General features: G+C 60.8%; 56 protein-coding genes (1 of these 56 cut by a window edge). 22 read left to right on the top strand and 34 right to left on the bottom strand.

The features are described 5' to 3' along the window. The first annotated feature begins 152 nt into the window (after positions 1-152). On the top strand, positions 153-1499 hold the full coding sequence (gene algB / locus LIS66_RS00280) for a sigma-54-dependent response regulator transcription factor AlgB (protein WP_039757147.1): 1347 nt from the start codon (positions 153-155) through the stop codon (positions 1497-1499). A gap of 10 nt (positions 1500-1509) precedes the next feature. Further along, positions 1510-3300, top strand: a complete 1791-nt coding sequence (locus tag LIS66_RS00285; RefSeq protein ID WP_227973380.1) for an ATP-binding protein — start codon at positions 1510-1512, stop codon at positions 3298-3300. On the opposite strand, the gene LIS66_RS00290 is transcribed toward LIS66_RS00285, so the two are convergent. The 7 genes from LIS66_RS00290 to LIS66_RS00320 all read right to left on the bottom strand — a co-directional run bounded on the left by LIS66_RS00290 (position 3297) and on the right by LIS66_RS00320 (position 10566). Continuing rightward, entirely contained in the window at positions 3297-4910 is a 1614-nt protein-coding gene (locus tag LIS66_RS00290) for an EAL domain-containing protein (RefSeq protein ID WP_227973381.1), read from the bottom strand. The genes LIS66_RS00285 and LIS66_RS00290 overlap by 4 nt on opposite strands. 75 nt (positions 4911-4985) lie before the next feature. Then, complete coding sequence (locus LIS66_RS00295; protein WP_227973382.1) at positions 4986-5768, bottom strand: N-acetylmuramoyl-L-alanine amidase; 783 nt, start codon at positions 5766-5768, stop codon at positions 4986-4988. Between the two features lie 101 nt (positions 5769-5869). Further along, positions 5870-7888: a GGDEF domain-containing protein gene (locus LIS66_RS00300; RefSeq protein ID WP_227973383.1), complete on the bottom strand. Its 2019-nt coding sequence runs from the start codon at positions 7886-7888 to the stop codon at positions 5870-5872. Continuing rightward, positions 7885-8763 carry an endonuclease/exonuclease/phosphatase family protein gene (locus LIS66_RS00305; protein WP_227973384.1) on the bottom strand — a complete coding sequence of 293 codons (879 nt, stop codon included), beginning with the start codon at positions 8761-8763 and terminating at the stop codon, positions 7885-7887. The genes LIS66_RS00300 and LIS66_RS00305 overlap by 4 nt, the downstream gene beginning before the upstream one ends. Before the next feature lie 14 nt (positions 8764-8777). Beyond that, positions 8778-9419 carry a thiol:disulfide interchange protein DsbA/DsbL gene (locus tag LIS66_RS00310; RefSeq protein WP_064365235.1) on the bottom strand — a complete coding sequence of 214 codons (642 nt, stop codon included), beginning with the start codon at positions 9417-9419 and terminating at the stop codon, positions 8778-8780. A 199-nt stretch (positions 9420-9618) separates the two neighbouring features. Continuing rightward, positions 9619-10230, bottom strand: coding sequence for a c-type cytochrome (locus tag LIS66_RS00315; RefSeq protein ID WP_042608292.1), 612 nt, complete (start codon positions 10228-10230; stop codon positions 9619-9621). Between the two features lie 30 nt (positions 10231-10260). Next, on the bottom strand, positions 10261-10566 hold the full coding sequence (locus tag LIS66_RS00320) for a c-type cytochrome (RefSeq protein WP_039757140.1): 306 nt from the start codon (positions 10564-10566) through the stop codon (positions 10261-10263). Between the two features lie 191 nt (positions 10567-10757). On the opposite strand from LIS66_RS00320, the gene yihA reads away from it, so the two are divergent. Further along, the gene (gene yihA / locus LIS66_RS00325; protein WP_042608293.1) at positions 10758-11399 is read left to right on the top strand and encodes a ribosome biogenesis GTP-binding protein YihA/YsxC; all 642 of its coding nucleotides are present in this window, start codon (positions 10758-10760) and stop codon (positions 11397-11399) included. 419 nt (positions 11400-11818) lie between these two features. Here yihA and polA read toward each other — a convergent pair whose 3' ends face one another. Next, a complete protein-coding gene (polA, locus tag LIS66_RS00330) occupies positions 11819-14623 on the bottom strand; it encodes a DNA polymerase I (RefSeq protein ID WP_042608294.1) in 2805 nt (934 codons plus the stop codon). Between the two features lie 74 nt (positions 14624-14697). Here polA and LIS66_RS00335 point away from each other — a divergent pair, with 74 nt between their 5' ends. Both LIS66_RS00335 and LIS66_RS00340 read left to right on the top strand, forming a co-directional pair. Further along, complete coding sequence (locus LIS66_RS00335) at positions 14698-14988, top strand: DUF2782 domain-containing protein (protein ID WP_042608295.1); 291 nt, start codon at positions 14698-14700, stop codon at positions 14986-14988. Between the two features lie 53 nt (positions 14989-15041). Beyond that, positions 15042-15995 carry a homoserine kinase gene (locus tag LIS66_RS00340; RefSeq protein ID WP_227973385.1) on the top strand — a complete coding sequence of 318 codons (954 nt, stop codon included), beginning with the start codon at positions 15042-15044 and terminating at the stop codon, positions 15993-15995. Positions 15996-16085: 90 nt separating this feature from the next. Here the strand turns inward: LIS66_RS00340 and LIS66_RS00345 are convergent, their stop codons facing one another. Continuing rightward, entirely contained in the window at positions 16086-17006 is a 921-nt protein-coding gene (locus LIS66_RS00345) for a zinc ABC transporter substrate-binding protein (protein ID WP_227973386.1), read from the bottom strand. Between the two features lie 66 nt (positions 17007-17072). Between LIS66_RS00345 and LIS66_RS00350 the strand changes: the two genes are divergently transcribed. From LIS66_RS00350 to LIS66_RS00365, 4 genes are read left to right on the top strand one after another with little or no spacing between them, the layout of a single operon-like run. Next, entirely contained in the window at positions 17073-17555 is a 483-nt protein-coding gene (locus LIS66_RS00350; protein ID WP_042608298.1) for a Fur family transcriptional regulator, read from the top strand. Beyond that, the gene (znuC, locus tag LIS66_RS00355) at positions 17555-18340 is read left to right on the top strand and encodes a zinc ABC transporter ATP-binding protein ZnuC (protein ID WP_101159662.1); all 786 of its coding nucleotides are present in this window, start codon (positions 17555-17557) and stop codon (positions 18338-18340) included. The genes LIS66_RS00350 and znuC overlap by 1 nt, the downstream gene beginning before the upstream one ends. Further along, entirely contained in the window at positions 18333-19121 is a 789-nt protein-coding gene (gene znuB, locus LIS66_RS00360; RefSeq protein WP_016772340.1) for a zinc ABC transporter permease subunit ZnuB, read from the top strand. The genes znuC and znuB overlap by 8 nt, the downstream gene beginning before the upstream one ends. Positions 19122-19158: 37 nt before the next feature. After that, positions 19159-19872: a PA5502 family lipoprotein gene (locus LIS66_RS00365; RefSeq protein WP_227973387.1), complete on the top strand. Its 714-nt coding sequence runs from the start codon at positions 19159-19161 to the stop codon at positions 19870-19872. Positions 19873-19952: 80 nt separating this feature from the next. Here the strand turns inward: LIS66_RS00365 and katE are convergent, their stop codons facing one another. Next, entirely contained in the window at positions 19953-22094 is a 2142-nt protein-coding gene (gene katE / locus LIS66_RS00370) for a catalase HPII (protein WP_227973388.1), read from the bottom strand. Positions 22095-22356: 262 nt separating this feature from the next. On the opposite strand from katE, the gene LIS66_RS00375 reads away from it, so the two are divergent. From LIS66_RS00375 to LIS66_RS00385, 3 genes are all read left to right on the top strand, one after another. Next, positions 22357-23364 carry a methionine ABC transporter ATP-binding protein gene (locus LIS66_RS00375; RefSeq protein ID WP_039757125.1) on the top strand — a complete coding sequence of 336 codons (1008 nt, stop codon included), beginning with the start codon at positions 22357-22359 and terminating at the stop codon, positions 23362-23364. Then, complete coding sequence (locus LIS66_RS00380; RefSeq protein WP_016772337.1) at positions 23364-24038, top strand: methionine ABC transporter permease; 675 nt, start codon at positions 23364-23366, stop codon at positions 24036-24038. Before LIS66_RS00375 ends, LIS66_RS00380 begins: the two co-directional genes overlap by 1 nt. A gap of 65 nt (positions 24039-24103) precedes the next feature. Next, on the top strand, positions 24104-24874 hold the full coding sequence (locus tag LIS66_RS00385) for a MetQ/NlpA family ABC transporter substrate-binding protein (protein WP_227973389.1): 771 nt from the start codon (positions 24104-24106) through the stop codon (positions 24872-24874). A gap of 281 nt (positions 24875-25155) precedes the next feature. Here the strand turns inward: LIS66_RS00385 and LIS66_RS00390 are convergent, their stop codons facing one another. From LIS66_RS00390 to LIS66_RS00410, 5 genes are read right to left on the bottom strand one after another with little or no spacing between them, the layout of a single operon-like run. Continuing rightward, on the bottom strand, positions 25156-25791 hold the full coding sequence (locus LIS66_RS00390; RefSeq protein WP_042609010.1) for an SCO family protein: 636 nt from the start codon (positions 25789-25791) through the stop codon (positions 25156-25158). Beyond that, entirely contained in the window at positions 25788-26687 is a 900-nt protein-coding gene (gene cyoE / locus LIS66_RS00395) for a heme o synthase (protein ID WP_065616460.1), read from the bottom strand. Before cyoE ends, LIS66_RS00390 begins: the two co-directional genes overlap by 4 nt. Next, complete coding sequence (locus LIS66_RS00400; RefSeq protein ID WP_227973390.1) at positions 26675-27754, bottom strand: COX15/CtaA family protein; 1080 nt, start codon at positions 27752-27754, stop codon at positions 26675-26677. The genes cyoE and LIS66_RS00400 overlap by 13 nt, the downstream gene beginning before the upstream one ends. Before the next feature lie 10 nt (positions 27755-27764). Next, positions 27765-28358 (bottom strand): hypothetical protein, encoded by a 594-nt coding sequence (locus LIS66_RS00405; protein ID WP_065616461.1) that lies wholly within the window; start codon positions 28356-28358, stop codon positions 27765-27767. Beyond that, positions 28324-29064 carry an SURF1 family protein gene (locus tag LIS66_RS00410; protein ID WP_227973391.1) on the bottom strand — a complete coding sequence of 247 codons (741 nt, stop codon included), beginning with the start codon at positions 29062-29064 and terminating at the stop codon, positions 28324-28326. Before LIS66_RS00410 ends, LIS66_RS00405 begins: the two co-directional genes overlap by 35 nt. Positions 29065-29134: 70 nt before the next feature. Here LIS66_RS00410 and LIS66_RS00415 point away from each other — a divergent pair, with 70 nt between their 5' ends. Next, positions 29135-29338, top strand: a complete 204-nt coding sequence (locus LIS66_RS00415) for a twin transmembrane helix small protein (protein ID WP_042609006.1) — start codon at positions 29135-29137, stop codon at positions 29336-29338. A gap of 83 nt (positions 29339-29421) precedes the next feature. On the opposite strand, the gene LIS66_RS00420 is transcribed toward LIS66_RS00415, so the two are convergent. From LIS66_RS00420 to coxB, 4 genes are all read right to left on the bottom strand, one after another. After that, entirely contained in the window at positions 29422-30309 is an 888-nt protein-coding gene (locus tag LIS66_RS00420) for a cytochrome c oxidase subunit 3 (RefSeq protein ID WP_227973392.1), read from the bottom strand. Between the two features lie 25 nt (positions 30310-30334). Continuing rightward, positions 30335-30886 (bottom strand): cytochrome c oxidase assembly protein, encoded by a 552-nt coding sequence (locus LIS66_RS00425; RefSeq protein WP_016772328.1) that lies wholly within the window; start codon positions 30884-30886, stop codon positions 30335-30337. A 155-nt stretch (positions 30887-31041) separates the two neighbouring features. After that, positions 31042-32628: a cytochrome c oxidase subunit I gene (gene ctaD / locus LIS66_RS00430; protein WP_042609004.1), complete on the bottom strand. Its 1587-nt coding sequence runs from the start codon at positions 32626-32628 to the stop codon at positions 31042-31044. Between the two features lie 82 nt (positions 32629-32710). Then, positions 32711-33838, bottom strand: coding sequence for a cytochrome c oxidase subunit II (gene coxB, locus LIS66_RS00435; RefSeq protein ID WP_042609003.1), 1128 nt, complete (start codon positions 33836-33838; stop codon positions 32711-32713). A 370-nt stretch (positions 33839-34208) separates the two neighbouring features. Between coxB and LIS66_RS00440 the strand changes: the two genes are divergently transcribed. Then, a complete protein-coding gene (locus LIS66_RS00440; RefSeq protein WP_042609002.1) occupies positions 34209-34859 on the top strand; it encodes a hypothetical protein in 651 nt (216 codons plus the stop codon). A 141-nt stretch (positions 34860-35000) separates the two neighbouring features. Here LIS66_RS00440 and LIS66_RS00445 read toward each other — a convergent pair whose 3' ends face one another. From LIS66_RS00445 to LIS66_RS00455, 3 genes are all read right to left on the bottom strand, one after another. Next, complete coding sequence (locus LIS66_RS00445; RefSeq protein WP_083353917.1) at positions 35001-36527, bottom strand: SulP family inorganic anion transporter; 1527 nt, start codon at positions 36525-36527, stop codon at positions 35001-35003. 90 nt (positions 36528-36617) lie between these two features. Further along, on the bottom strand, positions 36618-37346 hold the full coding sequence (locus LIS66_RS00450) for a carbonic anhydrase (RefSeq protein ID WP_064365244.1): 729 nt from the start codon (positions 37344-37346) through the stop codon (positions 36618-36620). Positions 37347-37583: 237 nt separating this feature from the next. Then, entirely contained in the window at positions 37584-38642 is a 1059-nt protein-coding gene (locus LIS66_RS00455; RefSeq protein ID WP_227973393.1) for a PA0069 family radical SAM protein, read from the bottom strand. Positions 38643-38889: 247 nt separating this feature from the next. Between LIS66_RS00455 and LIS66_RS00460 the strand changes: the two genes are divergently transcribed. Then, positions 38890-39192: a hypothetical protein gene (locus LIS66_RS00460; protein ID WP_227973394.1), complete on the top strand. Its 303-nt coding sequence runs from the start codon at positions 38890-38892 to the stop codon at positions 39190-39192. Between the two features lie 66 nt (positions 39193-39258). On the opposite strand, the gene LIS66_RS00465 is transcribed toward LIS66_RS00460, so the two are convergent. From LIS66_RS00465 to LIS66_RS00475, 3 genes are read right to left on the bottom strand one after another with little or no spacing between them, the layout of a single operon-like run. Continuing rightward, positions 39259-40560, bottom strand: coding sequence for a cytochrome c (locus tag LIS66_RS00465; RefSeq protein WP_227973395.1), 1302 nt, complete (start codon positions 40558-40560; stop codon positions 39259-39261). A gap of 12 nt (positions 40561-40572) precedes the next feature. Next, positions 40573-42357: a GMC family oxidoreductase gene (locus LIS66_RS00470; RefSeq protein WP_064365248.1), complete on the bottom strand. Its 1785-nt coding sequence runs from the start codon at positions 42355-42357 to the stop codon at positions 40573-40575. Positions 42358-42359: 2 nt separating this feature from the next. Further along, positions 42360-43106 carry a gluconate 2-dehydrogenase subunit 3 family protein gene (locus LIS66_RS00475; protein ID WP_042608995.1) on the bottom strand — a complete coding sequence of 249 codons (747 nt, stop codon included), beginning with the start codon at positions 43104-43106 and terminating at the stop codon, positions 42360-42362. 277 nt (positions 43107-43383) lie between these two features. Between LIS66_RS00475 and LIS66_RS00480 the strand changes: the two genes are divergently transcribed. Continuing rightward, positions 43384-44031 carry a tyrosine-protein phosphatase gene (locus tag LIS66_RS00480; RefSeq protein ID WP_227973396.1) on the top strand — a complete coding sequence of 216 codons (648 nt, stop codon included), beginning with the start codon at positions 43384-43386 and terminating at the stop codon, positions 44029-44031. Between the two features lie 5 nt (positions 44032-44036). Here the strand turns inward: LIS66_RS00480 and LIS66_RS00485 are convergent, their stop codons facing one another. From LIS66_RS00485 to prlC, 3 genes are all read right to left on the bottom strand, one after another. Beyond that, positions 44037-46058 carry a M3 family metallopeptidase gene (locus LIS66_RS00485; protein WP_227973397.1) on the bottom strand — a complete coding sequence of 674 codons (2022 nt, stop codon included), beginning with the start codon at positions 46056-46058 and terminating at the stop codon, positions 44037-44039. 113 nt (positions 46059-46171) lie between these two features. Next, entirely contained in the window at positions 46172-46462 is a 291-nt protein-coding gene (locus LIS66_RS00490; protein WP_227973398.1) for a YheV family putative zinc ribbon protein, read from the bottom strand. After that, a complete protein-coding gene (gene prlC / locus LIS66_RS00495; protein WP_252876270.1) occupies positions 46459-48456 on the bottom strand; it encodes an oligopeptidase A in 1998 nt (665 codons plus the stop codon). Before prlC ends, LIS66_RS00490 begins: the two co-directional genes overlap by 4 nt. 143 nt (positions 48457-48599) lie before the next feature. Between prlC and LIS66_RS00500 the strand changes: the two genes are divergently transcribed. Then, positions 48600-49145 (top strand): gamma carbonic anhydrase family protein, encoded by a 546-nt coding sequence (locus LIS66_RS00500; protein WP_042608992.1) that lies wholly within the window; start codon positions 48600-48602, stop codon positions 49143-49145. 28 nt (positions 49146-49173) lie between these two features. Then, positions 49174-49824, top strand: a complete 651-nt coding sequence (locus LIS66_RS00505) for an HAD family hydrolase (protein WP_042608991.1) — start codon at positions 49174-49176, stop codon at positions 49822-49824. 111 nt (positions 49825-49935) lie between these two features. Here LIS66_RS00505 and LIS66_RS00510 read toward each other — a convergent pair whose 3' ends face one another. Further along, positions 49936-51018, bottom strand: a complete 1083-nt coding sequence (locus tag LIS66_RS00510; RefSeq protein WP_227973400.1) for an aminopeptidase — start codon at positions 51016-51018, stop codon at positions 49936-49938. Positions 51019-51076: 58 nt separating this feature from the next. Here LIS66_RS00510 and LIS66_RS00515 point away from each other — a divergent pair, with 58 nt between their 5' ends. Together LIS66_RS00515 and LIS66_RS00520 are read left to right on the top strand one after the other, a co-directional pair. Next, a complete protein-coding gene (locus LIS66_RS00515; RefSeq protein ID WP_042608989.1) occupies positions 51077-51499 on the top strand; it encodes a hypothetical protein in 423 nt (140 codons plus the stop codon). Between the two features lie 40 nt (positions 51500-51539). Then, positions 51540-51959 (top strand): hypothetical protein, encoded by a 420-nt coding sequence (locus LIS66_RS00520; protein WP_042608988.1) that lies wholly within the window; start codon positions 51540-51542, stop codon positions 51957-51959. On the opposite strand, the gene LIS66_RS00525 is transcribed toward LIS66_RS00520, so the two are convergent. Together LIS66_RS00525 and LIS66_RS00530 are read right to left on the bottom strand one after the other, a co-directional pair. After that, entirely contained in the window at positions 51956-52198 is a 243-nt protein-coding gene (locus LIS66_RS00525; protein ID WP_042608987.1) for a DUF1161 domain-containing protein, read from the bottom strand. The two genes, LIS66_RS00520 and LIS66_RS00525, sit on opposite strands and share 4 nt — an antisense overlap. Positions 52199-52433: 235 nt before the next feature. Next, entirely contained in the window at positions 52434-52865 is a 432-nt protein-coding gene (locus LIS66_RS00530) for an OsmC family protein (protein WP_042608986.1), read from the bottom strand. 240 nt (positions 52866-53105) lie between these two features. Between LIS66_RS00530 and LIS66_RS00535 the strand changes: the two genes are divergently transcribed. Further along, positions 53106-54107, top strand: a complete 1002-nt coding sequence (locus tag LIS66_RS00535) for an LLM class flavin-dependent oxidoreductase (protein ID WP_122506359.1) — start codon at positions 53106-53108, stop codon at positions 54105-54107. 252 nt (positions 54108-54359) lie between these two features. Here LIS66_RS00535 and LIS66_RS00540 read toward each other — a convergent pair whose 3' ends face one another. Then, positions 54360-54584 (bottom strand): DUF1161 domain-containing protein, encoded by a 225-nt coding sequence (locus tag LIS66_RS00540; protein ID WP_042608985.1) that lies wholly within the window; start codon positions 54582-54584, stop codon positions 54360-54362. A gap of 129 nt (positions 54585-54713) precedes the next feature. Beyond that, positions 54714-54929 (bottom strand): dodecin, encoded by a 216-nt coding sequence (locus LIS66_RS00545; protein WP_039757080.1) that lies wholly within the window; start codon positions 54927-54929, stop codon positions 54714-54716. Positions 54930-55095: 166 nt separating this feature from the next. Here LIS66_RS00545 and LIS66_RS00550 point away from each other — a divergent pair, with 166 nt between their 5' ends. After that, entirely contained in the window at positions 55096-55422 is a 327-nt protein-coding gene (locus tag LIS66_RS00550; protein WP_039757078.1) for a DUF883 family protein, read from the top strand. Here LIS66_RS00550 and LIS66_RS00555 read toward each other — a convergent pair. After that, positions 55395-55590: the 3' end of a LysR family transcriptional regulator gene (locus tag LIS66_RS00555; protein WP_042608984.1), read on the bottom strand. 722 nt of this gene lie beyond the right edge of the window; only the last 196 of its 918 coding nucleotides appear in the window; its start codon lies beyond the right edge, outside the window; its stop codon occupies positions 55395-55397. The two genes, LIS66_RS00550 and LIS66_RS00555, sit on opposite strands and share 28 nt — an antisense overlap.

The raw sequence follows: 55590 nt of genomic DNA on the forward strand, positions 1-55590 counted from the left end.
GGCTGTTTTAAAACTCAACGAAATCAATGAATTGGCCGTTATGGCAGTAGAGAGCTACCCTCCTATGGCTGGTATCGTTCAGAATCAACCATGCAACTTGCCCGATTTTTCCGGGACTAACCCAAGACTAATCACTATGGAGCGTAGGAAAAATGGAATCTGCCACTGAGCAACAAGGCCGCATTCTGCTGGTGGACGATGAATCCGCCATCCTGCGTACGTTTCGTTATTGCCTCGAAGACGAAGGCTATACAGTCGCCACGGCCAACAGCGCGGCGCAAGCCGAGGCTTTGCTGCAACGCCAGGTCTTCGACCTGTGCTTCCTCGATTTGCGCCTGGGCGAGGACAACGGTCTCGACGTCCTCGCGCAAATGCGCATTCAGGCGCCTTGGATGCGCGTGGTGATCGTCACCGCGCATTCGGCGGTCGACACCGCCGTTGATGCCATCCAGGCTGGCGCCGCCGACTATCTGGTCAAACCGTGCAGCCCCGACCAACTACGTCTGGCCACCGCCAAGCAGCTGGAAGTGCGGCAGCTGTCGGCGCGTCTTGAAGCCCTCGAAGGCGAGATCCGTAAACCGAAAGACGGCCTCGATTCCCACAGCCCGGCGATGAAGGTCGTACTGGAGACTGCCCGTCAGGTCGCGAGCACCGACGCCAACATTCTTATCCTCGGCGAATCCGGCACCGGTAAAGGTGAGCTGGCCCGTGCAATCCACGGCTGGAGCAAGCGCGAGAAGAAGTCCTGCGTAACCATCAACTGTCCGTCGCTGACTGCCGAGCTGATGGAAAGCGAGCTGTTCGGCCATAGCCGTGGCGCCTTCACCGGGGCCAGCGAAAGCACGCTCGGTCGGGTTAACCAGGCTGACGGTGGCACGCTGTTTCTCGACGAGATCGGCGACTTTCCACTGACGTTGCAACCCAAGTTGCTGCGCTTCATCCAGGACAAGGAATACGAGCGGGTCGGCGACCCGGTGACTCGCCGTGCCGATGTGCGCATTCTCGCCGCGACCAACCTGAACCTCGAAGACATGGTCCGCGACGGTCGCTTCCGCGAGGATCTGCTCTATCGCCTCAACGTCATCACCCTGCATCTGCCGCCATTGCGTGAGCGCGCCGAAGACATCCTGACCCTTGCCGATCGCTTCCTCGCACGTTTCGTCAAAGAGTACGCGCGTCCAGCGCGCGGCTTCAGCGATGAGGCGCGCGAAGCGCTGCTCGGTTATCGCTGGCCGGGCAACATTCGCGAGCTGCGCAACGTGGTCGAGCGGGCGAGCATCATCTGCCCGCAGGAACGCGTGGAAATCAGCCATCTGGGCATGGCCGAACAACCGGCCAACAACGCGCCACGGGTCGGTGCGGCGCTGAGCCTGGATGAGCTGGAGAAAGCGCACATCGGGGCGGTTCTGGCCACCGCTGGCACACTGGATCAAGCGGCGAAAACCCTCGGCATCGACGCCTCGACCCTGTATCGCAAACGCAAGCAGTACAACCTGTGAGCACTGCGCGATGAAACTGGCGATCAAGCTGCGCACGCGCCTGTTCCTGAGCATTTCTGCACTGATCACCGTGGCCTTGCTCGGGCTTCTGCTCGGGCTGGTCAGCGTGATGCAGATGGCCGGGTCGCAGGAAGCGCTGGTGCGCAGCAACTTCGTCACCCTGGATCTGGGCCTCAAATTGCGCCAGACCCTCGGCGATCAGTTGATCATCATGCTCGCGGAAAAGCCCGACCCCGTTGCCTTCGATGCGTCCAAGCAGCATTACTTCCAGTTGCTCGACCAAGGCATCGCCCAGCAGTCGGAGGGTGAAGATCAGCCTTACGGTTTCCGCCAGGCCAAGGCCGATTACCTTAACTTCCTCGACTCCTTCGATGTCAGCGCCGAAGCGGCGAAGGATGCCAGTACCAGCGCGGATTTCCGCGAGCGCTTCAATATCCTGCGCAACGGTTTGATTGCGGAACACAAGCACGCGCTGGACAGTATCAACGAGGTGCAGCACGCCGCCCGCGAACGTGCCTTGCTCATCGCTGGGCTGCTCGGTCTGGTCGGGCTGGCGGTGCTGATCATCGGTTTTGTCACAGCGCAAGGCATTGCCCGCCGCTTCGGCGCGCCGATCGAAGCGCTGGCCAAGGCTGCCGATAACATAGGGCAGGGTAACTATGACGTGACCCTGCCAATTTCCACCGCCATGGAGGTCAACCTGCTGTCGCGGCGCTTCGGTCTGATGGCCGAGGCGTTGCGCGAACACCAGGCGATGAATGTCGACGAGCTGTTGGCCGGTCAGCAACGCCTGCAAGCGGTGCTCGACAGTATCGACGACGGTTTGTTGATGATCGATCGCCAAGGCCAGCTCGAACACCTCAACCCGGTCGCTCAGCGTCAGTTGGGCTGGGAAGATGATCGTCTCGGCCAGGGCTTGGGCACCGCACTCGGTCGCCCGGAACTGGATGCACAACTGCAACTGGTGCTGCGCGGCGGCACGCTGGAGCGGGCGCCGGAAGATCTAAGTATCGAAGTCGATGGTGAATCGCGCCTTCTGACTTATAGCCTGACGCCGGTCAGCCACACCCAGGGGCATATTCTCGGCGCGGTCATGGTGCTGCACGACGTCACCGAACAACGTGCGTTCGAGCGGGTTCGCAGCGAATTTGTTCTGCGCGCTTCCCATGAATTGCGTACGCCGGTGACGGGCATGCACATGGCTTTCGGGCTGTTTCGTGAGCGGGCCAAGTTTCCGGCGGAGTCGCGCGAGGCTGACCTGCTGGATACGGTCAACGAGGAAATGCAGCGCCTGATGCAGTTGATCAACGACTTGCTCAATTTCTCGCGCTACCAGAACGGCTTGCAGAAACTCACCCTGGCGCCATGTTCCATTGAGGACTTGCTGGAGCAGGCGCAGCTGCGCTTTGCCGAAGCGGCGGCGGCCAAAGGTGTGGCACTGAACGTCGAGATTCAAGGGCCGTTGCCACGTTTGCAGGCCGATCAGGCGCAACTCGATCGTGTCCTCGACAACCTGATCGACAACGCGCTGCGCCACACTGCACGCGATGGGCAGATCCGTCTGCAGGCGCGTCGTCATGGCGAGCGGGTGATCATCAGCGTCGAAGACAACGGCGAGGGCATTGCCTACGGTCAGCAGGGGCGGATCTTTGAGCCGTTCGTGCAGGTCGGTCGCAAGAAGGGTGGCGCCGGGCTCGGCCTGGCGCTGTGCAAGGAAATCGTCCAGTTGCACGGTGGACGCATGGGCGTTTATTCGCGGCCGGGGCAGGGCACCCAGTTCTACATGGCGCTGGCGGTTTAGGCTTCGTCGTCCATACGTCGTCCTGCGAGCCGGCGTCCGCGGGTGATCAGTTCGATGAACTGCACGGCGCTCAGCGCATGGGCGAACAACCAGCCCTGACCGAATTTCACCCCTTCACTGCTGAGCAAGGTCGCCTGGGATTCCAGTTCGATGCCTTCAGCAATCACCTTCAGATCCAGCGCCTGCGCCATGTGAATGATGTGCGGCGCGACGCCGCTGCTCGCCGCGTCATGGCCCAGCGCATCAATGAAGGCCTTGTCGATCTTCAGGCAATCCACTGGCAGGGTCTGCAGATAGGCGAGGCTGCAGTAGCCAGTGCCGAAGTCGTCGATCAGTACCTGATGGCCAACATCGCGCAAGGCTTGCAGGTTTTCCCGAGCGACGACCACATCGATCAGGCCGCGCTCGGTGACTTCGAAGGCAATCTGCCGCGCCGTAACACGGTGCAGCGCCAGCAGGCGCGCCATGACCTGGCCGATGCGCGGCACCATGACATCGCACGCCGCGAGGTTCACCGAGATATACAGCTGCGGATTGGCGCGCAATAACTGGCCCAGTTGTTCGAGCAAACGCTGCAACACGAAGTCGGTCATCTGCCGGATCTGTCCGGTGTTCTCGGCCATCGGAATGAACAGGTCGGGGCTGGTCAGCGTGCCGTCCGGGCGCCGCCAGCGCAGCAGGGCTTCGGCGCCGACGCAGTTGCGGCTGTCGAGGTCGAAGATCGGTTGATACAGCACCTGTAACTCACCCCGACGGATCGCCCCGTGCAACTCGGCATCCAGCGATTGCCGCTGGCGCACCAGCAGGAAGGTCAGAAACCCGACAATGGCCCCGGCAATCAGGCACACCGGCAACAGCCACCACCACACCGCAGGGATATGCACGCCAGTGCGCGGCGTAATCAATACCAGCTGGTATTCCGGATTATCGGTGGGCATGCGATAGATCAACCGCGTTTGCGTCACCTGCAGTGCATCACGACTTTTCGGTGGCCAGGGTTCGGTGGGCGGCCAGACCTGTGCAAAGCCAAGTACCGGGATCGCGCGAGTGCCGTGATCGAGCACCACCAGCAGGCTGCTGCCGGGCGACAGATCGACCATGTCGGTCAAATGCCCGCGCGAGGTGGCGACGCGAAAATTGCCGCGACCGAGCATGAGCGCCGCGCGGTTTTCATCAGGTTCAGTGGTGGTGTTCAGCCAATAACTGTATGTCGGGCCCTGGATGTCCGGAGCACGATCCAGCGACAGGCCTTCCTGACGCGGACGATTGGAGCAGAACCGCGAGGCGTCCATGTAGGCGGCTTCGTAGACGAAGCGATAGTTGAAAGTGACTTGCTGCAAGGTCGCGATCATTTCTTCGTCGCAGCCGCGCAAGGGCTGGGCTTCGAGATCGTCGAGGCTTTCGCGCAACTGGCCGAACAATTGTTCGAGGCGGGCGAGGAAACGCTCACCCTGCGCGTTCATTTCCTGGCTCTCGCGCAACTCCATCTGCCGCATCGCCGCGAACATACTGCCGGCGATCAACAGGCTGGCACTGAGGACAGCCGCGATCATCGCCAAAAAACCGGGGCGATAAAACCAGCTACGCAGCGTTTCTCGGGTAGCAGCCATCAAGGAATTTCCGAAGAATTACCATGAGTTATAGCTGCTGATTGCGATTTCGCCCTGACCGTCGGGCGGGCGTCATTATTTTGTCTGGTTGAGCACCAAAAGAAGTGCGGCCGTTTGCGCATCCGGCGTGCCGTCGAAACGGGCGGGGCGGTAGTGCATCTGGAATGCGGCAAGGACATGGCGGGTGGCTACATCCAGCTCACCGGTCTGCGGCGTGTCGTAGCCCAGCCGGGCGAGTTGCGCCTGGAACCAGCCGATTTCCGGCAGTGGACTGCTGTTGAACACGGCTTGCTGACGCGCCACGGCTTGTTCGTTCGGCCATAGGCCCAAGCCCTCATCCGCGAGACGTTTCCACGGGAACAGTGGACCCGGATCGAGCTTGCGCAGAGGCGCTATATCGCTGTGACCGATGATATGCCGGGGACTGATGCCGTTGCGTTGGCTGATGTCCTTGAGCAGGGTGATCAGCGACTGGATTTGCGCTTCGCTGTACGGGTACCACAGGCGCCCGGTCGGGGTGTCCTTGTAGCCGGGATTGACGATTTCAATGCCGATGGAGCTGGAGTTAAGCCAGGTACGGCCCTGCCACTGACTTTCGCCGGCGTGCCAGGCGCGCTGGTTTTCGTCCATCAACTTATAGATCGTGGCGCCCTTGTCATCGCCGATCAGGTAATGGCTGCTGACCTCGCCATGGGTCAGCAATTGCAGCGAACGCTCCAGCGATGCCGAGGTGTAATGCACCACGACGAACTGGATGCGGCTGTCGTAATTGGTCGAAGGATGGCTGGTGTCGTAGCGCGGGCCGCTGGCGCAACCAGCGAGGACGAGCAGCGAGGCAAACAGGGCAAAGAGTTTCATGGCAAAGGACGATACGCAAAAGACAATAATGCAACAGTGTAACGTACGGATCTGGCCAGAGTCCGCCAGCGGGCGGATTTAAACAAAATGGAACAATTGCCTCAGCCCAGCTCCACGCGGTTGCGTCCGGCGTTTTTCGCCCGATACAGCGCCTGATCGGCTCTTTTCAGCACCAGATCGCTGTGTTCACCCACCCTGAAACAAGCCAGCCCCATGGAAATCGTTATGGTCACCCGCTCGCCCTTGAAGTGAAACGGGCAGGCCTCGATCGCCGCACGCAGGGTTTCCAGCAGTTTCGCGCCTGCCGCTGGCGGCGTTGCTGGCAGTAACAGCACGAACTCTTCACCGCCGAAACGAGCAATGAAATCCGAGCCGCGCAGGCGTTTGCGCAGCACTGTGGCGATGATCTTCAGGACTTTATCGCCGGCCAGGTGGCCATAGCTGTCATTGATGCGCTTGAAGTGATCGAGGTCGAGCATGGCCAGGCTCAGGGTATTGCCGTGTTGCTGCCACTGCTGGATTTCATGCTCGAGGCGTTCACTCCACGCCGCGCGGTTGGGCAGGCCGGTCAGCGGGTCGATCAGCGCTTTCTGCCGCTGCTCCTCGAGATGTTCGCGGAAACCCAAGGCCTCCTGTTCCATGTGCGCCACGCGCTCCGACAGGCTCTTCAGTCTGGCGGCGACTTCCTGCTCGCGGGCGTCGCGCTGTTTCTGGTGCTGATCCATGGTGCCGAGCAGGCCTTCCAGATGATTCTCCAGCACATGCTTGAGGTCATCGAGGTCGGCTGCTTGCTGGACGCTGCTCTGCAAGCCGTCGACCTGTTCACGGATCTGCGAATCCATGGCCCGCGCCGCCGAGCTGTTGTCGGCATGCCCTTCGCTGGCCGCTTGCAGGTTGCTCTGAAACGCTTCGAGGCGTTCGTTGAGTTGTTGCAGATAGGCTTCGAACTCATGTTGACCGCTGTCGGTAATCGCCAGCATCAAGGTTGCGAGATCGTCGAGGATCGGCAGCAATTCGTACCAGTTCAAGCCGTGCTTCAGCCGTTCGCGCATGGCTTCGGCTTGGGGCCGATGACGCTCGGGCAGGGTCAGGTCGTCGAGCAGGCCGATCAGTGTGTCTTCGATATGCCTGGCCACGGAGCTGTAGGACGGCTCCAGCGAGTCCGGCAGGGCGAAGAGGATGTCGTGTTCCGGCTGATCCAGGTCGATGGCGGCCAGGGCCTGGGCGATCGGCTCGGGCAAGGGCAGGCTGTCGAGAATCAACGCGGACGGATCGCCGGGGTGGCTCAGTTCGTCGGGATTGACTGCCTCGGTGGCGGGCGATTGTACCGAGGGGCCTGGCGCCACGGATGCGCCTGGCTCAAGCTGCGCTGGCTCGGCTTCAACAGTGACAACAGGCGTCGTGAACGCGACGACTTCCGGTTCGGGCGCGACCTGCACAGGCGTCTCGACGGTCGCGGCGGGAGCATCAATCGCCGGTTCAGGGTCTGTGACCGCTGCCGTTTGCGTGGGTTGCGGTTCGGGTTGCTGAGCTTCGACCGGCTGCGGCACGGGTGGTGCTGGAATGTCTGCCGCGGGTGCGGTGGTTTCCTCACTCTCGCGACTGCCAAACAGACGCTGCAACAACCCCGGCCGGCCCGGTTCGGCAGGCGTCTCTAGCTGACTCAAGGCCTTGCCCTGCAAGCCACTGAGCTCGCTCAGCAGCAGGGGCATTTCCCGCGCCTGACCGACGCGGCTGTCCAGTTGTTTGGCAAATTTCTTCAGCGGTTGCGCGACTTCCCGCGGCAAGGGAAGGGCCTGCAACTGGGTGACCAGTGCGGTCAGCGCGGTGCTGACCTGATCGATGCGGGTTTCGCGGCGCTGCTCGGAGTCGAGCACGGCTTTTTCCAGACGCGGCAGCAGGGCGGCGAGGCCGGCGTCCATGTCATCGGTGCGCACCACTTCGCGCATTTCCTTCATGCACTGATCGACAGCCTTGTCGGTGCCTTCGGCCGCCAGCGTGCTGCGCACCAGCCCGCGCCGCAGCAGATCGAGTCGCGCGGCCCAGCGGCGTTCGAGCTTGTCCTGCTGTTCGATGCTCTTGAGGTACTTCTCTTTCCAGCGCTGGGCGTCGTCGCTCATTCACAGGTTCCGCGAGGGGCAGGGCTCAACGCGGGCAATGCGTCGGCCGTGAGCGAACCCGGCAGACGAATTTCCACCGCGACCGGCAGGTGATCGGAAATGGGCTGGGCCAGCACCTCGACCTTTTCCAGGGTCAGGGTCGGGCTGAGCAGAATATGATCAAGGCAATGCTGTGGGCGCCAGCTGGGGAAGGTCGCTTCCACCTGCGGGGCCAGCAGGCCGAGATCGCGTAACGGCGAGTGTTCGAGCAGGTCGCTGGCGTGGGTGTTCATGTCACCCATCAGTACCTGATGCTTGTAGCCGCTGATCAAATCACGAATGTAGGCCAGTTGCAGGCTGCGCGTCCGCGCGCCGAGGGCCAGATGCATCATCACCACCACCAGCGCTTCCGGACCTTCGCCGAAGCGCAGCAGGATTGCGCCGCGACCTTTCGGACCGGGCAGCGGGTGATCCTCGATCGCCCACGGCTTCAGGCGGCTGAGCACGCCATTGCTGTGCTGGGCCAGCCGGCCGAGGTTGCGATTGAGTTGTTGATACCAGTAGGGGAAGGCGCCGAGGTGGGCCAGGTGTTCGACCTGATTGACGTAGCCCGAACGCAGGCTGCCGCCATCGGCTTCCTGCAGGGCGACCAGATCGAAGTCGCCGAGCAGGTCACCGATCTTCTGCAGATTGCCGGAACGCCCGGTGTGCGGCAGCAGATGCTGCCAGCTGCGGGTCAGGTAATGCCGATAGCGCTCGGTGCTGATGCCGACCTGAATGTTGAAACTGAGCAAGCGCAGACGCTGGTCTGCGGGCAGGCCCGTAGACGCCAGATGATGCTCGTTGACCTGCGGATCATGCAGGCCAACGATGCGTTCGGACTTCCAGCGGCGCATGGCGAATGCCGCGCTTAGTTGGCAGCCGCCTTGGTTGCCGCTCGCTCTTTGGCGACCAGATCGTCAGCCAGCTTCAATGCTTGCTCGGCACCGCCGGCAGAGCCGATGTCGAAGCGATATTTACCGTTGACGATCATGGTTGGCACGCCGGTGATTTCGTACTTCTTGGCCAGCTCTTTGGCCTTGTTGATCTGACCTTTGATCGCGAACGAGTCGAAGGTGGCGAGGAACTTGTCCTTGTCCACGCCTTGAGTGGCGAGGAAGTCAGCCATGTCGTTCTTGTCGGTGAGCTTCTTGTGTTCTTTCTGAATGGCGTTGAAGACCGCAGCGTGAACCTGGTGCTCGACACCCATCGCTTCGAGGGTCAGGAACATCTGACCGTGAGCGTCCCATGGTCCGCCGAACATCGCCGGAATGCGCACGAAGTTGACGTCGGACGGCAGTTTTTCAACCCACGGGTTGATGACGGGTTCAAAGGCGTAGCAATGCGGGCAGCCGTACCAGAACAGCTCGACCACTTCGATCTTGCCAGGCACTGCAACCGGGACCGGGTTGGCCAGTTCGACATAAGGGGCGGCAGGGGCTTCAGCGGCCTGGGCGGTGAAGCCGAACAGGCTGGCAGCGACGAGGGCGGCGCTGATGATCAGATTACGCATGCTTTACTCCTGGACAATTTGGGTCGCCTCGCTCGACCTGTTTCGACACAGATCCTGGCGGGCATGAGTGCTGTAGTGTAACGGCAGCGGCCACAAAAAAGGGCGGCCAAAGCCACCCTTTTTATACTTGCTGCGAAGGATTAATCGAGCGTTAACGTGGCAGGCGTTGCGCGCCTCGCTCAACACTCGAACAAGGGCCTCAGTGCAGGCCCTGGATGTAGCTGGAAACCGCAGCGATGTCTTCGTCGCTCAGCTTGCGCGCGATGGTGCGCATGGTCATGGCATCACCGTCATTGGCACGACCGTCGACTTCCTTGCGGAAATCGGTCAGTTGCTTGGCGATGTATTGAGCGTGCTGGCCACCCAGATGCGGGAAGCCTGCGGCGGCGTTGCCGGCGCCATTCGGCGAGTGGCAACCGGTGCAGGCTGGCAGGCCTTTTTCCAGGTTGCCGCCACGGAACAGCGCTTCACCGCGCGCGACGATCTTCGGATCGGCGGCGCCGACGCTGCCTTTCTGGCTGGCGAAGTATGCGGAGATATCGGCCAGATCCTGATCATTCAGGTTGGTCAGCAGCCCGGTCATTTCCAGAACCACGCGTTTGCCCGACTTGATGTCGTGCAATTGCTTGTCGAGGTAGCGTTCACCCTGACCTGCCAGTTTCGGAAAGTTCGGCGCCATGCTGTTGCCGTCCGGGCCATGGCAGGCCCCGCACACGGCGGCTTTGGCCTGGCCTGCTGCGGCATCGCCGGCAGCATGGGCGACGCCTGAAATTCCCACGGTCAACAGCAGACTCACGATCAATTTGTTCATCAGCTAATCCAACTACGGCTAAGGGTTAAGTTATGGACCGGGCTTACTCTCGCTCATCCACAGGATGATGGCCTGGTAATCCTCGGCACTGCAGTCCATGCACAAACCACGCGGCGGCATCGCCTTGAAACCCTGGGTCACGTGTTGCACCAGCGTCCCCATACCTTTCGCCAACCTCGGCGTCCAAGCTTCCTGATCGCCTCTTGCGGGCGCCATGGGTAGTTGGCCGGAATGACAGGCACCACAAACACGGTTGTACACAGCTTCCGGATCCTGTGTAGCCTGTGCGCTGTAAAGCGGCACCAAGACTCCGGCAGCCAGCAGCCATTTCGTCATAAAACGACCTTTTCAGGGTTGAGAGCGTTCTGCGTTCTAATGCGCAATCAAAGTCTGGCGCTCTCGTGAACTTCATCCTTCGCTGGGACAAAGCACACACAAAATCTGCGGCATTATATACTGGCGTCACTGAAACGGAAGCGACACCGCGTTCCGCGCCCATTCCCGGCGCCGCCCACATCGGAAATCCCATGCAACTCAAGAATCCCATCCTCGGCCTGTGCCAACAGTCCACATTCATGCTCAGTGCCGCCAAAGTCGACCAATGCCCGGACGACGAAGGCTTCGAAGTGGCGTTTGCCGGTCGTTCCAACGCTGGCAAATCCAGCGCGCTGAACACCCTGACCCACGCCAGCCTGGCGCGCACCTCGAAAACTCCGGGTCGCACACAGCTGTTGAACTTCTTCAAGCTAGACGATGATCGCCGTCTGGTCGACCTGCCGGGCTACGGTTATGCAAAAGTACCGATCCCGCTCAAGCAACACTGGCAGCGCCACCTCGAGGCTTACCTGGGCGGTCGAGAGAGTTTGAAAGGTCTGATTCTGATGATGGACATCCGCCATCCGATGACCGACTTCGACCTGCTGATGCTCGACTGGGCCGTCGCCGCCGGCATGCCGATGCACATCCTGCTGACCAAGGCCGACAAACTCACCTACGGCGCAGCCAAGAACACCCTGCTGAAAGTACAGTCGGAAATCCGCAAAGGCTGGGGCGACTCGATCACCATCCAACTGTTCTCCGCGCCAAAACGCATGGGCCTGGAAGAGGCTTACACCGTACTGGCCAACTGGATGGAACTGGCAGACAAAAACACCGAGGCCGCTGAATAATCCGAGGTATGGAAAATTGGCTGTGGTGCGCTCAGGCAAGGCGGAAGTGCAGCTCGAACGGCCGGGGTCGCGTCCGACTTTTAGGGGCCTGAATGAGCATTTCGAGCTGCGCTTCCAACGCAGTCTGAGCGTGCCACAGCCGATTTTTGGGCAAAAAAAGCCCCGGGATTCAGTGGGGAGGGAGAATTCCGGGGTCTAAGTTCCGAACCGCTAGGGCGGGGTTCAGATATCTGCCAACACTTAACACAACATAGGAGCATCGAAGGGCTTCACCAGCCATTCAGTACCTCTGAGTGTTCCACCGGCAGATTAGTTCAGATTTTTTTCAAAAAGCTTTGGAATAGCCTCAAGCATTTATCGGTCTAAGCCGGTTCTCCGGGCTTGCCGCGACGCCGTGTCGCGGCCACGCTGCACCCTGCTCAGTGCGCCTCATCCCAATTGTTGCCGACGCCGACTTCCACCAGCAGCGGCACGTCCAGTTTCGCCGCTTCGCTCATGTGCAGGCGAATCTCGGTGCTGACCTGCTCGACCAGATCCTCGCGAACCTCCAGCACCAGTTCATCGTGCACTTGCAGGATGACCCGGGCATCCAGCCCCGACGTCGCCAGCCAGTTGTCCACGGCGACCATGGCTTTCTTGATGATGTCCGCCGCCGTGCCCTGCATCGGCGCGTTGATCGCCGTGCGTTCTGCGGCGGCGCGTTCCTGCGGCTTGTTCGAGTTGATCTCCGGCAGGTACAGGCGACGACCGAAGAACGTTTCAACGTAGCCCTGATCGGCCGCCTGTGCGCGGGTGCGCTCCATGTACTCGCGAACGCCTGGATAACGGGCGAAGTACGTATCGATGTAGGCCTTGGCCGTCTTGGTGTCGACGCCGATGTCCTTGCCGAGCTTCTGCGCGCCCATGCCATAGATCAGACCGAAGTTGATCGCCTTGGCGCTGCGGCGCTGGTCCGAGGTCACTTGCTCAAGCTCGACCTTGAACACCTCGGCGGCGGTCGCGGTGTGCACGTCGAGGTTGTTGCGGAAGGCGTTCATCAGGCCTTCGTCGCGGGACAGGTGCGCCATGATCCGCAACTCGATTTGCGAGTAGTCCGCCGCCAGCAGTTTGTAGCCCTTCGGCGCGACGAACGCCTGACGAATGCGCCGGCCTTCGGCGGTGCGCACCGGGATGTTCTGCAGGTTTGGATCACTGGAGGACAAGCGACCGGTCGAGGCCACCGCCTGATGATACGAGGTATGAATGCGCCCGGTGCGCGGGTTGATCTGCTCCGGCAGACGATCGGTGTAAGTGCTTTTCAGCTTGCTCATCGAACGGTGCTCCATCAGCACTTTCGGCAAGCGGTGATCGTCTTCGGCGAGTTTCGCCAGCACTTCTTCAGCGGTGGACGGCTGGCCTTTGGCAGTTTTCTTCAGCACCGGCAGGCCAAGCTTTTCATAGAGGATCACCCCCAGTTGCTTGGGCGAGCCGAGGTTGAATTCCTCCCCGGCAATCTCGAAGGCCTCTCGCTCGAGCGCAACCATTTTGTTGCCCAGCTCGATGCTCTGGATACCGAGCAGCTCGGCATCGACGAACGCGCCCTGGCGCTCGATGCGCGCCAGCACCGGTACCAGCGGGATTTCGATGTCGGTCAGCACGCTGGCCAGGCTCGGAATCGCGCTTAGCTTCTCGAACAGAGCCTGGTGCAGACGCAGGGTGATGTCGGCATCTTCGGCGGCGTAGGGACCGGCCTGTTCCAGGGCGATCTGGTCGAAGGTCAGTTGCTTGGCACCTTTGCCGGCGATGTCCTGAAAGCTCACCGTGGTGTGGTCGAGGTACTTCTGCGCGAGGCTGTCCATATCGTGTCGGGTCGCGGTGGAGTTGAGCACGTACGACTCAAGCATGGTGTCGAAGGCGATGCCGCGCACGCTGATGCCTTCGTTCTGGTCGCCGCCGATGGCGCAGTTGGCCAGAATATTCATGTCGAACTTGGCGTGCTGGCCGACCTTGAGCTTGTTCGGGTCTTCCAGGATCGGCTTGAGTGCGCGCAGCACGGTGTCGCGATCCAGTTGCTCCGGTACGCCGATGTAGGAGTGGGTCAGCGGAATGTAGGCGGCTTCGTTGGCCTGTACGGCGAACGACAGACCGACCAGTTGTGCCCGCTGCGCGTCGATGCCGGTGGTTTCGCTGTCGAAGGCGATCAGCTTGGCGTTGCGCAGTTTTTCCAGCCAGACGTCAAAGCGGGCCTGATCGAGGATGGTTTCGTACGCAGCTTCGGCAGGGGCAGCGGCTGCCTCGGCTTGTGGAGCACTGAACAGATCATGGGTGGGCGCAGGTTCGGCAGCCGCACTCAGTTCCAGGCGTTTGGCATCGCGATCGAGGTCGTTGAGCCAGCTCTTGAATTCCAGCAGGGTGTAGAGCTCGTAGAGTCTGGCCGGGTCTTCCTGACCCATCTGCAGATCATCGAGGCCGATATCCAGCGGCACATCGATCTTGATGGTTGCCAGTTGATAGGAGAGGAAAGCCATTTCCTTGTGCTCTTCGAGCTTGGCCACCAGGGTTTTCGCCCCACGAATCGGCAGGGTCGGCACGATATCCAGATTTTCGTACAGCTCTTTAAGACCGCCGTTGACGCCGACCAGCAGGCCGGACGCCGTCTTCGGGCCGATGCCCGGCACGCCCGGAATGTTGTCGGAGGAATCGCCCATCAGCGCCAGATAATCGATGATCTGCTCCGGTGCGACGCCAAATTTCTCTTTGACGCCCTCCACATCCATCGAACTACCGGACATGGTATTGACCAAGGTAATGTGGCCGTCGACCAATTGCGCCATGTCCTTGTCACCGGTGGAGATGATCACCGGGCGGTCCGCCGCCGCGCTGCTGCGCGCCAGGGTGCCGATCACGTCGTCGGCCTCGACGCCGTCCACGCACAGCAGCGGGAAGCCGAGGGCGATCACGCTCTGGTGCAGCGGCTCGATCTGCACGCGCATGTCATCGGGCATGCTCGGGCGGTTGGCCTTGTATTCGGCGTACATCTCATCGCGAAATGTCCCGCCCTTGGCGTCGAACACCACGGCGAACGGGCTGTCCGGGTACTGCTTGCGCAGACTCTTGAGCATGTTCAGCACGCCTTTGACCGCACCGGTCGGCAGGCCTTTGGACGTGGTCAGTGGTGGCAGTGCATGAAAGGCGCGGTACAGGTAAGACGAACCGTCCACCAGGACGAGGGGGGCTTGGCTCATGAGCAGGATCAACCTTTTCGGCGGGTCCGGGGCTAGAATAGCGGGACCGTTGACGACAAAGGGACAAGGTTATCATGCGTACGTTAAATCGCTTGCTGCTGGTCGGGTTGATCGCTGTCTCACCACTGGCCGCGATGGCGGCGGATGATGCGCCTGGCGCCGACCCCGACGTCACCATCCGCACGGAGGGCGACAAGACCATTCAGGAGTACCGCCAGAACGGTTTCCTGTATGCGATCAAAGTCACGCCGAAGGGCGCGCCGCCGTATTTTCTGGTGCGCGCCGACGGGACGGATGCCAATTTCATCCGCTCGGATCAGCCGGATATGCTGATCCCGTCATGGAAGATCTTTGAATGGAAGTAGGTTTTCAATTCACCCGGCGCCGCGGTTGCGGCGCCCGTACTGGCAGTTAAGACATGTCTGTGTTCACTCCCCTGGCTCGGCCCGAGCTGGAAACCTTTCTCGCCCCATACGGGCTTGGCCGTCTGCTTGATTTCCAGGGGATCGCCGCCGGCAGCGAAAACACCAACTTCTTCATCAGCCTGGAGCAGGGCGAATTCGTCCTGACCCTGGTCGAGCGCGGTCCGGTGCAGGAGATGCCGTTCTTCATCGACCTGCTCGACGTGCTGCACGAAGCCGACCTGCCGGTGCCGTATGCCCTGCGCACCAGCGACGGCGTGGCGTTGCGTGAACTCAAAGGCAAGCCAGCGCTGCTGCAACCGCGCCTGTCGGGCAAGCACATCAAGGTCGCCAATGCCCAGCATTGCGCCCAGGTCGGCGAATTGCAGGCACATCTGCACCTGGCGACCCAGGGCGAGCGCATGATCAAGCGCAAGACCGATCGCGGTCTGGACTGGATGCTGGAGGAGGGCGGCGAGTTGTTGTCCCACTTGAGCGAAGAGCCGCAGGCCTTGCTGCAAAAGGCGCTGGACGAAATCACCGCGCAGAAGGACAGAATTCTCGCGCTGCCGCGGGCAAACATCCACGCCGATCTGTTCCGCGACAACGCGATGTTCGAAGGCACGCACCTGACCGGGTTGATCGACTTCTACAATGCCTGCTCGGGGCCGATGCTGTATGACGTGGCAATCGCGTTGAACGACTGGTGTTCGGATGAGGCTGGCGTGATCGATGGCCCGCGGGCCCGAGCGTTTCTCGGTGCCTACGCCGCGTTGCGCCCATTCACGGCGGCGGAAGCTGAACTGTGGCCGACGATGCTGCGCGTGGCTTGTGTGCGGTTCTGGCTGTCACGCTTGATCGCCGCCGAGCAATTCGCCGGGCAGGACGTGTTGATTCACGATCCGCGGGAGTTCGAGCAGCGACTGGCACAGCGGCAGAAGGTCAGCACACCGTTGCCTTTCGCCCTTTAAAAACTTCGCGAGCAGGCTCACTCCTACAAGGGAATGCATTCCAAATGTAGGAGTGAGCCTGCTCGCGATTGAGGCGAAGCCGAATCAGCCCTAAAGCGATTCCAGGCATCCGGCCAGATCATCGCCGAGCTTTTCCAGCACCTGCTCATAGCCCTGAGCCGTCGCCGGGGTGTACCCGCCCAACGCATCCAGTTCCGCCAGCTTCACCGGCAGGCCAGCCACCAGCGTTTCCGCCAGACGCGGACGCAACGGTGGCTCGCTGAATACGCAAGTCTTGCCCACTTCCTGCAAGCGCTTGCGCATCGCCGCCACATGCTGAGCGCCTGGCTGCACTTCAGCCGCGACGGCGAACACCCCGGCGTGCTTCAAGCCGTAAGCGTCTTCGAAATAATCAAACGCCTCGTGAAAGACGAAGTACGGCTTGCCTTCGACATTGGCCAGACGCTTCTTCAAGCGCTGATCCAGCGCACCCAGACGTTCATCGAAGGCTTTGGCGTTGCTCTGATAACGCTGGGCATTGGCCGGGTCGGCGGCGCTGAGATCGGCGGCCATTTTCTCGGCGATCACCCGGGCGTTGACCGGTGACAGCCATAAGTGCGCGTCCAGCGAGCCGGGGCGATGGTCGTGGTCATGCTCATCGGCCTCTTCGGCGTGGGAATGGTTGTCTGCGCCGAAATGGCGCAATTTCAGCCCCGGCAGATCCTGCACCGCGACACTCGGCAGGCTGCGACCGCTGAGCACCCGCGGCAGGAAGCCTTCCATGTCCGGGCCGATCCAGTAAAGCAGATCGACCGACTGCACCTTCCGTACGTCGGAGGGGCGCAGGGCGTAATTGTGCGGCGAGGCACCCGGTGGCAACAGCACCTCGGGAATCGCCACGCCGTCCTGCACGGCAGCGGCAATCAACTGCAACGGTTTGATGCTAGTGAGCACCTTGACCTCGGCCTGAGCCCTACCGGTCAGCAGAAAAACGGCAACAAAGGCCACAAAAACAGAAAAAAGTCGGGACACGATGACCACTCAAGGAAGCGAGAACGGGTAACATAATAACGTCTCCAGCAAATCTCGTCGCCGCTCATGCCTATTACACCGATTGCCAGCCGTCCCCACGACCACTCCCATTGCGTGCACAGCGCTTTGTCCGAGGCCGATACCTTGTGCGCGCAAAAAGGTTTGCGTCTGACCGCTCTGCGCCGCCGCGTGCTGGAATTGGTCTGGCAGAGCCACAAGCCACTGGGTGCCTACGACATCCTCGCCGTGCTCAGCGAGCAGGACGGCCGCCGGGCCGCGCCGCCGACCGTGTACCGCGCGCTGGATTTCCTGCTGGAAAACGGCCTGGTTCATCGCATCTCGTCGCTCAACGCCTTCGTCGGCTGCGTGCATCCCGAGCATGCGCATCAGGGTCAGTTCCTGATCTGCCGCGACTGTCACGCCGCTATCGAACTTGAGCAAAAAGTGATCAGCGACGCAATTATCAGCAGCGCCAAAGACGTCGGCTTCATCGTCGAAGCGCAGACGGTCGAAGTGGTCGGCCTGTGCGCCGGTTGCCAGGGGGCCTGATGAGCAATGCGCTGATCCGTCTGGAGCAGGTCGCCGTCACGTTTGCCGGGCAGACTGTGCTGGACAACATCGAGCTGAGCGTCGAGCCGGGGCAGATCGTCACCCTGATCGGTCCCAACGGTGCCGGCAAGACCACGCTGGTGCGCGCCGTGCTCGGGCTGTTGAAGCCGAACAGCGGCAGCGTCTGGCGCAAGCCGAAACTGCGCGTCGGCTACATGCCGCAGAAGCTGCACGTCGATCCGACGCTGCCGCTGTCAGTCCTGCGGTTTCTGCGCCTGGTACCCGGTGTGGATCGCCCGCGTGCCCTGGCGGCATTGAAGGAAGTCGGCGCCGAACACGTGATCGACAGCCCGGTGCAGAGTGTTTCCGGCGGCGAAATGCAGCGCGTGCTGCTGGCTCGGGCCCTGCTGCGTGAGCCTGAGCTGCTGGTGCTCGACGAACCGGTGCAGGGCGTCGACGTGGCTGGGCAGGCCGAGCTGTACAGCCTGATCACCCGTCTGCGCGACCGCCACGGTTGCGGCGTGCTGATGGTGTCCCACGATTTGCATCTGGTGATGAGCACCACCGATCAGGTGGTCTGCCTCAACCGCCACGTCTGCTGCTCCGGGCATCCCGAGCAGGTCAGCGGTGATCCGGCATTCGTCGAGCTGTTCGGCAAGAATGCGCCGAGCCTGGCGATCTATCACCACCATCACGACCACGCCCACGACCTGCACGGTTCGGTGGTCAAAGGCCCGCTGGGCGGGCAACCTCATGTTCATGGAGACGGCTGCAAGCATGGCTGATTTTCTCTTGTATGCCCTGCTTGCAGGTCTGGCGCTGGCGCTGGTGGCCGGACCGCTCGGCTCGTTTGTGGTGTGGCGGCGCATGGCCTATTTCGGCGACACCCTGTCCCACGCCGCGCTGCTCGGCGTGGCACTGGGCTTTCTGCTGGATGTCAGCCCGACTGTAGCGGTGACGGTCGGGTGCCTGCTGCTGGCGGTGCTGCTGGTGACCCTGCAACAGCGCCAGCCACTGGCGTCTGACACGCTGTTGGGAATTCTTGCGCCGAGCACTCTCTCTCTCGGCCTGGTGGTACTAAGCTTCATGCATGAAGTGCGGATCGACCTGATGGCTTATCTGTTTGGCGATCTGCTGGCGATCAGTCCGAGCGACCTGGCGTGGATCCTCGGCGGCACCGCGGCGGTGCTGGTGTTGCTGGTGACGCTGTGGCGGCCGCTGCTGGCGGTCACCGTGCACGAAGAACTGGCGCGGGTCGAGGGCCTGCCGGTGGCCGGTCTGCGCTTGGCACTGATGTTGTTGATCGCGGTGGTGATCGCAGTGGCGATGAAAATCGTCGGGGTATTGTTGATCACTTCGCTGCTGATCATTCCGGCCGCTGCGGCACAGCGTCACGCCCGTTCGCCGGAGCAGATGGCCCTGGGCGCGAGCCTGCTGGGCATGCTCGCGGTGTGCGGCGGGCTGGCGTTGTCATGGTTCAAGGACACCCCGGCGGGGCCGTCGATCGTGGTGACGGCGGCCGCGCTGTTTCTGTTGAGTTTTGTTCTGCCCCGTCGTGGGGTGTAGACTTGGCCGCTTTTTGCGCAATTAGAGAGTCGCAGGAATGAAGCCGTTCGCCTCCCGTTATCTGCTCCTTGTCGCATTTTCAGTGCTGCTGGGCGCCTGCCAAAGCACGCCGCCGGTGGCTGAAGTCCCGGATGCGCGGGCTACGGCCATCGCACAGCTGGAGCAAAGCCTGGCCAGCAGCGAACTGGCCACCGCCGAAGACCAGTTGGCCGCGTTGCAGGCCGAAACCCCTAACGATCAATCCCTCGAGCAGTATCAGCGGCAGTTGGCGGAGGCGTACCTGCGCCGCAGCCAGATCGTCCTGCAGAAAGGTGATGTCAACGCTGCGGCCACTGCATTGAGCCGTGCCCGCGCCTTGATGCCCAAGGCCCCCGCGCTGACTGGCGGTGTCAACGGCGCGATCACTGAAGCGCGCAAGGCCGAGCTGGAAAAGGCTGAAGCCGCGCTGCTGGCTGCCGAGGCCCGGCCGAAAGCCAAGGTCATCGACCCCACTGCCGAGAGCACCACGGTTGCGCTGAACATTGGTGATATTCACAAGCTGCAACGCCAACTCGATGCGATTGCCGCCGATGTGGTGAATTATGAGTGCGCCGTCAGCATCCAGGCCCCACGCACCGCGGATTATCCGTGGCTGGCGACCTTGCTGACCAAGCGAGTGAAGAAGCTCGACGCCGATTTTGATTTGCAGATTGAAAAGCAGATCTTGCGCACGGTGCCGGCGCAGATGGTCTTAAGCCCGCGTAAACCATAAAAAGATCGCAGCCTCCGGCAGCTCCTACATGGGATCGAGTACATCCTGTAGGAGCTGCCGAAGGCTGCGATCTTTTGCTTTTACGCTGGAATCGCCTTGGCCTTAGGCTCCCGCGCCCAGACCCGATGCTCGCCAATCGCGGCGAAGAATGGCTTGGTCAACGCGCCGACATCAGCGCCCTGCAACAACCCCGCATCCGCATCAAGCTTCAACAAGTCCTGCAATTGCTTGGCCTCGCCGTGCAGTGCGATCGCCTTCAGGTGCTTGTACGCCTCGAGCAGGTAATGCAGCGCCACACCGTCACCGCTCAACGCGGTAATCGACGCTGCGCCACCCGGTACGAACACCGCATCGAACGCAATTGAAGGCATGCCTTCCATCGACGCATCCACCGGCAATGCCTTGCCGTCAGCGGTCTTCACTGGCGCCGAGGTCGGGCCGAGCAGTTTCGCATGGGCGCCTTCCGCTTCCAGCGCCTGTTTCATCGCATCGATGGCCGCAGCGTCAACACCGTTGGCAGCAAGGATCGCCACTTTGCGCGTCTTGATATTGCCCGGCAGCAGGTTGGCCTGGCTCAGCGCTGGCGACTGCTCAAGCGAGGTCTTGCGCACTTCGACCGTGCCTTTGGCTGGCGCCGGCAAACCGAGGTTCTCCGCCACGCGTTTGGCCAGGGTCAGGTCGATATTGGCGAGGATCTCGTTCACTTCACGGGCACGGATGAACTCACGCTCGACCTTGCCCAGCTCGAAGCTGTACGCGGCGATGATGTGCTCTTTCTCATGGTCGCTCATGCTGTTGAAGAACAGCCGCGCCTGAGAGAAGTGATCGCTGAACGACTCACTACGCTGACGGATCTTCGCGGCGTCGATGCGCTCTGGATAGCTCTCGAAACCACCGTCCTGTGCCGCCGGCGGGGTCTCTTTCGGCCAGCCGCCGTCGATGGAGTTCGGCTCGTAGGAAGCGCGGCCCTTGTCGATAGTGGTGCGGTGTTGCGCGTCGCGCTGGCCGTTATGGAACGGCGCGACCGGACGGTTGATCGGCAGCTCATGGAAGTTCGGCCCGCCGAGCCTGCTGATCTGCGTGTCGGTGTAGGAAAACAGCCGACCTTGCAGCAGCGGGTCATTGGAGAAGTCGATACCCGGCACGATGTGGCCTGGGCAGAAGGCGACCTGTTCGGTTTCCGCGAAGAAGTTGTCCGGGTTGCGATTCAGGGTCATTTTGCCCAGCGGGGTGATCGGCACGATTTCTTCGGGAATGATCTTGGTCGGGTCAAGGATGTCGAAGTCGAAGTCGTGTTCGTTCTCTTCTTCGACGATCTGCACGCCCAGTTCCCATTCCGGGTAGTCACCCATCTCGATCGCTTCCCACAGGTCGCGACGGTGGTAGTCGGTATCTTTCCCGGCGAGCTTCTGCGCCTCGTCCCACACCAGCGAACAGGTGCCGGCGGTTGGGCGCCAGTGGAATTTGACGAAGCGCGACTTACCCTCGGCATTGATCAGGCGGAAGGTGTGCACGCCGAAACCCTGCATGCTGCGCAGGCTTTTCGGGATGGCCCGGTCGGACATCGCCCAGATCACCATGTGCGCCGATTCCGGCACCAGCGAAACGAAGTCCCAGAACGTGTCGTGAGCCGAGCCGCCGGTGGGGATTTCATTGTGCGGCTCGGGTTTCACCGCGTGCACGAAATCAGGAAACTTGATCGCGTCCTGAATGAAGAACACTGGCATGTTGTTGCCGACCAGGTCGAAGTTGCCCTCGTCGGTAAAGAACTTCACCGCAAAGCCACGCACGTCACGCACGGTGTCGCCGGAACCGCGTGGTCCCTGCACCGTGGAAAAGCGCACGAACACTGGCGTCTTCTTGCCCGGATCCTGTAGGAAACCAGCCTTGGTCAGCGCTGCATGGTTCTCGTAGGTCTGAAAGAAACCGTGGGCGCCGGTACCGCGTGCGTGGACGATGCGCTCCGGAATCCGCTCATGGTCAAAGTGCGTGATCTTTTCACGCATGATGAAGTCTTCCAGCAGCGAAGGCCCGCGTGGCCCGGCTTTGAGGGTGTTCTGGTTATCCGCGATCTTCACACCCTGGTTGGTGCGCAGGGCCTGACCGGTGGCGTCTGAACGGAACTCTTCCAGGCTGTCGAGCTTGGCGTTGGTGTTGGCGCGATCCGGGGTATCGGTCCCGGCCATTTCGCTTTTATCGGGTGCAGGCTTTTTGATGCTCATCAGACGTAAACTCCTCGTTTGGCCCCGGATGCCTTCCGCAGACCCTTGAGTGATTCCCGGGCACGGCACCCAGGGTTTCAAGTCGCTTAAGTAGTGACTGATGAGCGTTTCAGCCGTTCCGTTTATCTGACCTTTGATCGCGTTATTGCCAAATCGAAGGATAATTGCGAAATAAATGCTAAGAACCTCTATACGGACAGGCTAAAATGCGCGCCCGGCTAACCGCTGATCCTTTTCCAACGCGCCCCACAAGGTTCGCTACGTGATCGAGTTTCAAAACGTCCACAAGACTTACCGCGTCGCCGGTAAGGATATTCCCGCGCTGCACCCGACCAGTCTCGCCATCGAGAACGGCCAGGTGTTCGGCCTGATCGGCCATTCCGGTGCGGGCAAAAGTACCCTGCTGCGTCTGATCAATCGCCTGGAAGATTGCAGTGGCGGCAAGATCATCGTCGACGGCGAAGAAGTCACTGCACTGGACGCCAATGGCTTGCGCCGTTTCCGTCAGCAGGTCGGGATGATCTTCCAGCACTTCAACCTGCTCGCCTCCAAGACAGTCGCCGACAACGTTGCCTTGCCGCTGACCCTGGCCGGTGAGCTGTCGAGCAGTGAAATCAACCAACGCGTCGCCGAGTTGCTGGCGCGGGTCGGTCTGTCCGACCACGCGAAGAAGTACCCGGCGCAATTGTCCGGCGGCCAGAAACAGCGCGTCGGCATCGCCCGTGCGCTAGCGACCAAACCGAAGATCCTGCTGTGCGACGAGGCCACCAGCGCCCTCGACCCGCAGACCACCGCGTCGGTCCTGCAGCTGCTGGCGGAAATCAACCGCGAACTGAAACTGACCATTGTCCTGATCACCCACGAGATGGACGTGATCCGTCGCGTCTGCGACCAGGTCGCGGTGATGGACGCTGGCGTGATCGTCGAGCAGGGTCCGGTGGCCGATGTGTTCCTGCATCCGCAGCACCCGACCACCAAGCGTTTCGTCCAGGAAAGCGAGCAGATCGACGAGAGCGAACAGCGCGACGATTTCGCCCATGTACCCGGGCGCATCGTGCGTCTGACCTTCCAGGGCGAAGCGACCTACGCGCCGTTGCTCGGCACTGTCGCCCGGGAAACCGGCGTTGACTACAGCATCCTTGCCGGTCGCATCGACCGCATCAAAGACATTCCGTACGGGCAACTGACCCTCGCTGTCACCGGTGGCGACATGGAGGCGGCGTTTGCCCGCTTCACCGCCGCTGACGTTCACATGGAGGTGTTGCGCTAATGGCTGATCTGATGAGTTTCTTCGCCAATATCGACTGGTACGAAATCTGGCTGGCGACTGGCGACACCATGCTGATGCTCGGCGGTTCGCTGCTGTTCACCGTGCTGCTCGGCCTGCCGCTGGGCGTGCTGCTGTTTCTCTGCAGCCCGCGTCAGTTGCTGGAGAACCGTGGCCTCTACGCCGTGCTGTCGCTGGTGGTGAACATTTTGCGTTCGCTGCCGTTCATTATTCTGCTGATCGTGATGATCCCGTTCACCGTGCTGATTACCGGCACCTCGCTGGGTGTGGCCGGGGCAATTCCGCCGCTGGTGGTCGGCGCCACGCCGTTCTTCGCGCGTCTGGTGGAAACCGCGTTGCGCGAAGTCGATCGCGGCATCATCGAAGCGACCCAGTCGATGGGCGCGACCACGCGGCAGATCATCATGAACGCCTTGCTGCCGGAAGCCCGTCCGGGCATCTTCGCAGCGATTACGGTGACAGCGATTACACTGGTGTCCTACACGGCGATGGCCGGTGTGGTTGGCGCTGGTGGTCTGGGTGACCTGGCGATCCGTTTCGGCTACCAGCGTTTCCAGACCGACGTGATGATCGTCACCGTGGTGCTGCTGTTGATTCTGGTGCAGGTGCTGCAAATGGTCGGCGACCGTCTGGTCGTGCATTTCTCGCGCAAATAACTGGTTTCGATCATCTAGAGAGGCGCTGGCCAAGATGGCGGGCGCCCTGAACAGGAGTTAGCTGAATGAAAAAACTGATCGCTGCTTTCGCTGCCGTTGCTGCGTTCTCGGCCCACGCCGAAACCCTGACCGTCGCCGCCACCCCGGTGCCGCACGCGGAAATCCTTGAGTTCGTGAAGCCGGCCCTGGCCAAAGAAGGCGTGGATCTTAAGGTCAAGGTCTTCACCGACTACATTCAGCCGAACGTACAGGTTGCGGAAAAGCGCCTCGACGCCAACTTCTTCCAGCACCAGCCGTACCTTGATGAGTTCAACAAGGCCAAAGGCACTGATCTGGTCGCTGTGACCGGCGTGCACCTGGAACCGCTGGGTGCGTACTCGAGCAAGCTTAAAAAAATCGAAGAGCTGCCTAGCGGTGCGAACGTGGTAATCCCGAACGACGCCACCAACGGCGGCCGTGCACTGATGCTGCTGGCCAAGGCGGGCGTGATCACCCTGAAGGACCCGACCAACATTCTGTCGACGATCAAGGACATCGCGACGAACCCGAAAGACCTGAAATTCCGTGAACTGGAAGCCGCAACCATTCCGCGTGTGCTGACCCAGGTCGATCTGGCACTGATCAACACCAACTACGCGCTGGAAGCCAAGCTCGACCCGTCCAAGGATGCGCTGGTGATCGAAGGCAACGACTCGCCGTACGTGAACATCCTCGTGTCCCGTCAGGACAACAAGGACAGCGACGCGATGAAGAAACTGGCTGCAGCCCTGCACAGCCCGGAAGTGAAGCAATTCATTACCGAGAAGTACAAGGGCGCGGTATTGCCGGCGTTCTGATTCCGGTTGCTGCAATGAAAAAGGGGACGCCATGAGCGTCCCCTTTTTTGTGTCTGGTGTTTGGCTGTGGACCTGCGGTGAAGCTGCCCCTCACCCCAGCCCTCTCCCGAGGGAGAGGGGGCCGATCGAGGTGTCTTGCGTCATGCATCGATCTGAAAGATCGAATCGATTATGGATTCAGCACAGGACTTACAGGTCGGGGTAACTCCTGAATATCCCCCAATCAGTCCCCTCTCCCTCCGGGAGAGGGCTAGGGTGAGGGGCTCTTGGCTTTTAAGCTGTCACTTGCGCTCAAGCATCCCCGGCAGTTGCGCAACCAGTTTGGCGTTGTTCAACGGCGCCCGAATAAACCCGCGCTGCGTGCCGTCCGGGCCGATCACTGCCAGATTGCCGCTGTGGTCGACGGTGTAATTCGGCTTGCTGGTATCGGCCGGAATGAACGGAATGCTCACTGCGTTCGCGACCTTCTGCAGCTCCTCGATCGACGTCGGTGTCAAGCCAATGAACTGCGGATCGAAGTAGCCCAGATACTGCTTCAACTGTTTCGGCGTATCGCGGTTGGGGTCAACGCTGACCAGCACGATCTGCAACTTGTCCACAGCGTCTTTCGGCAATTCGCTCTTGATCTGTCGCAGTTGTGCCAGCGTGGTCGGGCAGATGTCCGGGCAGAAGGTGTAGCCGAAGAACAACAGGCTCCACTTGCCTTTCAGCTCATCGATCGCAACCGGTTTGCCGTCCTGATCGGTCATGGTCACGTCCGGCAGGTTGCGGCTCTGCGGCAGCAGGATGATCCCGGCGTCGATCAGTGCCGTGGGGTCGCCCTGGCCTTTGCCGCTCAGCACCTTGTTGACGGTAAGCCCGAGGATCAACGCGATCACGGCGACGAGGATGAAGACGGTTTTCTGGGTTCGGGTCATAGGTTCAACAGTAAGTAGTGGTCTACGAGCAGGGCGATGAACAACAGGAACAAGTACCAGATAGAGTACTTGAAGGTGTTGATCGCCGCGTGCGGCCGACTGCCACGGTACAGCACCACGGCCCATTGCAGAAACCTCGCGCCCAAGGCCAGCGCACAGACCAGATAGAGCACGCCGCTCATGTGAATCACGTACGGCAGCAGACTCACCGCCAGCAGCGCGAAGGTGTACAGCAGAATGTGCACTTTGGTGTAGTGCTCGCCGTGAGTGACCGGCAGCATCGGAATATCCGCCTTGGCATATTCTTCCTTGCGATGAATCGCCAGCGCCCAGAAATGCGGCGGGGTCCAGGCGAAGATGATCAGCACCAGCAACAGCGGTTCGGCGCTGACATGGCCGGTGGCAGCGGTCCAGCCCAGCAGCGGCGGGGCTGCGCCAGCGAGGCCGCCGATGACGATGTTCTGCGGCGTAGCGCGTTTGAGGAAACCGGTGTAGACCACCGCGTAACCGAGCAGCGATGCGAGGGTCAGCCACGCGGTCAGCTGATTGGTGAAGGTCAGCAGCAGCGCCTGTCCGAGCAACGCTAGCACCAGGGCGAAGGTCAGCGCCGCCGCCGGTGAAACCCGGCCTTCGGCCAGCGGACGTTTGTGCGTGCGCGCCATTACCGCATCGATGCGCCGATCGACCACATGATTGACCGCCGCCGCACCACCGGCACACAAGGCGATGCCCAGATTGCCAAACACCAGCACTGTCCACGGTACGCCCGCGCGGGTGGCGAGGAACATGCCGACCAGCGAGGTGATCAGCATCAGCACCACGACTTTCGGTTTGGTCAGCTCCAGATAATCGCGCCACAGCGCTTGCGCCGGACGCTCGCCGATCAGACTCGCCATGGAGTTTCTCCTTTCAATGCGATGGGCGCGACGGCGGGTTTGTGCGCACTGAAGCGCCAGCGCGCGAGTACCGGTTGGGTCACCCGCAACAGGCTGGTGCGCGCGTGATAATTGACCAGCACCAAGGTTAGCAACAGCGCGGCCCCGCCGGCGTTATGGGCGACGGCCACCGGCAGCGGCAGATGGAACAGCACGTTGCTGATGCCGAGGGTGATCTGCGCGGCGAGGGCGATCAGCACCAGCCCGGCCAGGCGCGTCATGCCGACCACCTTCAATTGCCAGGCCAGACCGAGCAGCACGACCGTCACCAGCAGAGCTCCGATGCGGTGGGTCAGGTGAATCGCCGTGCGCGCGTCGCTGTCCAGTTGGCCGCCGAGATAATTCGGACCGATGTGCTGGGTCAGGTGAAAACCGTTGGCGAAATCCGCCGGCGGCAGCCATTGGCCATGGCAGGTGGGGAAGTCGATGCACGCCACCGCTGCGTAATTGGAGCTGACCCAGCCGCCCAACGCGATCTGGCCGATCACCAGCAACAGACCCGCCGTCGCCCAATATTGCAGGCGCTTGGGCACGGTCAGCGCTGGCAGCACGCTGGACAACCTCAGCGTCAACAGAAACAGCAGACTCAACGTGGCGAAACCGCCGAGCAAATGCCCGGTGACCACTTGCGGCCAGAGCTTGAGCGTCACCGTCCACATGCCGAACGCCGCCTGGGCGATGACGACTGCCAGCAGAAACAGCGGCAACTTTACCGGTTGCCCCGGATCGCGACGATTGACCCACGCGCGCCCGGCCAGCACTGAAATGAGCAAACCGAGGGTGCCGGCGAAGTAGCGGTGGATCATCTCGTTCCAGCCCTTGTGCGCCTCCACCGGCGTATCAGGGAAGTGCAGTTCGGCATGGGCCAGTTGCGCCTCGCTTTTCGGCACGCTGATAAACCCGTAGCAGCCCGGCCAGTCCGGGCAGCCGAGGCCGGCGTGGGTCAGGCGGGTGTAGGCACCGAGCAGCACCACAACCAGTGCCAGCAGGGTGGCAAACAGCGCGAGGCGAAATCCAGGTTTGGCCATGACGATGCCCTTATCCGATGTTCGACAGTTTCAGCAGATGACGCAGGTCGTTGAGCAGATCCTTGCCCTTCACATTCGGCTCGTAACGTAATACCAGATTGCCGTGGGGGTCGACGATCCACAGCTGCGGCACGGCTTTGTCGCCGGTGGTCCTGGCAAACACCCCGGCATCCAGTGGGTAACGCTGCAGTTGCGGGTATTCACGGTCGAGCTTGGCGGCGTAGTCGGTGCTCAAAGGTTGCGCGGCGGCGAGGGCGTGGCTGGCGCGCCCGGCTTCGCGGCCGAGGCTGATCTGGATCTGCCGCGCCAGATACACCAGTTGCTGGCAATCGACAGCGCAGTCCTTCGGCGCCGTGACCAGAATCTGCCAGCGCTGCTCATCGGCCTGCACGCCAAGGTCGGCGCGGGTCTGGCCGTTGCCGATCAGTTCGCCGTGGTAGCTGCGTCCTTCCGGCACCCAGAACTGCAATTTGTACATGCCGGTGGCGAGGAGCATCGGCCCGACCACACCGAGCACAATCAACAGCAACTGAATGCGCCCGCGCCGGCGGCTGGGGGCAGGTTTGGCCTCAGACATGCTGGGTGGATTCATGGCGCTTCCCATGGCGTTTCTCCTTTGCGTTGTGCCAGCCCAAATAGAGGTAGAGACCGAGCAACGCCGTGACCATGGCGAACCATTGCACGGCATAGCCGAGGTGTTTTTCCGGGCCCATCGCGACCACCGGCCAGTCCGTTTGATAGCTGGCCGGGCCGGGTTCGGCGCGCAGCTCAAAGGCGAAACCGTCGCGCTCCAGGGTCTGCCACAATTTGCTCGGCTCGACGGCGGTGATGGTTTGCGGCCAGACACTGCTGACCGGATCGGCGTGTAACTGGAACGTCGCGCCGGGAGCGACATAAACCCAGGCATCGAGCGTCAGTGTCTCGGCCGGTGTCGTGAATTGCGGCGGCACGCGCCGATCGGGCCATGGCAGCCAGCCGCGATTGACCAGCAGCCACAGGCCGCTGCGCTGATCCTGAAACGGTTGCAGCAACTCGACGCCGACCTTGCCGCCCCGCTGGCGGTTGTCGAGCAACAGGCTGTGAGCGGCATCGAACTGACCGTGCAGGCGCACGCGGCGATAAGCCGGGTCGGCGCTGCCGAGCAATTCACTGCTGGCCATCGGTTCGCCTACCCGACGTTCGGCGTAACTGGCGAGCAGCGCAGTTTTCTCCGCGCCCCGGCCCAGTTGCCAGAAGCCCAGCGCAACCATCAGCGGCAGCAACAGTGCCACCACGACAGTGGGAATCACGCCCGGGCGAAAGCGCTTCATGGGCGCGCCATAAAGTCAGTCATCGCGATCGCTATACTCAAGTGCATCGCCTGTCCCCCGGAGTCTTGCCATGTTCAAAGCAGCGATCGTCCTGATGCTGATTGCCACGGTGATCAGCCTGTTCAGCGGCCTGTTTTTCCTGGTCAAGGACGACAGCAGCTCCAATCGCCTGGTCATCGCCCTGAGTGTTCGGGTGGCCCTGGCCGTCGTCACCGTCGGCCTGATGGCCTGGGGTTTCTACAGCGGCCAGCTGGTGTCCCATGCGCCGTGGTAGCTGCAAGCTGCACGCGGCAAGCTACAAGTTGGAAGCCATCCCGCTTTGACTTGAAGCTTGCAGCTCGCCACTTGCAGCTGCTGTCAAAGCACATAAACGAAGAAGAACAAGCCGATCCACACCACGTCGACGAAGTGCCAATACCAGCTCGCCGCTTCAAAGCCGAACTGGTGCTCGTTGTCGAAGTGGCCCTTCATGATCCGCATCAGCATCACAAACAGGATGATCGTGCCGATGGTCACGTGGGCGCCGTGGAACCCGGTGAGCATGAAGAACGTCGCGCCGTAGATGCCCGAGCCGAGGGTCAGCCCCAGCTCCTTGTAGGCGTGGATGTATTCCTCGGCCTGGAAACCGAGGAACGCGATGCCCAGCAGCACGGTAATCGCCAGCCACAGTTTCAGCGCGCCGCGATTGCCTTTCTTCAGCGCATGGTGGGCGATGGTGATGGTCACGCTGGAGCTGACCAGCAGGATCGTGTTGAGCAGCGGCAGGCCCCACGGGCTGATGACGTCCTTGGGCGGCGGGAACAGTTTCGGGTCTGGCGTGTGCAGCAGCGGCCAGACGAATTCGAAGTTCGGCCAGAGCATGTGCGCGATGCCTTTCGGCCCTTCACCGCCCAGCGCCGGCCCGGATACGTGGCGCACGTAGAACAGCGCGCCGAAGAAGGCGACGAAGAACATCACTTCGGAAAAGATGAACCAGCTCATGCCCCAGCGGAACGAGCGATCCAGTTGTGGGCTGTACAACCCTGCGCGACTTTCCTTGATCACCGCACCGAACCAGCCGAACAGCATGTACGCCAGCAGCAGGCCGCCGACGAAAAAGATCAGCGGGCCGTGGGATTCCGGACGCGCGGCCTTCAGATCGTTGAACCAGGTGGCGAGGCCGTACACGGTGACGAACATCCCGACCGTGGCGACGATCGGCCATTTGCTCTGGGCCGGGACGTAATAATGCTCATGAGTTGCCATTTATTGTTCTCCTTATCGGCCACGCTCAACCGCCAGTGTTAACAGCTACCGGAGGATGTCGGGCGGTGATATCGAACAGCGTGTAGGACAGCGTCAGGTGCTTCACTTCCTTGGGCATGTCGCGGTCAACGATGAAACGCACGGGCATCTCGATCTGTTCACCGGGCTGCAGCACCTGCTGGGTAAAACAAAAGCATTCGGTCTTGTGGAAAAACGCCGCCGCATTGCTCGGCGCGATGCTGGGCACCGCTTGCGCACTCATCGGTTTGTCGGTGGGATTGCGCGCGATGAATACCATCTCGTTGACCGCGCCGGGATTGGCGGTCAGCTCGTCATGTTTTGGGTAAAAGTCCCAGGGCATGTCGGCGGTGTTGGTTGAGAGAAACTGCACGCGCACCTGGCGCGACGTGTCGACTACTTGCTCGCCCGCGTACTGGCCGCCGGTCTTGCCGTTGATGCCGAAGGCTTTGCACATCACGTCGTAGATCGGCACCAGCGCGAAACCGAAGACGAACATCGCCACTACCACCAGCAGCAGGCGAGTGACGAGTTTCTTCAGCGAGATCGAGTCAGCCATGGTTCATGCCTCCTCCGAAACTGCGAGCAAGCTTTTGTGGCGAGGGAGCTTGCTCCCGCTTGCGTGCGCAGCGCCCACAGAATCTTTGGGGCTGCTGCGCAACCCAGCGGGAGCAAGCTCCCTCGCCACAGGGGATGTGTTAGCAGAAGAGCGTTTCATTTCACTTCCGGCGGTGTGGTGAAGGTGTGATACGGCGCCGGCGACGGCACGCTCCACTCCAGCCCTTCGGCGCCATCCCAAGGTTTGGCCGGGGCCGGTTCGCCGCCACGGATGGTCTTGATGACGATGAACAGGAAGAAGATCTGCGTGGCGCCGAACATGAACGCGCCGATCGACGAGACCATGTTGAAGTCGGCGAACTGCAGGTTGTAATCCGGAATCCGCCGCGGCATCCCGGCCAGCCCGACGAAGTGCATCGGGAAGAAGGTCAGGTTCATGCCGACGAACGACAGCCAGAAATGCAGCTTGCCGAGGGTTTCGTCGTACATGTGTCCGGTCCATTTCGGCAGCCAGTAATAGGCCGAGGCGAAGATGCCGAAGATCGCCCCGGGCACCAGCACATAGTGGAAGTGCGCGACCACGAAGTAGGTGTCCTGATACTGGAAGTCCGCCGGGGCGATCGCCAGCATCAGCCCGGAGAAACCGCCGATCGAGAACAGGATGACGAACGCCACGGCAAACAGCATCGGTGTCTCGAAGGTCATCGAGCCTTGCCACATGGTGCTCGCCCAGTTGAATACTTTCACCCCGGTCGGTACGGCGATCAGCATGGTCGCGTACATGAAGAACAACTCGCCCACCAGCGGAATGCCGACCACGAACATGTGGTGCGCCCAGACGATGAACGACAGGAACGCGATGCTTGCCGTGGCGTAGACCATCGAGGTGTAGCCGAACAGCGGCTTGCGCGCGAAGGTCGGGATGATCTGGCTGACCGCGCCGAACGCCGGCAGGATCATGATGTACACCTCGGGGTGGCCGAAGAACCAGAACACATGCTGGAACAGCACCGGGTCACCGCCGCCGGCAGCGCTGAAAAAACTGGTGCCGAAATGGATGTCCATGAGCATCATCGTCACGCAGCCGGCGAGCACCGGCATCACTGCGATCAGCAGAAACGCGGTGATCAGCCAGGTCCAGACGAACAGCGGCATTTTCATCAGGGTCATGCCGGGTGCGCGCAGGTTGAGGATGGTTGCGACCACGTTGATCGCGCCCATGATCGAACTGATGCCCATCAAGTGGATGGCGAAGATGAAGAACGTCACGCTTTCCGGCGCATAGGTCGTCGACAGCGGCGCGTAAAAGGTCCAGCCGAAATTCGGCCCGCCACCGGGGGTGAACAGCGTCGAGACCAGCAGCAGAAACGCCGCCGGCAACAGCCAGAAGCTGAAGTTGTTCATCCGCGGCAGGGCCATGTCCGGCGCGCCGACCATCAGCGGGATCATCCAGTTGGCGAGGCCGACGAACGCCGGCATCACCGCACCGAACACCATGACCAGGCCGTGCATGGTGGTCATCTGGTTGAAGAATTCCGGCTGCACGATCTGCAGGCCGGGCTGGAACAACTCGGCGCGAATGACCATGGCGAACGAGCCGCCGAGCAGGAACATGCAGAAGGCAAACCACAGGTACAGCGTGCCGATGTCCTTGTGGTTGGTGGTCAGCACCCAGCGCATCAGGCCTTTGGCGGGGCCGTGGGCGTGGTCGGCGTGACCGTGGTCATCGATGACAGCGCTCATGGCCGGTCTCCTTCACGAAAGTGCACGGGGCAGGCCGGGACGTGCTGCCCCGACCGGTTCACTGAGTACGCAATTGACCGGCTCATTTGCTTTCCGCCTGTTTCAGCTCCAGCACTTCTTTTGGCGTGACCATGTCGCCCTTGTTGTTGCCCCAGGCGTTACGTTCATAGGTCACGACCGCTGCGATATCGACTTCCGACAGCTGTTTGCCGAACGCCGCCATGGCGGTGCCGGGTTTGCCGTGGAAGACAATGCCCAGGTGATCCTTGATCGGGCCGGTGGCGATTTTCGAGCCCTTGAGCGCCGGGAACATCGGCGGCAGACCCTGGCCTTCAGCCTGGTGACAGGCCACGCAAGTGGTGTGGTAGACCTTGTCGCCGCGCTCCTTGAGCTCGTCGAGGGTCCACTCCTTGCTGGTCAGTTCTTTGAGTTGCGCGGCCTCGGCCTTGCGCTCGGCGAGCCATTTTTCGTAATCGGCCGGTTCCTTGACCTCGACCACGATCGGCATGAAGCCGTGATCCTTGCCGCACAATTCGGCGCACTGGCCACGGTAGAGGCCGGGCTTGTCGATCCGCGTCCAGGCTTCGTTGACGAATCCCGGGATCGCATCGCGCTTGACCGCAAACGCCGGTACCCACCAGGAGTGAATGACGTCGGCCGAGGTCACCAGAAAGCGCACCTTGGCGCCGGTCGGCAGCACCAGCGGCTTATCGACTTCGAGCAGGTAATGCTCGCCTTTGGCTTCCTTGTTGTGGATCTGCTCGGCGGGGGTGGCCAGGTTGCTGAAGAACTCGACGTCCTGGCCCAGGTATTTGTAGTGCCACTTCCACTGATAACCGGTGATCTGGATATCGATGTCCGGCTCGCTGGTGTCGTACATCTTGATCAGCGTCGCGGTGGCGGGGACGGCCATGGCCACGAGGATCAGCAGCGGCACGATGGTCCACATGATCTCGACGCCGGTGCTTTCATGGAATTTCGCTGCGACCTGGCCGGTGGAGCGGCGGTGCACCATCATCGACCAGAGCATGGCGCCGAAGACGACCACCCCGATCACCACACAGATCCAGAAAATGGTCATGTGCAGGTCGAATACTGCGTGACTGATTTCAGTCGCTCCAGGCGCCATATTCACAGTCCAGGCCGCATTGGCCGGGCTGAAAATCGACCACAACAGGAGGCCCATCCAGACATGTGGATGTCGCATCATTGCGGGTTCCCCTTATCGTTCTTGTTATCCCGCCGGCGTATCGCCTGCGGCAAGGGAGCGGCTGCATCAGACTACGAACTTGAATCGCCGGGCCTTGCTGCGGGTGCAGTCGGGCGTCATCAGCTAACTCCATTCATTGGCGAGTATAGACAGCGCCCGGGAAATGCAACTTGCGCAGGTAAATGAGCTGCAACAACTGGCGCTTGCGTTCAAGTGCCCGATTGGAGAAGGATGCAGACGAGTGGTGGCAAATGGATATAACGCAGCTGCATCAAGGATGAAATAATTATGACAAATGCGTCTTAGCGTTTTTTGTAAGCCAGCTAAGTTATGTCTTCCCTATTTCACTGCCTTGTTTCCTGGAGTTTTCATGAACACCGCCGCATTGCGCGAGCAGATCCAAAAAGCCCAACAGCACGAAAAAGACACCGGCCTGCTGACCCGTCAGCTGGAAAGCAAGCTGCCTCACCTGCACCCGGCGATCCAGTTGCCGGAAGCCGACGCCCAGGGCGTGCTGACGCGTTTTGTCGCCGCCTACATCGATGAAGTACCCGACCTGCTGGACGCAGCCAATGAAGTCGCCAGGGAAGCGGGAATCGAATCGCAGATCAAACCGGTGCTGAAAATCGCCGAGCAGTATTTCCTCCAGCCGCCGGCGATCATGGCCGGACATGTCGGCCTGGACAGCCTGCTCGACGAAGCCTACCTGGCGCACCGTTTTGTCGAAGAGGTCAACGACCTGTACATCAAACACTTCGGCCAGCCATTGATCCCGTTGGACATGACGGTCGCCAACCTGATTGCTCATCAGTTGATCGGTGAGGAGTTCGCCAACCAACTGGACGAGGCGGTGCATCACGCGATTGACGAGATGCTCAATGACGAGAGTTTTGCCCTGGAGTCGGTAGAAGCCTACCGCGAAAAACTCAGCAGCCCGGATACCGGCGCGGCGTGGAAACGCTGGCCGTGCATGAGCCGCCGGTTGGGCGTGGGGCTGGAGCTGGATCAGCCCGCCGCGTAACCCTCATACACCATAGATGCAATGTGGGAGCGAGCCTGCTCGCGATAGCGGTGGATCAATCAACGAAGATGTTGAATGTTCCATCGCCATCGCCATCGCGAGCAGGCTCACTCCTACAGGGGTCGAGTTCAACCCGGAGATTTATCCTGCCGCACCAATCCCGGTATTGGTCCGCACCCGTCCTTCCAGCCTGCGCTTCAACCCGCGCGACTCGATCAACAGCTTCGAACCCTTCGCCGCATTCGCCCGGCCCCATTCTTCCAGCAATTCCAGGCACGAATGGTCGATGTAACTCAGGTTGTTCAGCGGCACATGCACCGTGGTGCCGTGAGGGATGCTGCCCAGCACTTGCGTCAGCGCCGGCACTTTGAGGAACGTCGCTGCACCAACCAGACGCAGTTCCATCTCGCCTTCCTGCGGCAGGTCGATCAGGCTGATCTTCAGACGCGAAGCCTTGAATGCCAGCTTCAACATGGTCAGACCAAAGCCGATCAGCACACCGGTGAGCAGGTCAGTGAAGATGATCGCCAACGCCGTGGCGGCATAGGTGAACATCGGCATCCGTCCGTAACGGCCGAGACCTCGGAAGGCTTTGAGGTCGACCAGTTTGAAACCGGTATACACCAGCACACCCGCCAGGCTCGCCACCGGAATGCTCTGCAGCACACTCGACAGCAACAATACGAATGCCAGCAGCCACAGGCCATGGAAAATCGTCGAGTAACGTGTGGTCGCCCCGGCCTGGACGTTGGCCGAGCTGCGCACGATCACCCCGGTCATCGGCAACGCGCCGACCAGACCGCAGAGCATGTTGCCGACACCTTGCGCCGACAGCTCACGGTCGAAATCCGAACGCACACCGCTGTGCATGCGATCCACCGCTGCGGCGGACAACAGAGTTTCGGCGCTGGCGATAAACGCCACGGCAAACGCGGCAATCAGCAGGGTCGGGTCGGCCAGATTCATCAGGTCGGCAGGTTTCAGCCAATCGATCGCCTCGGCCAGATTCGCCGGTACCTCCACGCGCTTGACCTGCAACGCCAGCATCAGGCTCGCCACTGTGGCCAGACCCACACCGAGCAATGCGCCGGGAATGAAGCGCAGCGAATGCGGGCGGAATTTTTCCCACAGCCACATCACGGCAATCGTCGAAAGACCGAGCAGACCGGCTTGCCAGCCGAACGATGGCAAGGCTTGCGCCACGGCTGCCGGGAACGCCGTGAGGTTGTCCAGACCTGACGGTTGCGGCTTGGCATCGAGCATCACATGCACCTGTGACAGCACGATCAACACGCCAATGCCCGCGAGCATGCCGTAGACCACCGCTGGCGCCGTCACCCGGAACCAGCAGCCAAGCTTCAGACGTCCGGCGACCAGTTGCAGAAATCCGGCGAGCAGCAGAATCGGCCCGAGCATCTCGATGCCGTGCTGGCGCACCAGTTCGAAAACCAACACCGCCAGCCCCGCCGCCGGACCGCTGACCTGCAACGGCGAACCCGCCAGCCAACCGACCACCAGACCGCCGATGATGCCGGTGATCAGACCCTTGGCCGGCGGCAGCCCTGACGCAATCGCGATGCCCATGCACAGCGGCAGGGCGACCAGAAACACAACCACGGAGGCGAGCAGCTCCCGTGGCAACACAGCTTTCAATTGAGCCGCACGCATGGCGATTCTCCCGAAGTTTTCTTCAGGCGTGGCGAGGCCGGGCCGCTGAATCAGCGGCCGGCGTCATACCACACAGATTGTTGGGAAGATTTAGAAGCGCGCTTTGGGCGTCGCCACAGGAATCGGATGGCTGCCGTCGAGAGGCAGGAAACGACCCTGGTCCGCGTCGTAAGCTTTGATTTCGCTGGTTTCGATGTTGTAGACCCAGCCATGGATGAACAGATGACCGTTCGCCATGCGCGAGGCTACCGAAGGATGGGTACGCAAGTGCTGCAGTTGGGCGATGACGTTTTCCTCAGTGAGGATCGGCATGCTTTCTTTTTCGTCGGTGCAGTTGCAGTTGTCGTGCACCATGGTTTTCGCGACTTCGGCGTGGCGCAGCCAGGCTTTGACCGTCGGCATTTTTTCCAGACTGTCGGGGTTGAGTACCGCGCGCATGGCGCCGCAGTCGGAGTGGCCGCAAATGATGATGTGCTGCACGCCCAGTGCCAGTACCGCGTACTCGATCGCGGTGGAGACGCCGCCGTTCATCTGACCGTAGGGCGGAACCACGTTGCCGACGTTACGGGTGACGAACAGATCGCCCGGCGAGCTCTGGGTAATCAGCTCGGGAACGATGCGCGAGTCGGCGCAGGTGATGAACATCGCCTTGGGCGCCTGGGCGGTGGCGAGCTTCTTGAACAGTTCTTCCTGCTGCGGAAAAACGTCATGGTGAAAGCGTAAAAAGCCATCAACGATCTGTCGCAGTGCTGCATCGGCGGATTGTGCTTCAGGGCTTTGCGCCGAGGCAGCCAACGACTGTTTATCCTTGTCACTCATGATTCATCCTCTTGTGCGGATTCAGGGAGTCTTCCCCGGTATTCCGGTATGAAGCCAGTGGCTGTTTAAACCATCCGGGTCATCCCGACCCGTCAGTCACTCGATGAACAAGGTAGCCGCCGAAACTTAACTGAAACTGAATCAAACGCTCTAGAACGTGTGTTCCAGGTCACAAAAAACGTGACTGGCGTGTTTCGGCGGAAGGATTCCAACCCGTCAACCCAAAGCCAATTGTCGCTAAATCAACGACATCTGGCGACCCGGCGGACAGAAGGCCGTGCAATCGAGGTTATAGCCCTCGCGTTTGTTCAGCCCCAGCTTTTTGATGGCCTTGGTAAATCTTTGTGCGAGCAGGTCGGCAAACGGTCCTTCACCGCGCATGCGCGCACCGAAACGGCTGTCGTAGAGTTCGCCGCCGCGACTCTGGCGAATCAGGCTCAGCACATGCGCGGCGCGTTGTGGATAGTGCGCCTGCAACCACTCCTCGAACAGCGGCGCGACTTCCAGCGGCAGGCGCAACATCATGTAGGCGGCACTTTGCGCACCGGCAGCATGGGCTTCGCTGAGCAGGCTTTCGATCTCGCTGTCATTGATCATCGGAATCATCGGCGAGCACAGCACACCCACTGGAATTCCCGCTTCGCGCATTACCCGGATCGCGCGCAGGCGCGCCTTGGGCGCCGCGGCGCGCGGTTCGAGGATGCGTTTGAGCTCGTCGTCCAGGGTGGTCAGGCTGATCATCACCGTCACCAGCCGCTGTTGTGCCAGCTCAGTGAGCAGATCGAGATCGCGCAGAATCAGCGAACCTTTGGTGACGATGGTCACCGGATGCCGGTAACGCAGCAGCACTTCCAGAGTCTGTCGGGTGATCTGATATTCGCGCTCGATCGGCTGATACGGGTCGGTGTTGGAGCCCAGATTGATCGGCGCGCATTGATAGCCGGGTTTGCTCAGTTGTTCTTCCAGGACCTGGGCGGCGTTGGTCTTGGCGATCAGCCGGGTTTCGAAGTCAAGTCCCGGCGACATGTCCCAATAGGCGTGGCTGGGGCGTGCGTAGCAATAGATGCAGCCGTGTTCGCAGCCGCGATAGGGATTGAGCGAACGGTCGAAGGGCAGATCCGGCGAGGTGTTGCGGCTGATGATCGATTTGGCTTTTTCGATGATCACTTCGGTGTTTTGCGTCGCCGGCACTTCCTGATACCAGCCGTCGTCCTCGGCGACCGAACGACTCGGCGCAAAGCGATTGTGAGGGTTGGTTGCGGTGCCGCGACCGCGGGGCGGAACTGGGATGTTCATCGAACGAATCTCTGCTCTGTATATGCATACAGTATCCGACGGCGTGCGTTGTGATCCAGTACCGTTCAGCGATGCTATTGAAAATGGCGGTGTCTTTCTTCGAGGAAGTTCTGGGTGCGACAAGTTTTTTCGCTGACTGACGACAAGCCAAGATACAGATGCCTAATTGCTGAACGCAGGTCCGCTATATAGGCTCTGGAACTACCGGCAACAGACTCCGGCCGACTAATTAAAAGGATTTGATTGAATGTCTTACTTGAATCAACGCGGTGTGTTCCTGCAAATGATGCAGCCGAATATCACCGATTCCAACACTATTGTTTCGCTGCAGCTGGCGCGCAAGGAACTGGGCTGGGACGCAGAGCAACAGCTGTCGACCGAAGCGCTGGTCGATTCGATTTACGTCGTGGCGGTATCGGCCGACAAGGGCAAGACCTTTACCATTCGCACCGATAAGAAAGATGTCGACGGTGACGGCGATATTGATAGCGATGACAAGGCAAAGTTGATCGCCCTGGCCAAAGCTTATGTGGCCATCATAAACCCATAAGCTGAAATTATCGTCACAAACCTAATAAAACCCCCTGCGTGAGTACATCATGCAGGGGGTTTGTTTTTAGTTATGTTGGGTGACTTGGCCGAGATCATCGCCGGAGGTATTTTGCATATCTTCGCTGCGCAGATGCGCAACGTCCTTGGCGCTGACCGGCGCACCTTTATTGCCCCAACTACCACGAATGAAGCTCACCACATCCGCCACTTCCTGATCCGACAGGCGCCAGGCGAAGCCGGGCATGGTGAACGTCGATGGCGCCGTGTGAGTAGCCGGCAAGGTTCCGCCCTTGAGCACGATGTGGATCAGCGAAGTGGGATCGTCCGTCTGCAGCACCGGGTTGCCCGCCAGCGCCGGGAACACCCGGGTGTAGCCATGGCCGTCGGTGCGGTGGCAGGCCGCGCAGTTGTCGATGTACACCGACGCGCCACGCTGGCTGTCATCACCGTTCCACAGGGCTTTCGCCGCTTTCTCGTCGTACCGATGCGGCTGATCCGCAGGATCATTGGCCGGCAGTGACTTCAGATAGCGGGCAATCGCGGTGAGGTCGGCGTCGCTCATGTATTGCATGCTGTGAGTGACCACATCGCTCATGCCGCCGAACACCGCGCTGCGATCACTGCGTCCGGTCTTGAGGAATTGCACCAGTTGCTCTTCACTCCAGCTGCCGAGGCCATCCTTGTGATCACCACGCAGGCTCTTGGCGATCCAGCCTTCCAGCGGTGCACTGCCGGCAAGAAAATGTTCACCGTCCGCCGCGCTCAGGGCTTTTTCCTGCATGGTCAGCGCGCGCGGGGTGTGGCAGGCGCCGCAGTGGCCGAGGCCTTCGACCAGGTACGCGCCGCGATTGATCACCGCGTCGCTGCCTGTGGCCTGATAATCCTCGACCTTCGGTGCAAACAGCCAGCGCCAGCCCATCAGCGGCCAGCGCATGCTCAACGGCCATGGAATGTCGCTGGCCTTGTTCTCCTGCGCCACTGGTTCGACGCCGTGCATGAAATACGCATACAGCGCTTTCATATCGCTTTCGTTCACGCGGGCGTAGGACGGATAAGGCATCGCCGGATACAACGTACTACCGTTTTTGGCGACGCCATGGCGCACGGCCTGATCGAAATCTTCGAAGCTGTAATCGCCGAGGCCAGTTTTGTCCGGCGTGATGTTGGTCGAGTAGATCGTACCGATCGGCGTTTCCATCGGCAGCCCACCGGCGAACGGCTTGCCGCCCTTGGCCGTATGACAGGCTACGCAGTCGCCCGCGCGGGCGAGGTATTCGCCTTGTTTGATCAGATTCTGATCAACTTCAGCCGCATGAACTGAAGTGCTGCCAAGCACGGCGAGAGTGGCGATAACGAGAGTCTTCATGGTCATCGCTCCTTAAGCCTGCACCAGCGGGCCGGGGTTTTTCAGGTATTGCTCGCGGATCGCTTTCGCCGACCAGTAGGTCAGCGCCGCTACCAGACCGGTCGGGTTGTAGCCCAGGCCCTGCGGGAAGGCCGACGCGCCCGGGACGAACACGTTGTGCACATCCCAGCTCTGCAGGTAACGGTTGAGCGCGCTGGTCTTCGGATCGGTGCCCATGATCGCGCCACCATTGAGGTGGGTGGTCTGGTACGAGGCGGTGTTGAAGTGGTCGCCCACTTGCTTGCCGATCACCGCAATGGCTTTCGGGCCCATGGCTTCGGCGATCTTGCCCATTTTCTCGACCATGAAACGGTTCATCTTGATGTCGTTTTCCTGCCAGTCGAAGGTCATGCGCAGCAACGGCAAACCGTAGGCGTCGCGGTACACCGGATCGAGATCGAGATAGTTGCCGCGGTACGACTGATGCGCGCCGTGGGCGTCCATCGACACCTGATGGGTGTAGTAATCGGCGGTAGCGCGTTTCCATGCACTGCCCCAAGCCGGTGTGCCTGGCGGGTTAGAGGTGCCGGCAATCGGCCGGCTGCCGGCCTGATTGACCCACATCGGTGAGCCGCCGACGAAGCCGTGCGGGCCGTGATCGAAGTTGTCGGCGTTGAAATCGTCCACCGCCACGCCGTTGCCGCCAGCGCCGATGAAGTTGTTGGTGTGGGTGTCCTTGTCGAAGAACGCCTTGATGGTCGCCATGTTCTGGTAAGCGAAATTACGCCCGACCACGCCTTCGCCGCTGATCGGGTCGTAGGGTTTGCCGATCCCGGAGAGCAGCATCAGACGCACGTTGTGCAACTGGAACGCGCCGAGGATCACCAGATCCGCCGGCTGCTCGATCTCGCGGCCCTGGCCGTCGATGTAGGTGACCCCGGTGGCTTTGCTTTTGCTGCTGTCGAGGTTGACTCGCAGCACATGGGAGTTGGGCCGCAGCTCGAAATTCGCCAGCGGCTTGAGCGCCGGCAGAATGTTCACGTTCGGCGAGGCCTTGGAATACATGTAGCAGACGTAGCCGCTGCAGAATCCGCAGAAGTTGCACGGGCCCATCTGTGCGCCGTAGGGATTGGTGTACGGCCCCGAGGTGTTTGCCGAAGGCAGGTTGTAGGGTTTGTAACCGACTTCCGTCGCCGCTTTGCCGAACAGCTGGGCGGACACGGTGTTTTTCTGCGCTTCAAGCGGGAACGGATTGGAGCGATCTGCCGCGTAAGGGTTGCCGCCCTTGCCCTGACCGACCAATTGGCCCTTCACGGTCCAGGCCTGGCCAGAGGTGCCGAAGACTTTTTCCGCAAAGTCGAAAAACGGCTCCAGCTCTTCATAGCTGACGCCGAAGTCCTGAATGGTCATGTCCTTGGGGATGAAGCTTTTGCCGTAGCGTTCTTCGTAATGGCTGCGCATGCGCAACTCGATCGGATCGACACGAAAGTGCACGCCGGACCAGTGCAGTCCGGCGCCGCCGACGCCATTGCCCGGCAGGAACGCGCCCAGTTGGCGGTTGGGCAGGGCGATATCGTTGACGCTGTGGCGAATGGTCACCGTCTCTTTCGAGATGTCCTGAAAGAGTTTTTTGCGCACGCTGTAGGTGAGTTCGTCGATCACCTGTGGATAGTTGCCGTCGGGGTAGGTGTCCTGCATCGGCCCGCGCTCCAGCGCCAGCACGTTGAGACCGGCCTCGGTGAGTTCCTTGGCCATGATCGCGCCGGTCCAGCCGAAACCGACGATGACTGCATCCACCTTCTTCATTACCGTTGCCATGCTTACGCCCTCTCGCCGCGAATCGACACTGCCGGGAAGGGGTATTGCTCGTTGCGTTCCACCCAATCCATGAAATCGGCGCGGGCGCCGGGGAAACCGATCATGGTCCAGCCGACCATGCCTTTATTGCCGCCGTGGATCGGGTCGCAGAAGAAACCTTCCTTGGTGTTTTGCAGCAACAGATTGAAGAAAATCTTCGCCGGCACCGCATCGAACTGCGGTTTTCCGGCTTCGAGCTGCTTGAGCAGATCGTCTCGGGTAGCGCTGTCTTGCTCAGCAAATGTTTTACCGCTGAGACCTTTTACCCACTGATCCGTGGCGGCGATGCCGAGGCGGTAAATGTCTTTTGGCACCAGTTTGCTCTGCCAGCCCATTTCCGGCGCAGCGTCGGCATTGAACGGGCCTTGCATGTACCAAAGGGCGCCGGCGGCATACGGGGTGTTCATCTGCCGGTCGATGTATTCCGGCACGCCGGCTTCGAGGGCGCCGGGGCCTTGCGCATCGCTGGGGATCAACTGCGCAACGGCGGCGTTGATGAACGCCCATTCTTCGGCGGTGAAAAAGCTTGGCTGATAATCACCAGCGCCAGCAGCGGCCGGTTTTGCTGCGGCAGGCGCCGGTGCGCTTTCAGGGGCGGCTTGCAGCACGCTGCTGCCCAGGCTGGTACCGGCAAGCGTGACCACCGGAATCAGGGTCAGGGATTTGCGCAAGAATTCACGCCGCGGGTTGTCTCGATCTTGATCAGACATGGGAGTACCTCATCAGGCATAGATGGCAGCCGCTTCTGCGAGCGGCTCGAGGAGTTTTGCGTCGCGATGACGAGGTCTCGCCCGGTGAAGGGCGTCACGTCTGCAACATCATGTGACAAATGGTAGCAGGCTAAGCATCAAGAAATACTGCTTGAGCGGAAAAAAGCCCGGCGAGGCGACGATTCACGTTTCTTTGACGGCCGGCTCACGGTGCATTGACCGCTCACTAGCGAAGCTGCAATTCCCGCAATGATGATTGCCGAACGGTCAGCCCAGCATGTCTCGAGTGCGTTTTTTTCCCGCGTTGTGTTTTTCGCTTGTCGCGCTGCTGCATGGCATTGCCGCCCGGGCTGCCGACGCCACGCCGCCTCGCCCGGCCGAGTGGGCGCAGCCGGTCGAGGCGCAGTTCAATCTGTTTCGCATGTCGCCAACCCTGTATCGCAGCGCCTTGCCGAGTCGTAGCGCGGTGCCGCTGTTGAACAGTCTGCATGTCGTCACGGTGATCAACTTCCTGCCTGATGCTGATAGCGACTGGCTCTCCGTGCCCGGAATCAGGCAGGTGCAACTGCCGTATCGCACCAGTCACGTCGACGACAGCGACGTGCTTAAAGCCCTGCGGGCGATTCAGTCCGCCGAAGCTGACGGCCCGGTGCTGATGCACTGCAAGCACGGTTCTGATCGCACCGGTCTGATGGCGGCGATGTACCGGGTGGTGGTGCAGGGCTGGAGCAAAGAGCAGGCGCTCAAGGAGATGACCGAGGGCGGATTTGGTGACAGCCAGCACTTTCACGACAGCGTGCGTTACGTGATGCAAGCCGACGTCGACCGCTTGCACGAAGCCTTGGTCAATGGCGAATGCAGCACCAGTGCATTCGCCATGTGCTCGATGAAGAACTGGTTCGACTCGGCGCATGTCCAGTGTTGATCGGCTCAGCCCGGCATCGCGGCAAATAGTTCTGGGTTGATCGGTTGGCCAAGAAAGGCTTGCAGCGCCTCGGGCAGTGACTTCATGTCACCCGAAAGCAGTGTTTCACGCAAATCGCGGCCCGTCCGGGGGTTGAATACGCCCTCGCGCTCAAAGCGTTTGAATGCCTCACTGGCCAGCACGCCGGACCATTTGTAGGCGTACACCGACGCTTCATAGCCGGTCGCCAGAAAATCGAAACTGTTGGCGAACCGGCAATCGGCGGGTATCGGCAGGTGGGCAAACTCCCGCTGCACATCATCGAACACCTGCTGAATGCTGCGACCGTCACCGCTATGTAGCTCCAGATCGAATAGCGCGCCCATCAACAAGATCGCCGTTTCCCGGCTTCGTTGCGCGCCCAGAGCGGACAACGCGACCTTGATCCGGGTCTCGGACAGACCTTCGGCGGTTTTGTGATGGATGCCCAGCCAGCGCAAAAACTCGGCTGACTGCGCCCAGTGTTCGAACAACTGCCCGATAAATTCGGCAGCGTCGCGGCTCAATTGCGAGATGCCGGACAGGTTGTAATGCGGGGAGCGAGTCAGTACGTGATGCAGGCAGTGCCCGAACTCGTGCAGCAGTACGCGCAGATCCTGGTGTGAAAGCAGGTTTTCATGGCCGGCGGCTGCGGCGGTAAAGTTGCTGTGAAGCGAGGCAATCGGCAATGCTGGCCGGCCTTCGGCGTTGACCCGACGGTTACGCAACACGCCCGACCATGCAAAGTCATTGCCAGCCTCGCGGCGGAAGAGGTCGATGTAAACGTAGCCAATCGGTTGACCGTGCTCGCTGACTTCGAACAGGCGGACGTTCTCGTCGAAGCGATCACGCTGCGTGTCTTCGCTGATCCTGATCCCAAGCAAATGCTCGCTGAACCGGCATAGGCTGCGCAATACGGTGTTCAACGGGAAATATTGGCGCAGGTCATCCAGTGCGCCGTCCGCCCGCTGGCGACGGAGTTGTTCAGCCAGGAAATCGTGATCCCATGGCTCGACCTGCTCGATACCCTGCTCCTGGGCAAACGTCTGCAGTTCCTTGGTTTCCTCGGCCAGAGAGGCTGCATTGAGGGCTATTTGCCGACGCAGGAAAGCGCCGACCTGCGAGGTGTCTGTAGCCATACGATCGTGCAAGCGCAATTGAGCGAAATTGTCGAAGCCCAATGTCCGGGCTTTTTCGTGACGCAAGAACAGCAACACCATCAATACCGGTTCATTGTCGAAGTGCTCCGCATCAGGCCCGTGATTCGAGGCGCGTGTGCAATAAGCTTTGTAACATTCCTCGCGCAGCGCACGATTCTGCGCGAAGGTCATGATCTGCTGATGAGTGTTCTGCTCCAGCGTCAGCCGCCAGCCGGTGAGTCCTGCCTGTCTAGCGTTGGCAGCCAGATGCTCCTGCACATCGGGCCTCAGCCCTGCCAGCAACGTGATGTCTGCAATGTGCTTGCTCCAGGCGGCGCTGGCAGCTTTGAGATTGCTCATGAACAGTTTCTGCATGAGCGCGATCTCCGTGTTCAATTGCCCCAGTTTTTCGCTTTGAGCGTTGGCCAACCCGGCTCCCGCCATGTGGAATCCGCGCAGGATCTTCGCCAGTGAGGCTTTGCGTGAATCACTGAAACTGGCCGCGATCGAACTGCCTGCCAGCCGCTGAAAGGTCTGTGACAACGCAGGATTTCTGGCTTTTGCGCCCAGGAATTGCTCTGCAACTGCGCTGCTCAAGGCGCTCTGCTGTACCCAGTCGGGATCCTTGGAGCGGATCACCGTCAGGAACTCGATGACCGCCATGGTTTCTGCCAGGCGCGCGTCGGCTTCATCGATGGCGATGACCACATCATCCCAATTCGGATGATCGACCTGAGTGGCAATAACGTTTTCGATAATCAGCAGGTTGTCGGCGACGATGCGCTCGACCGCCGGCAGCAAGTGCTCGGCGCGTACCTCCGACCAGGGCGGCAACTGCCATTGTTGCAGGAGGGGATTGGTGTCAGGCATGGCGTCTTCCGTGAGAGAGGGCTGGATTGACCAGACTAATCAGGAAGCGCGGGGGCGAAGGGGTAGATAGTTACCGCCACCTGCCGACGATCATCGGCACGTGGCGATAGTTGTTACTGTTGCTCGTCAGGCTTTTTCTTCAGCTTCGGGTTCGGGAAAAACTGCACGGCCTGAACCTTTTTGTCGGCGGCAGGCTTCAGCGCGCTGGTATTGACCCGTGTACCCAGCTCTCTGGGCACCGACAGGCCCTGCTCGTTGAGTGTGTCGGAGTAACCGCAGGCCACGCACTCGCGGTGCGGCACGCCGTCCTCGTTCCACATCATCAACTTGTCCGGCTCGCTGCACGCCGGGCAGACCGCCCCGGCGATAAAGCGCTTCTTGGTGATCACAGGGCCGTCACTCATGCTGCCGCGTCCTCACTCAGACCGCTGTGGCGCAACAGCGCGTCGATCGATGGTTCACGGCCACGGAAGTCGACGAACAGCACCATCGGTGCCTGCGAACCGCCGCGCGCCAGAATCGCTTCGCGGAAGGCGCGACCGGTTTCTGCGTTGAGCACGCCGTCTTCTTCAAACTTGGAGAAGGCATCGGCGGACAACACTTCGGCCCACTTGTAGCTGTAGTAACCGGCTGCGTAACCACCGGCGAAAATATGCGCGAAGCTGTTCGGGAAGCGGTTGTACGCCGGTGGACGCATCACCGAGACCTCGTCGCGCACGCCCTCGAGCACTTGCGCCACGCTGCGGCCATCGCCGTGGGTGGCGTGCAGTTCGAAGTCGAACAGCGAAAACTCCAGCTGACGGACCATCATCAGGCCGGACTGGAAATTCTTCGCCGCGAGCATTTTTTCCAGCAAGTCCTGCGGCAGTGGTTCGCCAGTCTCGTAGTGGCCGGAAATCAGCGCCAGGCCTTCCGGCTCCCAGCACCAGTTTTCCATGAACTGGCTTGGCAGCTCGACCGCGTCCCACGCCACGCCGTTGATGCCGGACACGCCAGCGTGCTCGACGCGGGTCAGCAGGTGATGCAGGCCATGGCCGAACTCATGGAACAGCGTGGTGACTTCATCGTGGGTCAGCAGCGCCGGCTTGCCGCTGTCGGCCGGGGTGAAGTTGCACACCAGATTGGCCACCGGGCTTTGCAGCACGCCGTCGACGGTGCGGCGACGGTCGCGGGCGCCGTCCATCCATGCGCCGCCACGCTTGTTGGCGCGGGCATACAGGTCGAAGAAGAAGCGGCCGACGTGCTGACCGTTCTCCTTGATCTCGAACAGGCGTACGTCCGGGTGCCAGGTATCAAAGCCTTTCTGCTCGGCGATCTCGATCCCGTACAGACGCTGGACGATAGCGAACAGGCCGCTCAGGACTTTATCGATCGGGAAGTAGGCACGCAGGGTTTCCTGAGCGACGCTGTAACGCTGCTCGCGGAGTTTTTCGCCGTAGAAGCCACTGTCCCAGCTTTGCAGATCGGCGCAGCCCTGTTCGGCGGCGTATGCACGCAACTGTTGCAGATCCTGGGCGGCGAACGGCTTGCTGCGCTGGGCCAGATCACGCAGGAAGCTCAGCACCTGATCGCTGGATTCGGCCATTTTTGTCGCCAGGCTCAGCTCGGCGAAACTGGCGAAGCCCAGCAGTCGTGCCAGTTCCTGGCGCAGGTCGAGAATCTCTTCCATCACCGGGCCGTTGTCGTTCTGGCCGGCATTCGGGCCCTGGTCCGAGGCGCGGGTGCAGTAGGCGGCGTAGACTTCTTCACGCAGCGCGCGGTCTTGTGCGTAGGTCATCACCGCGTAGTAGCTGGGGAATTCCAGGGTGATCAGCCAGCCGTCGAGGCCTTTGGCCTGGGCAGCAGCAGCCATTTGCGCCTTGGCCGAATCGGTCAGGCCGGCGAGGGCGGCTTCGTCGGTGACGTGTTTGGTCCACGCCTGGGTGGCGTCGAGCAATTGGTTGGAGAAGCGGCTGCCGAGTTCGGACAGCTTGCTCTGCACTTCGGCGTAACGTTTCTGCTCGGCTTCCGGCAGGTCGATACCCGACAGGCGGAAATCGCGCAGTGCATGTTCCAGAATGGTTTTTTGCGCGACGTCGAAATTGGCGGCTTCCGGGCTGTTGGCCAGCGCCTCGTAGGCCTGGAACAGTTCGCGGTTCTGGCCCATCTCGGTGGAGTAGGCGCTCAGGGCCGGCAGGCACGACTCGTAGGCTTCACGCAATTCGGCGCTGTTGCACACAGCGTTAAGATGACTGACCGGGCTCCACGCTGCACCGAGGCGATCGTTGAGTTCGTCCATCGCCAGCACCAGACCGGCCCAAGTGGGGTTCTTGCCCTGGGTCTTGAGGATTTCGGCGATGGCGGCGCGGTTGTCCGCGAGGATGGTTTCGATGGCGGGCAGGACGTGTTCGGCACGCATCGTGGAGAACGGTGGCAGGTCGTAGGACTGCAAAAGAGGGTTGTTCACGCTCACGGTTGGCACCTTGGCTGGAAGAAACATGCGCCCATCTTAATTACAATCGCCACTCACCGCAGCTATCGGCGACAGAGAGAGAACTAATCGTGTCCCTTCGCAACTATCAGAATCACACCCCCCGCTTGAGCAAAGGCGCATTCGTCGACGGCTCGGCGGTGGTGATCGGCGACGTCGAGATCGGTGAAGACAGCTCGGTCTGGCCGCTGACGGTGATCCGTGGCGACATGCACCGCATCCGCATCGGTGCGCGCACCAGCGTGCAGGACGGCTGTGTGCTGCACATCACCCACGCCGGCCCGTTCAACCCGGACGGTTTTCCCTTGCTGATCGGCGATGACGTGACCATCGCCCACAAGGTCATGCTGCATGGCTGCACGGTCGGCAACCGCGTGTTGATCGGCATGGGCAGCATCGTCATGGACGGCGCCGTAGTCGAGGACGACGTGATCATCGGCGCCGGCAGTCTGGTGCCGCCGGGCAAGCGCCTGCAAAGCGGCTTCCTGTATGTCGGTAGCCCGGTGAAACAGGTGCGAGCGCTGACCGACAAGGAAAACGCCTTCTTTACATACAGCGCGGCGAACTACGTCAAGCTCAAGGACCTGCATCTGGCCGAAGGCTACGACCAGGTCTGAATTGCCCTACACCTGCTCAGGATTTCTCATGCATTACCAGACTGTACTGTTCGACCTTGATGGCACCCTGACCGATCCGCGTGAGGGCATCACTCGCTCAATTCAATTTGCCTTGGCCAACCTCGGCATCCACGAACCTGATCTGAGCAAACTGGAACACTTCATCGGCCCGCCGCTGTTGCAAGCGTTCATGCAGTTCTACGATTTCGACGAGGCCAAGGCCTGGGAAGCGGTGAATTTCTACCGCGAGCGCTTCAAGGTCACAGGTCTCTACGAGAATCGTGTGTTCGACGGCGTGACGCCGCTGCTGGAAACCTTGAGCGGGCAAGGGCGGCAGTTATATATCGCAACGTCCAAGCCGTGGGTGTTCGCCCGCGAAATCGCCCGGCATTTTGATTTTGCCCGGCATTTCAAAGTGATCTACGGCAGCGAGCTGGACGGCACGCGGACGAACAAGGTTGAGCTGATCGCGCATCTGCTCGAGGCTGAAGGCCTGGATCCGGCGCAGACCCTGATGATCGGTGATCGCAAGCATGACCTGATCGGCGCGCGCAGCAATGGCATCGATGCAGCGGCGGTAGGGTATGGGTTTGGCAGTTTTGAAGAGTTGAATGCCGAGGCGCCGGCATATCACTTTGAAACTTTGGATGAGTTGCATCAGGCGTTTTTGCAGCGCTGATCAGATGGCTATCGCGAGCAGGCTCACTCCTACAAGGGATCGCATTTATCCATTTGGAATGCGATCAACTGTAGGAGTGAGCCTGCTCGCGATGTGGCCCTCCCAACCACCTCAGCTATCTGGGCCTGCCAAGGCCTTCAAAGCCGCCTTGCGCTCATCAACCGGCAACCGTCCCAACCGCTCAACCTCGGCATAAAACCTCAACCAATCCCCACCTACTTGGTGGAACACCGCCGCGAACGCCGGCACCCACTGGTCATACAGCCCGAACGGTAACAAGCGGGCATTGTTCAGCGGCGCATTGACCCAGGCGTCATAACGTTTGTCCCCGGCCCACTGGCTGTCGCGCATTACCCAATAGTCCCTGCGCAAGCGCTCGAACTCGGCTGCTTTGCGCGCGCGCATCTGCTCGGCGGATAGCGGTTGCGCATAGAGCTTCTCCAACCGTGAGCGGGTGTCGAGCACCAGGCCGATGAACTGGTCACGCTGCTTGAGCCTGGCATCGGATTCCGCCGGCAAGCCGCGGAACGCGCGCCATTGCCGCGTGCCTTCCTGCTCGACAAACGTGGCGAATGACTCGTTGAACTCGGTGTCGTCCTTCACATAGAACCGCTGATGCGCCAGCTCATGAAAAATCAGCGTGGCCAGCCGTTCATCGCCCCAGCCCGTCATTGAATTGAGGATCGGGTCGTTGAACCAGCCAAGGGTCGAATACGCTTCGACACCGCCGATCGACACGTCCATGCCCTGCAGTCGCTGAATCGCCGCTTCGCCACGGGCGGCGCTCTGGCTGTAGTAACCGCGATAGGCCACGCAGCCGGCAATCGGGAAGCAGTGATTCTGCGGCGTGAGGGAAAATTCGGCGGTGGCGAAGACGTTCCACACCACGAACGGTCGGCCAATGTCGGCGTACAGCCGATAGCTTTGGTTGTCCGGCAGGTGCAAATGCTCGCTGGCGAATGTGCGAGCCTTCTGCGACTGGGCCAGATGCGCGCGCAATCTGGCGTCGCGGCTGGGGTCGGCAATGACTTTCTCGACCGGCTCCCGCGCGCGCAGCAATTGCAATTGTCCGCTGGCGAGCTGGCTGTAATAGCTGACGCTGGCGCAACCGTTGAGCAACAAAAACAACACACCCGGAAACAAAATCGGAAAAACGCGATCAAGTAACCCAAGGCTGGAAAACGGCCTGATCAAAATAAGAAATTCCCCGGAAAGTCTGCCCCAAGACTATCCCGCCTCAAGGAGCACCGCTATGCGCATGTTGATGCTGACAGGAGGCCTGCTGACGCTGGCCGGTTGTGCCGGATTCGGAATGCCCGATCCCGACCCCTCGCAAGCCTGGATCGATCTCGACGCCCACCAACACGACACGGCGCTGCAAGCCGTGCAAGTCGATGCCACCCAGGCCATCGATAAACGCTATTTCGAAGTGCAGCCCGGCAGCCATGAGCTGAAGGTGCGCTATCAATTTCCGGTCGAGGCCACCAACATCGGCCCGAATGCCGAACCGCTGTGGCGTGATTGCCAGATGAGCGTGAAATTCAAGGATTTCAATGCCGGCCAGCGCTATCAGTTACAGGCTGGCAGTATCGGCTTCCGGCCTTGGGCCAAGCTTTATGACGAACAGCGCAAAGTGGTCGGTCAGGGCACGCCGGCGGGCTGCCAGAGCAGCTGATCGGCGCTATGCTGGCGGTTCTGATCTGTGGATATCCATCATGCGCACCTTGCTGCCGTTGCTCGTTGTCGGTCTTGTCGCCGGTTGCCAGACGCCGTTACCCGCGGTCGACCCGCAAATGGCTTGGATCGACTTCTCCACGCCAAGCCCCGGCGGCAAATTGCTGATGGCCGAGCGTCTCGATAATCAGCGATTGAACGACGGCCGATTCTTCCAGGTGACCCCCGGCGGCCATGAGCTGCGGGTGCGCTTCGACTTCGAAGTGTTCGGCGGTGGCGGCAGCCTGCTCACGGGGCCGGTAGAACGTTTGTGCTACCTGACGATCCGTTATGACCACTTCGAGGCCGGCCAGCGTTACCTGCTGGAAGGACGCTCGTTGGCGTTCACGCCGAGCGCGCGGTTGTACAATGCCAAGCGCGAAATCGTTGCTGAAGACCGCGAGTTCAACTGCATCATCTAGCTGTTGTCGTTTTTCTGATAGACGATTCGCTTGGTGCCGTTCTCGCAAGTACCGACGATCATGGCTGAGTCGTGCCGCTCCGCCTCTTCCGCCGTGATGATTTCCAGGGTGTACGAGGGGATTGCCTTCGCCTGAATCTTGATCTCGATTTCCTTTCTGAGCTCTTCGCAGTCCTTGGGGGCTGCGAAAGCGGACGTGGCCAATGCACTGCAAAGGATCGCCAAGCCAATACGTTTCATCGATGAAGCTCCTTGAGGCAGCGCGCACGGGCGTGCGCTGAAGCTGCTGTCGATTATTCGACCACATTTCTGCAGGGAGGGTTCTGACTTCGCTCACACCTTTGGATTTGCGTGACGCCGAGATTGTTATCGCGAGCAGGCTCACGCCTACAGTTGAGCGCATTCCAACTGAATAAATGCGATCCCCTGTGGGAGCGAGCCTGCTCGCGAAAGCGTCGGACCTGCAAACGCCGAATCAGCTGACCAGCGAAGCCTCAAGCGTGATTTTCGCGTTCAGCACCTTGGAAACCGGGCAACCTTCCTTCGCCTTGTTGCTCAGCTCTTCAAACTGCTGCTGGGTGGCGCCCGGGATTTTCGCCTTGAGAATCAGCTTCACTGCGGTGATGGCGAAGCCGCCCTCAACCTGATCGAGGGTGACTTCAGCGTCGGTGTCGATACTGTCTGCCTTCAGGCCGGCATCGCCGAGAATCATCGAAAACGCCATGGAGAAGCAGCCGGCGTGGGCCGCACCGATCAGTTCTTCCGGGTTGGTGCCCTTGCCGCCTTCAAAGCGGGCCTTGAAGCCGTACGGCGCTTCCCGCAGTACGCCGGTTTCGGTGGAGATCGAGCCGATACCGGTTTTCAGGTCGCCTTCCCAATGCGCCGATGCCTTTTTCACGATAGCCATGTCTGCCTCCTCAAATGTGGCGCGGGACGCCGCGCCGTCGCGGTTTTTACTAGCAAGGCTTCTGAGGATAGACGGCGGAACAAAGTTCAGCCTGCTTGAATCGTTGACTTTTTTAGTAGGAAATTTCGGCGCTGCTATTGAATCTCGGGTATATGCCCTCATTCCATAAAACACGCTTATGGATTTGGCAGGTTTTCGTTCGCAAGAAAAACCTGCCTCCCCACCCGGAGATGCAGGTTCATGAAAAAACTGTCCGACGTTAAATTTTCCACCCTCGACCTGGTGCCGGTGCGCGAGAACGGCAGCGCTGCGCAATCGCTGCGCAACTCGCTGGACCTTGCGCAGCACGCCGAGAAGTTTGGCTACACGCGGTTCTGGGTCGCCGAGCACCACAACATGGACGGCATCGCCAGTTCCGCCACCTCGGTCTTGCTCGGTTATCTGGCCGGTGGCACTTCGACAATCCGCGTCGGCTCCGGTGGAGTGATGCTGCCCAACCATGCGCCGCTGGTGATCGCCGAGCAGTTCGGCACCCTTGAGAGCCTGTACCCGGGACGCATCGACCTGGGACTGGGCCGCGCGCCGGGCTCCGACCAGATGACCGCCCGCGCCTTGCGCCGCGAACGCTCCGGCAGCGCTGACGACTTCCCTGAGGACGTCGCCGAACTGATGCGCTACCTCGGCCCGCGCACCCCGGAACAACGGGTGATCGCCATGCCCGGCACCGGCACCAATGTGCCGATCTGGTTGCTCGGCTCGAGCCTGTTCAGCGCGCAACTGGCGGGGGAGAGGGGCTTGCCTTATGCCTTCGCCTCGCACTTCGCGCCGCGCTTCATGCATGAGGCGATTCGCATCTACCGCAATCACTTCAAGCCGTCGGCGGTGCTCGACAAGCCCTACGTGATGCTCGGCGTGCCGCTGGTGGCCGCTGATACCGATGAGCAGGCCGATTATCTGGCGACGTCGGTGTACCAGCGCATCCTTGCCCTGATGCGTGGGCAAAGTCTGGTGCAGCGTCCGCCAGTGAAAACCATGGACGGCCTGTGGCTACCCCATGAGCGTGAAGCGGTGGGCGATTTCCTTGGCCTTGCCATGGTCGGCGGCCCGCAGAAGATCCGCGCCAAGCTTGAGGTACTGATCGAGCAGACCCAGGCGGACGAGCTGATCTTCACCAGTGATCTCTACGAACACGCCGATCGAGTCCATTCCTACGAGCTGCTCGCACAAGTTATGAAAGGCTGAAGAGCCCCTCACCCTAACCCTCTCCCAGAGGGAGAGGGGACTGACCAAGGGGCTCTTGCGAATTACACCGACCTGAAATATCCAGTCGAACTCAAGATTGGAATCTTCCCAGATCTGCTCCCTTTCCCCCTCGCCCCCTTGGGGGGAGAGGGCTGGGGTGAGGGGGGAAGCAATCTCAAACCGTCCCAAATTCCAAGTGCTGGACACAAAAAAGCCGACGCATCCACGTCGGCTTTTGTATTTCAGGCGCGATCAACCGCGCTTGTAGACGATTTCCTTGCTGCCGCCTTCGCAGGTGCCAACTACTTCGCCGTCAGCCGCCGCACCCTTGTCGACAACTTCCAGCGAATAACCGGAAACGCCTTTGGCGTCGAGCTTCGCTGCGATTTCGCTTTTCAGCTCTTCACATGGCTTGCCGGCTGCAAACGCACCACCCGCAAGGCTCAACAAACCTACTGCCAACATGAACTTCTTCATCGGTCGCACTCCCTGGTCGGATTGAAAGAGGCGGGCATTGGGTTATCCACCCGATGCGCTCACCTTGTAGCGCTTTGCCATTCCCTATGGCACTCGGCCAGCGCGCAAGTTCAGAAGACTGGATCAAACTCAGCTGGCGACAATCTTGAAGCCGACCTTCAGCGTTACCTGAAAATGCGCCACCTGGCCGTTTTCGATGTGGCCACGGGTTTCGGTCACTTCGAACCATTCCAGATTGCGCAGGGTCTTGTTGGCTTCGGCCAGCGCGTTGTTGATAGCGTCTTCAATGCTGGTGGTGGACGAACCGACCAGCTCGACTTTCTTGTACGTGTGATGGTCACTCATGGCGATCTCCTTGGGTTGGAATGGCGTGTGAAATTGAACCTGGCAGGCAATTGCACTGTTGATTTCGGCGCCGCTGCGCTGCCGAAGTTCAGAATTTCTGCACTTTCTCGAAGTGCTGAAGTCCCAACCAACACACGCCACTCATCACCAATGCAGGAGAGCCACCATGGCCAACACCTCTTTACGTAAAGCCTCGTTGCAAAGCATGGAAGCCGAGATCGAGAGTCTGCTCAAATCGTTGGAAAGCTTGAAAGACGATGCTTCGGACGAGTCGCGCAAGACCCTCAAGGCGCTGAAAAGCAATGCCGAAAGTGCGCTGAAACATTCCCGTCATCTGCTCAGCGACGCGTACGAAGAAGTCAAAGTGAAAACCCGCGAGACCGGCATTGCCACTCGTGACTACGCGCAGGAACACCCATGGACCACAGCCGGCGTGGCTGTCGGTGCAATCGGCCTGCTTGCTGCCTACTTTTTGTTCAAGCGCGGCGAGTGATCGGTTTGGCGCAGCTCATTTTTGAGCCACTGCGCCAGTTGCCGGGCGCGCCCGTCCGCGGCGCGCTTGGGTAGCCACAACGCCAGTTGCGCCGGGGTTTCACAAAAGCCCCACGGCGCAACCAGGCGACCCGCCTTCAGATCTTCGGTTACCAGTGGCTCCGGCGCG

The sequence above is a fragment of the Pseudomonas sp. HN2 genome, from assembly GCF_020736465.1.
Lineage (GTDB): Bacteria > Pseudomonadota > Gammaproteobacteria > Pseudomonadales > Pseudomonadaceae > Aquipseudomonas > Aquipseudomonas moraviensis_A.

Bases quoted from the DNA above. Each gene is read 5' to 3' on its own strand.
- algB (WP_039757147.1), top strand. From the start codon at position 153: ATGGAATCTGCCACTGAGCAACAAGGCCGCATTCTGCTGGTGGACGAT.
- LIS66_RS00285 (WP_227973380.1), top strand. From the start codon at position 1,510: ATGAAACTGGCGATCAAGCTGCGCACGCGCCTGTTCCTGAGCATTTCT.
- LIS66_RS00290 (WP_227973381.1), bottom strand. From the start codon at position 4,910: ATGGCTGCTACCCGAGAAACGCTGCGTAGCTGGTTTTATCGCCCCGGT.
- LIS66_RS00295 (WP_227973382.1), bottom strand. From the start codon at position 5,768: ATGAAACTCTTTGCCCTGTTTGCCTCGCTGCTCGTCCTCGCTGGTTGC.
- LIS66_RS00300 (WP_227973383.1), bottom strand. From the start codon at position 7,888: ATGAGCGACGACGCCCAGCGCTGGAAAGAGAAGTACCTCAAGAGCATC.
- LIS66_RS00305 (WP_227973384.1), bottom strand. From the start codon at position 8,763: ATGCGCCGCTGGAAGTCCGAACGCATCGTTGGCCTGCATGATCCGCAG.
- LIS66_RS00310 (WP_064365235.1), bottom strand. From the start codon at position 9,419: ATGCGTAATCTGATCATCAGCGCCGCCCTCGTCGCTGCCAGCCTGTTC.
- LIS66_RS00315 (WP_042608292.1), bottom strand. From the start codon at position 10,230: ATGAACAAATTGATCGTGAGTCTGCTGTTGACCGTGGGAATTTCAGGC.
- LIS66_RS00320 (WP_039757140.1), bottom strand. From the start codon at position 10,566: ATGACGAAATGGCTGCTGGCTGCCGGAGTCTTGGTGCCGCTTTACAGC.
- yihA (WP_042608293.1), top strand. From the start codon at position 10,758: ATGCAACTCAAGAATCCCATCCTCGGCCTGTGCCAACAGTCCACATTC.
- polA (WP_042608294.1), bottom strand. From the start codon at position 14,623: ATGAGCCAAGCCCCCCTCGTCCTGGTGGACGGTTCGTCTTACCTGTAC.
- LIS66_RS00335 (WP_042608295.1), top strand. From the start codon at position 14,698: ATGCGTACGTTAAATCGCTTGCTGCTGGTCGGGTTGATCGCTGTCTCA.
- LIS66_RS00340 (WP_227973385.1), top strand. From the start codon at position 15,042: ATGTCTGTGTTCACTCCCCTGGCTCGGCCCGAGCTGGAAACCTTTCTC.
- LIS66_RS00350 (WP_042608298.1), top strand. From the start codon at position 17,073: ATGCCTATTACACCGATTGCCAGCCGTCCCCACGACCACTCCCATTGC.
- znuC (WP_101159662.1), top strand. From the start codon at position 17,555: ATGAGCAATGCGCTGATCCGTCTGGAGCAGGTCGCCGTCACGTTTGCC.
- znuB (WP_016772340.1), top strand. From the start codon at position 18,333: ATGGCTGATTTTCTCTTGTATGCCCTGCTTGCAGGTCTGGCGCTGGCG.
- LIS66_RS00365 (WP_227973387.1), top strand. From the start codon at position 19,159: ATGAAGCCGTTCGCCTCCCGTTATCTGCTCCTTGTCGCATTTTCAGTG.
- katE (WP_227973388.1), bottom strand. From the start codon at position 22,094: ATGAGCATCAAAAAGCCTGCACCCGATAAAAGCGAAATGGCCGGGACC.
- LIS66_RS00380 (WP_016772337.1), top strand. From the start codon at position 23,364: ATGGCTGATCTGATGAGTTTCTTCGCCAATATCGACTGGTACGAAATC.
- LIS66_RS00385 (WP_227973389.1), top strand. From the start codon at position 24,104: ATGAAAAAACTGATCGCTGCTTTCGCTGCCGTTGCTGCGTTCTCGGCC.
- LIS66_RS00390 (WP_042609010.1), bottom strand. From the start codon at position 25,791: ATGACCCGAACCCAGAAAACCGTCTTCATCCTCGTCGCCGTGATCGCG.
- cyoE (WP_065616460.1), bottom strand. From the start codon at position 26,687: ATGGCGAGTCTGATCGGCGAGCGTCCGGCGCAAGCGCTGTGGCGCGAT.
- LIS66_RS00400 (WP_227973390.1), bottom strand. From the start codon at position 27,754: ATGGCCAAACCTGGATTTCGCCTCGCGCTGTTTGCCACCCTGCTGGCA.
- LIS66_RS00405 (WP_065616461.1), bottom strand. From the start codon at position 28,358: ATGGGAAGCGCCATGAATCCACCCAGCATGTCTGAGGCCAAACCTGCC.
- LIS66_RS00410 (WP_227973391.1), bottom strand. From the start codon at position 29,064: ATGAAGCGCTTTCGCCCGGGCGTGATTCCCACTGTCGTGGTGGCACTG.
- LIS66_RS00415 (WP_042609006.1), top strand. From the start codon at position 29,135: ATGTTCAAAGCAGCGATCGTCCTGATGCTGATTGCCACGGTGATCAGC.
- LIS66_RS00420 (WP_227973392.1), bottom strand. From the start codon at position 30,309: ATGGCAACTCATGAGCATTATTACGTCCCGGCCCAGAGCAAATGGCCG.
- LIS66_RS00425 (WP_016772328.1), bottom strand. From the start codon at position 30,886: ATGGCTGACTCGATCTCGCTGAAGAAACTCGTCACTCGCCTGCTGCTG.
- ctaD (WP_042609004.1), bottom strand. From the start codon at position 32,628: ATGAGCGCTGTCATCGATGACCACGGTCACGCCGACCACGCCCACGGC.
- coxB (WP_042609003.1), bottom strand. From the start codon at position 33,838: ATGATGCGACATCCACATGTCTGGATGGGCCTCCTGTTGTGGTCGATT.
- LIS66_RS00440 (WP_042609002.1), top strand. From the start codon at position 34,209: ATGAACACCGCCGCATTGCGCGAGCAGATCCAAAAAGCCCAACAGCAC.
- LIS66_RS00445 (WP_083353917.1), bottom strand. From the start codon at position 36,527: ATGCGTGCGGCTCAATTGAAAGCTGTGTTGCCACGGGAGCTGCTCGCC.
- LIS66_RS00450 (WP_064365244.1), bottom strand. From the start codon at position 37,346: ATGAGTGACAAGGATAAACAGTCGTTGGCTGCCTCGGCGCAAAGCCCT.
- LIS66_RS00455 (WP_227973393.1), bottom strand. From the start codon at position 38,642: ATGAACATCCCAGTTCCGCCCCGCGGTCGCGGCACCGCAACCAACCCT.
- LIS66_RS00460 (WP_227973394.1), top strand. From the start codon at position 38,890: ATGTCTTACTTGAATCAACGCGGTGTGTTCCTGCAAATGATGCAGCCG.
- LIS66_RS00465 (WP_227973395.1), bottom strand. From the start codon at position 40,560: ATGAAGACTCTCGTTATCGCCACTCTCGCCGTGCTTGGCAGCACTTCA.
- LIS66_RS00470 (WP_064365248.1), bottom strand. From the start codon at position 42,357: ATGGCAACGGTAATGAAGAAGGTGGATGCAGTCATCGTCGGTTTCGGC.
- LIS66_RS00475 (WP_042608995.1), bottom strand. From the start codon at position 43,106: ATGTCTGATCAAGATCGAGACAACCCGCGGCGTGAATTCTTGCGCAAA.
- LIS66_RS00480 (WP_227973396.1), top strand. From the start codon at position 43,384: ATGTCTCGAGTGCGTTTTTTTCCCGCGTTGTGTTTTTCGCTTGTCGCG.
- LIS66_RS00485 (WP_227973397.1), bottom strand. From the start codon at position 46,058: ATGCCTGACACCAATCCCCTCCTGCAACAATGGCAGTTGCCGCCCTGG.
- LIS66_RS00490 (WP_227973398.1), bottom strand. From the start codon at position 46,462: ATGAGTGACGGCCCTGTGATCACCAAGAAGCGCTTTATCGCCGGGGCG.
- prlC (WP_252876270.1), bottom strand. From the start codon at position 48,456: ATGCGTGCCGAACACGTCCTGCCCGCCATCGAAACCATCCTCGCGGAC.
- LIS66_RS00505 (WP_042608991.1), top strand. From the start codon at position 49,174: ATGCATTACCAGACTGTACTGTTCGACCTTGATGGCACCCTGACCGAT.
- LIS66_RS00515 (WP_042608989.1), top strand. From the start codon at position 51,077: ATGCGCATGTTGATGCTGACAGGAGGCCTGCTGACGCTGGCCGGTTGT.
- LIS66_RS00520 (WP_042608988.1), top strand. From the start codon at position 51,540: ATGCGCACCTTGCTGCCGTTGCTCGTTGTCGGTCTTGTCGCCGGTTGC.
- LIS66_RS00525 (WP_042608987.1), bottom strand. From the start codon at position 52,198: ATGAAACGTATTGGCTTGGCGATCCTTTGCAGTGCATTGGCCACGTCC.
- LIS66_RS00530 (WP_042608986.1), bottom strand. From the start codon at position 52,865: ATGGCTATCGTGAAAAAGGCATCGGCGCATTGGGAAGGCGACCTGAAA.
- LIS66_RS00535 (WP_122506359.1), top strand. From the start codon at position 53,106: ATGAAAAAACTGTCCGACGTTAAATTTTCCACCCTCGACCTGGTGCCG.
- LIS66_RS00540 (WP_042608985.1), bottom strand. From the start codon at position 54,584: ATGAAGAAGTTCATGTTGGCAGTAGGTTTGTTGAGCCTTGCGGGTGGT.
- LIS66_RS00545 (WP_039757080.1), bottom strand. From the start codon at position 54,929: ATGAGTGACCATCACACGTACAAGAAAGTCGAGCTGGTCGGTTCGTCC.
- LIS66_RS00550 (WP_039757078.1), top strand. From the start codon at position 55,096: ATGGCCAACACCTCTTTACGTAAAGCCTCGTTGCAAAGCATGGAAGCC.